Raw genomic sequence first — 57,671 nt, 5'->3', positions numbered from 1 at the left:
GGAGGAGTCTTTGTATTTTCCTCCCCTTTCTCAGTTTTTATTTTTTGATGTTAAAACAATTTTTGAACGGCTTCTTTGACCAAATCTTCATCTGCCAGATAAGGAATGGTGATATGGTCTGTTCCTGCATGGAGACGGTTGTACTCGATCGCTGTTTCAATGGCATGGTTATTCCGTGCCCAGTTCCGACGAGCAACCCCACCCATAGTGTCCCAGGCAATGGCAGACTTGATGATTTCATCGATCCGGTGGCTACCGTCTAAGACGAGCCCAAATCCACCGTTGATAGCTTTACCGATACCAGTACCACCACCGTTGTGGAGGGCAACGAGACTCATACCGCGAGCAGCGTTACCAGCGTAACATTGAACCGCCATGTCACAAGTAACGTTTGATCCATCTTTGATGTTTGATGTTTCACGGAATGGAGCATCCGTACCAGATACGTCATGGTGGTCACGTCCAATCATGACAGGTCCAATCTTGCCTTGGCGAATGAGTTCATTGAATTTCAATGCAATATTGACACGGCCCATGCAATCTTGATAGAGAATACGAGCTTGTGTACCAACCACCAGTTGGTTCTTTTCAGCATCGCGAATCCAGTTGTAGTTGTCGCGGTCTTGGTAGCGACGAGTTGGATCGATCGCTTCCATAGCTGCGTGGTCAGTTGCAATCAAGTCTTCATGTTTACCGCTGAGGCAGACCCAACGGAATGGACCGTATCCATAGTCAAAGAGCATAGGTCCCATGATATCTTCTACATAAGATGGCCAAATGAAGCCGTCTTTGTCATCCAAGCCATTCTTAGAAATTTCCTTGATGCCTGAGTCGTAAACAGATTTCATGAAGGCATTACCGTAGTCGAAGAAGTAAGTACCTTTAGCTGTCAAGGCTTTGATCACTGCAAAGTGACGAGCCAAGGTTTCATCAACCAAACGGCGGAAGGTTTCTTTGTCTTCTGCCAGCAAACGTGTCCGTTCTTCAAAACTAATGCCAACTGGGCAATAGCCACCATCATAAACGTTGTGGCAAGAGGTTTGGTCAGACAAGAGGTGAACATGAACTTGGTGTTCGTTGACATATTCGAGTAAGTCTACGATATTTCCATGGTAGGCAATAGAAGTAGATTCACCAGCTTCAAGGGCTGCTTGAGCCAATTTCACAGCTTCTTCGGCACTGTCGGTTACTTGGCTAATCCAACCTTGAGAGTGACGGGTTTCGATTCGAGAGCGGTCTACTTCTGCAACGATGGCAACAGCTTTTGCAATTTCAGCTGCTTTCCCTTGAGCTCCACTCATACCACCGAGACCAGACGAGATGAAGAGTTTACCAGTTAAGTCGCCATCATCAGGCACACCGAGTTTAAGACGTCCAGCATTAAGGAGAGTGTTGAAGGTACCGTGAACGATCCCTTGAGGACCGATGTACATCCAACCACCAGCCGTCATCTGACCGTAGTTGGTAACGCCCATCTCTTCAGCAATTTCCCAGTCGCGCATGTTGTCATACTCACCGATCAAGAGACCGTTGGTAATGATGACGCGAGGAGCTTCTGGTTTAGACTTGAAGAGGCCGAGAGGGTGACCAGATTCAACCACCAAGGTTTGGTCTTCTGTCATGACTTCTAAGTATTTCTTGATCAAGTTGTATTGCATCCAGTTGGCACAGACAGAACCTGTTTCTCCGTAAGTGACCAATTCATATGGATAAAGGGCAATTTCAAAGCTCAAGTTGTTGTCAATCATAACCTGCATAGCCTTAGCAGCAGTGCATTTTCCTTTGTACTCATCAATTGGTTTTCCATAGATCCGATCTTTTGGACGGAAGCGATAGCCATAGATCCGACCGCGAGTTCTCAGTTCTTCCAGAAATTCTGGGATCAACTCTTGGTGGAATTTTTTAGGAATGTAACGCAAAGCATTTTTAAGGGCAATTTCAGTCTGAGCTTGCGTTAAGCGGAAGCCTCTATCAGGTGCACGACGGATGCCTTCTTGAAAAGTCGCCTTTTCAGGTAGGACATCAAAGTCAAGTTTGACAGACATAGCAGCTGCAATTTCTTTCTCGTCTATAAATGACATAGCAGAACCCTCCTTATAGTTGGACTGTGAATTTATATTTTCTTTATTGTATCGAAGAAACGTCAATAAAGAGTCAAAAAAAAATATAATTTTTAATAAAGCAAAAAAAAATGAGGGAAAAACTTTTTGACTTTTTTTTGACGCTTTTCCTGTAGAATTGTAAAATGAATAACAATGGAAATAGAAAGGAATGTTTCATATGTCTGCTGATATCCTATTAACCCACTTTAACCAATTGTTTTGTCCGAATGATCTAGGCCATCCTCTCTATGGCAAGGAGATGGCAGAGGCAACAATTCTTTCCGATGCTTATATCGCCATTAAAGATGGAAAGATTCTTGCAGTTGGGACAGGTCAACCAGACCCTGAACTGATCGATGACCATACGGAAGTGAAATCCTGTGAAGGAAAAGTTGCGACTCCTGGCTTGATTGACTGCCACACCCACTTGGTCTATGGAGGCAGTCGGGAGCATGAATTTGCGAAAAAGTTAGCAGGTGTTTCTTACTTAGACATCCTCGCTCAAGGCGGTGGAATTCTGAGCACGGTTCGGGCGACACGGGAAGCTTCTTTTGACAATCTCTATGACAAGTCCAAACGACTGTTGGATTACATGTTGCGTCATGGGGTGACTACTGTCGAAGCCAAGAGTGGCTATGGTTTGGATTGGGAAACTGAAAAACGCCAACTAGATGTAGTAGCTGCCTTGGACCGGGATCATCAAATAGACTTGGTTTCAACCTTTATGGCAGCCCATGCGATCCCAACAGAATACAAGGGCCGTTCCCAAGAATATTTAGATCTCATTGTGGAGCAAATGCTTCCCAAAGTGAAGGAAGAAAAGCTAGCTGAGTTCTGTGATATCTTCTGTGAAAAAGGTGTCTTTACAGCAGATGAATCTCGCTATCTTCTTTCTAAAGCTAAGGAGATGGGCTTCAAGCTACGGATCCATGCCGATGAGATCGAGTCCATTGGTGGTGTTGATGTGGCGGCTGAATTGGAATCTACCAGCGCAGAACACTTGATGGTGATTACCGATGAAGGCATTCAAAAACTAGCCGCAGCAAAAGTGATTGGAAATCTTTTGCCAGCTACAACCTTCAGCCTCATGGAAGATACCTATGCACCGGCTCGTAAGATGTTGGACGCTGGGATGGCCATCACCCTGACAACAGATAGCAACCCAGGGTCTTGTCCGACAGCCAATCTTCAGTTTGCCATGCATCTGGGTTGCTTCATGATGCGCCTAACTCCAGTAGAAATTCTCAATGCAGTGACCATCAATGCAGCCTATTCAGTAGATCGTGCTAAAACAATCGGCTCTTTCGATGTTGGCAAACAGGCTGACATTACCATCTTTGATGCACCAAATCTAGATTATCTCTTCTATTTCTTTGCGACAAATCTAGTGACAGATGTCTACAAGAAAGGTCAAAAAGTCATTTAACCGACTCCATTTCATTTGGGACTTTGCTGGTTTGCAAAAATCAGCAAAGTCTTTTTTTAAAACCTATCCCTGTAGGGAATGGAACCACTTTAGTGGGAAATTAAAATTTGACGTTCAAAGAATATTTTTCTTACTTTCTGATGTACAAAAAGGGAAATTCTTGATAGAATAGAAGTAATATTGAATATTTTCTTCAATATCATCTGTTTGACTTGAAAACAGATTTTTTAAACTATTCATCAAACGAACAGGTTGTCCAACAGACCTGTCTAGAAATTGTGAGGAGACAAGATGACTGTCGATTATAACAGCAAAGCTTACTTGGATAAAGTAGACGCTTGGTGGCGTGCAGCCAACTACATTTCAGCTGCTCAAATGTACTTGAAAGATAACCCATTGTTGAAGCGCGAAGTCGTTGAAAATGACTTGAAGGCTCACCCAATCGGACACTGGGGAACTGTACCAGGGCAAAACTTTATCTATGCTCACTTGAACCGTGCCATCAACAAATATGACTTGGATATGTTCTACATTGAAGGACCAGGTCACGGTGGACAAGTAATGGTATCGAACTCATACTTAGATGGTTCTTATACTGAATTAAATCCAAACATCCCACAAAATGAAGAAGGTTTCAAACACTTGTGTAAGATCTTCTCATTCCCAGGAGGAATTGCTTCTCACGCAGCGCCTGAAACACCAGGATCTATCCACGAAGGTGGGGAACTTGGTTATGCCCTTTCTCACGCTGCAGGTGCTGTATTGGATAATCCAGATGTGATTGCTGCCACAGTTATCGGTGACGGTGAAGGAGAAACAGGTCCATTGATGGCTGGTTGGTTGTCAAATACCTTCTTGAACCCAGTCAACGATGGGGCTATCCTTCCAATCTTCTACCTCAACGGAGGGAAGATCCACAACCCAACCATCTTCGAACGCAAAACAGACGAAGAATTGGCCCTCTTCTTTGAAGGTCTTGGTTGGAAACCAATCTTTGCGAACGTCACTGCGATTTCAGAAGACCACGAAGCTGCACACGCTTTGTTCGCTGAAAAATTGGACGAAGCGATTGAAGAAATCAAGAAAGTCCAAGCAGAAGCTCGTAAAGGTTCTGCTGAAGAAGCAACTCAACCAGTATACCCTGTCTTGATTGCTCGTATTCCTAAAGGTTGGACTGGTCCAAAAGCATGGGAAGGAACACCAATCGAGGGTGGATTCCGTGCTCACCAAGTGCCAATCCCAGTAGATGCTCACCACATGGAGCATGTCGATGCCCTTCTTTCATGGTTGGAATCTTACCGTCCAGCTGAATTGTTCGACGAAACTGGAAAACTAGTTCCGGAAATTGCGGAAATTGCACCAAAAGGTGACCGTCGCATGGCTATGAACCCAATCACAAATGCTGGTGTGATCAAACCAATGAACACAGCTGATTGGAAGAAACATGCCCTTCAATTCAACACACCAGGTGAAATCATGGCTCAAGACATGATCGAATTTGGTAAGTATGCGGCAGACTTAGTAGATGCAAACCCAGATAACTTCCGTATTTTCGGTCCAGACGAAACCAAATCAAACCGTCTTCAAGAAGTCTTCACACGGACAAGCCGTCAATGGTTAGGACGTATGAAACCAGACTACGATGAAGCCTTGAGCCCTGCTGGTCGTGTCATTGACTCTCAATTGTCAGAGCACCAAGCAGAAGGAATGCTTGAGGGATATGTCTTGACAGGTCGTCATGGATTCTTCGCTTCTTACGAATCCTTCCTTCGTGTTGTGGATTCTATGATCACTCAACACTTCAAATGGTTGCGTAAGTCTAAGACACATACAACATGGCGTAAAAACTACCCAGCCTTGAACTTGATTGCAACTTCAACTGTCTTCCAACAAGACCACAATGGTTACACTCACCAAGATCCAGGTATCTTGACTCACTTGGCTGAGAAAACTCCTGAATACATCCGTGAGTACTTGCCGGCAGATACTAATAGTTTGCTTGCAGTGATGGATAAAGCCTTCAAGGCAGAAGACAAGGTAAACTTGATCGTTACTTCAAAACACCCACGTCCTCAATTCTACTCAGCTGATGAGGCAGAAGAATTGGTTCGTGAAGGGTACAAGGTGATCGATTGGGCATCAACTGTGTCAGCAGATGAAGAGCCAGATCTTGTCATTGCAGCTGCAGGTACAGAGCCAAACCTTGAAGCTCTTGCAGCCATCACAATCTTGCACCAAGCCTTCCCAGAATTGAAGATCCGCTTTGTCAATGTTGTGGATATTTTGAAATTGCGTCACCCATCAGTAGATGCACGTGGACTTTCTGACGAAGAGTTCGATAAAGTCTTCACGACTGACAAACCTGTCATCTTTGCCTTCCATGGTTACGAAGGCATGATTCGTGACATCTTCTTCAACCGTCACAACCACAGTCTTCGTGTACATGGTTACCGTGAAAACGGAGATATCACAACACCATTTGATATGCGTGTGATGTCTGAGTTGGACCGCTTCCACTTGGCACAAGATGCTGCTAATGCAGCTCTTGGGGAAGAAGCATCCGCATTTGCAGCTCAAATGGATGAAACAGTTGCCTTCCACAATGCTTATATCCGTGAAAACGGAGATGACATTCCGGAAGTGCACAACTGGAAATGGGAAAATGTAAATAAATAAGAAAAAAAGTCGGAGCATTCCGGCTTTTTTTCTTATTTAGACCGTCTTTTACATTTCCACTTGCTTTTTTTGAAACAGTTAAGCGCTGTTTCATCAGTTTGTGGAAGTCTTCTATCCACAGAGGGTGAAATCACCTTGTGGATTGCATTGATGATGCCAGCGGTAAAAGAATTTGATATTTTTTTAAAAATATTTGATTAGCCCATCAGTAACTAGGTGAATGATTTCATAAAATAAAAAGAGTGCTGGAAAGTGGGATTGCTTGAGAAAGAAAATTACAAACGAATTCCAGTTTCTACAGTCAACCTATTTTTATATTTTGGTTGACCATTGAGGAGTTGTCTGGTATAATAGGTTAACCATATTTGAAAGTGAGGTTAACTAAAAGTGAAACAACATCATACTTTTTCAATTGTTCTTCCAGCCTTCGGAGCTGCTATCATTGCTTCCTTATCACAAATCATCATTCCGATAGGAGCGGTGCCCATCACCTTACAGACCTTTGCTGTAGGACTGGTGGCTGCCATTTTTAAACCGAGAGAAGCTACTCTTGCTGCTCTCCTCTATCTTATTCTCGGTGCAATTGGTCTACCCGTTTTCGCAGGAGGTAGCGGTGGTTTTCAAACCTTCTTTAGTCCAATAGCTGGTTATATACTTGCCTATCCCCTTTTCGCCTTTATCACTTCTAAACTGACCAATGCTGATACACCCATTTGGAAAATCTTTTTGGCTTTTGTTTTAGGAGATGTCCCAGTATTTGTCGGTGGAATTCTCACCCTTCACTTCCTTGGAAATATGGGTTGGTCTACAGCCGTAGCTGTCGGTTTGACACCTTTTATCATTCCTGACCTGTTAAAAGGACTCATCGTCTCTTTGGTGACTAAGCCAGTTTTAAAAGCACTAAAAGATCATAGCTACTTTAACTAAAAAAAGATTGAAGGCTCTGTTCACACGAACAATGTCTTCAATCTTTTTATTTTGCAAAATAAATGTCATAGTGCTTTGAGCAAGCTGGATTAAACCGACTGTGACAATGAGAGCAAGAGATAGACTTTTGATAGTTTTCAATAGTCATTTCATGTAGACAAACACCACAGATAACTACCTTATCCTGCCTTATGTGGCAAGGATAAGCTCGAAATCTATGATCCTCTATATGATCATGACATTGATAACAGGCATAATATTTTTGACAGTCATAGCATTTTAGAGCAACAATATCTAGTGGAGAATGATAGTGTTGGCACCTACTTTCCTTATCTACCAGGAGACCATGAATTTGTGCTACTGGTAGATAAGGAGTAGAAGCAATTGTCTTGCCCAGGACATCAGGTTCCTGCTTTCTGAGAGTTTTTCTAGTGATTGTACTTTTACTATTTTCCATTAACCACATTATAGCACAAATGATTTGTATTTTTAGGAGAAAAGTATAGTCGATTCACATGATTCATTGTGTCTATCTTATGCTTCTACGTAACAATAGTTTTCAGTTCTTATTTGATGAAACTTTAGGGACTGATTTTTTTTAACAATTTATAGATCTAGGAACTAAAGAAAAGACAGCTGGATATAAGTTCGGAAATCAAGCGTTTTTCTAATAAAATTGTAAGAGTTTCTAGGAAAATATTGAAGTAAAACCGAAAAAATAGTAAAATGGAAGAGCTGATTGCAGCAAATCAACTGTTCTGCATTCTCCTTTTTGGAGAAGTGTTCTACATTAGAAAATGGAGTATTCTATGAAGAAAAAAATTATCTTGAAAAGCAGTATCCTAGCGGTCGCTGCGGGTCTTAGTGTTTTTGCGATCAATAGCGTTTTTGCAGACGAATTGCCCGTACAGTTCATGGGCGTTAATGACTTCCACGGTGCCTTGGAACAAACAGGGACAGCTCGTTTAGAAGGCGAAACTGTGAAAAACGCAGGAACAGCCCCACTTTTGGCAACCTATTTGAACGATTCGCAAAAAGACTTTGAAACGGAGAATGCCGGAACGCCTAATGCCAGCATCCGTGTGCAAGCGGGAGATATGGTCGGCGCTAGTCCAGCCAACTCTGCCCTCCTTCAAGATGAACCAACTGTAAAAGTCTTCAATGAAATGAACTTTGAATACGGAACCCTTGGAAATCACGAGTTTGACGAAGGACTTGGTGAATTCAACCGGATCATGAAGGGAGAAGCCCCAACACCTGGTCAATTCAATAAGATCGTCGATGAATATCCTCATGAAGCTTCTAAACAAGAAGTCGTGATTGCCAACTTGGTCGACAAGGATACCAACAAAATCCCATTTGACTGGAAACCTTATACCATCAAAGAAATCCCAGTCAATGACAAGACTGTTAAGGTCGGATTTATCGGGGTTGTTACGACAGAATTCCCAAATCTTGTCTTGCGTAAAAATCATGAACAATACCGGGTTTTGGATGAAGCAGAATCGATTGCCAAATATGCGCGTGAATTAAATGACCAAGGGGTTCATGCTATCGCTGTCTTGGCCCACGTTGCTGCTACCAGCAAAAACGGTGTAGCAGAAGGTCCGGCTGCAGACATGATCAAAAAATTAAATCAAATCTATCCTGAAAACTCAGTGGATATCGTATTTGCAGGTCATAACCACCAATATACAAATGGAATGGTCGGAAATACCTTGATAGTTCAAGGTACGTCTCAAGGGAAAGCCTACTCTGATGTCCGTGGGGTCCTAGATACGGATACAGCTGACTTTGTCAAAGCTCCAACTGCTAAAATTATTGCGGTAGATCCATCGAAAGGCAAAGCAAAAGATGCCAAGGTTCAAGCGATCATCGATGATGCCAATGCGACGGTTAAAAAAGTAACAGAAGCAAAAATCGGTACAGCAGAAAAAGCTGAAAATATTACCCGTGAATTGAATGCGCAAAAAGAAAGTGCTGTTGGAGATTTGGTCACAGCAGCGCAACTAGATATTGCCAAAAAATCAGGTTATCCAGATGTTGACTTTGCCTTCACCAATAATGGAGGAATCCGTGCAGATCTCGTGGTGAAACCAGACGGAACAGTCACTTGGGGTGCAGCTCAAGCGGTGCAACCATTTGGAAATATCCTCCAAGTAGTAGAAATCACTGGGGACCAAATCTACAAAGCTTTGGACCAACAATATGATGAGAAAGAGCTTTACTTCTTGCAAATGGCAGGGATCAAGTACACCTATACAAAACCAGCTGATGCAACAGAAGAAAATCCATATAAGGTCGTAAAAGCTTACAAGGCAGATGGAACTGAAATTGATCGCAACAAGACCTACAAGGCGATTATCAACGACTTCTTGTATGGTGGCGGAGATGGCTTCTCAGTCTTCCGTGATACAAAATTGATCGGTGCCATTAATCCAGATACTGAAGTCTTTATCCAATACATCGAAGATGTGAATAAGGCAGGGAAGAAGTTGTCTGCTTCAATCTTGGGCAACAAGACATTTGTGGAAAAAGTGGAAGAAGAAACACCAACTCCAGAACCACAACCAACCCCAGAACCAACTCCACAACCACAGCCAGCACCAGTTGATCCAGTAAGTCCTGTAAATCCAGTCCATCCTGTGGCTCCAGTGTCTCCTGTTGCCCCAACTCCTCAACCTGAAACCCCAGTAACTCCAGCTCAACCAGCTACAAGCGAAACAAAAGAAGTGGCAACAAACAAACCAGTCGCTGTCACTTATCATACGGGTGGTCAAGCCGAAGTAGCTGCTACACCAGCAACTGGTCTTCCAAAGACAGGTCAAGATGAATTGGCTTCAACCGTCCTTAGCCTCTTTGGCATGACCTCACTAGCTTTAGCAGGATTTGTAGCTAGCAAAAAACGTGAAGGCTAAGTTGTTCATCCGTTAACTTACCCTAAAAAACGTCCGTTCTTTTAAGAAACGGACGTTTTTGATGTCTTAGGCTGTTTTCTCCACCCAGACACTGCGGACAAAGAAGAGGCTGATCAGAGCTAGTGCTAGAAAGGCAAGGCCAAGGTAATAATAGGGCTGATCCATTGTGGTGGAGCGGCCAGAGAGGTTGACAATCCCTCGGTAGAGGGCTCCGGCTGTGAGCGTAGCCACTCCTGAATTCCAAAGATTGAGACTCAGGCGAGAGAGGCCTTTCACCATCAACTGTAGAACCACTAACAGTGCCCCACCGACCAAAGGAATCAAGAAGAGGTAGTGCATGAAGGCAGAGGTTTCGCCAAAACTAAAGTGTTCATAGATGCGACTTCCGACAAAGAAGAAAGCTGAAATCAGAGTATACCAGAGAATCGTTTTTTTCAACCGTTGTTTAATAGGATTAGTAACCGATGTAGACAATGTCACTCACCGCCCTTTCTGAGATAGTACCATTTGTAGTTGGTTTGTTGATGACTTTTCCGTTAAAGTAGAGGGTAGAAGATCCGCCACCATCAAGGTTGTAGGCTGTTTTGACGCCATAAGACTTCATCACTTCTGCTAATTGGTAGAGAGACAGGCCTTGGCTTTCTGAAGTCCGTCCGTCTGACACGACGATAATGTAGTGGTTTTCATCGATGATCCCAATCGCTGTCCGTGGATTTGATGCCATAGATTGCCCGACCTCTGAGCTGGTATCGACGGTAATTTCTCCATTTTCAACTAAGGAAGGACCGAAAGCGAGGAGATTGACGACCCCGCCTTTGACCAATTGATCCGCAGAGATCTCATCTTCATAGATAATTTTGAAGGATCCATCCTTATAAATGGCCAGGTCCCCATTGCTTGAATCTTCCCGAACGGTATCGCGGTAGACCACTCCATTTCGGATGACGTATCCTGTGCTGTTAGCCCCGTAATAGTCACCGTTCACTGCTAGAATAGCACTGTTGTTGGCGGCCGTGACGGAGGTCTTAGCCGTTACATTTGTCCCGTAGGTGTTTTGTGCAAAGGCTGTTTTGAGATAATCTGCCGAGCTGACTGTGATATCTGCGATGTAAACCTGGGTATTTTCAACTGTTTTTTCTGTTAAAGTCACCTGGATATTGTCATCTGAATAGCTAGTATCGGTCGTTGTAGCTGAAGCAGCTGCTTTTTTGGCTGCCTTGGTGTCCGTAGTCGTAGCTTTTACGGTTTGGATGGCATCGGATAAGACAAAGGTCTTGAGCATCGAGTAGCTAAAACTGCTGGTCAAAAGAAGGCCAAAGCAGGCAGCATAGGTATAGGATTTTTTAAAGAATTTCATGGTGGGGAGCAGTCCTTTCTTTGAAGATCACTTTTTTCTGGATCACCCATGAGACCAGAAAGAGGAGGAAGCCGACGACAATCTTACTGATCAGGAGATTGAGTCCGAAAGCAGTATAGAAGAGTCGAATTAAGAGCGTATCGAGAATAAAGAGGCCGAGGGCTAGGCCAAAGTAGCCACTTCCAGTTTTAGCGACGCTGTCTTTGTTCTTAAAGACTAGGTGCTTATTGGTCGAGTAGTTAAAGATGGAACTCGTCACACGAGCGATCCCATTCGCTAGGAGAATACGTAGACTAATGGGCACGGCCATCATCACGAAGAGGAAGAAGGCGTAGACCAGATAGTCAACGATAAAACTACTCAGAGAGGAGAGGGCAAACTTGAACATGTCCTTGTAGATCATGATGCCATCCCGAATAGGTCGGAAATGGGAGCCTTCGTTGTCATTGATGTAGACCGTCTCGATGGGAACTTCCACGATGGGGAAGGAGTTGCTTGCTGCGAGGAGCACATTCATTTCGTACTCATACCGTTGTCCTTCAACCTCAAGCATGAAAGGCAAGAGATTCGTAGTGAAAGCCCGTAAGCCCGTTTGGGTATCGCTGACCGCCACCCCTGTTTGTTGCTTAAACAAGAAGCGGGTCAATTTATTCCCGAAAGCAGAACGCAAAGGAACTTTTCCAGAGAAGGCGCGTGCTCCTAGAATAAGTGTTCCAGGATGCTCTTGAGATTGGTTAACAACCCTGAAAATATCCCAAATTTTGTGCTGACCGTCTGCATCAGCTGTAACAATGCTTCCATAGGTACCTCTTTCTAGGATGTAGGCATAAGCAGTCTTGAGAGATTGTCCTTTTCCTTGGTTGTGCTCGTGGGTCAGGACTGTTGCAAGACCGTCCAATTTGTCAAAAATCGCTTTCTTGTCAGCGTCACTCCCATCGTCGACCACGATGATGTGGAGATCGCTCTTAGCATGGACCAAGCGAACCAGTTTGACAAGATTCAGATCCGGTTGATAGGCGGGGATGATAAGATAATTCATAATCGTTCCTCGTTTCTTGAGATTTGTTGTAGCTAGTATAAAGACTCAAGCTTAAAGCTAACTGATATCAGTTTTCTTTAAGGAAAGAGGAGAAAGAAGGGGAGGGGTTTCTTCTATAAAATGTCATTTTTTAGGACATTTCTTTCTTTTTTCTCGAAGGGGACGTCCAGAATCATTTTTTAAATCCTAAAGATAATTCTTGCCTTTGTTCCAAAAGTCTGGTATAATAGTTTCTTGTGAGTAAACCTCACTTACCCCTTGCAAAGACAGGGGGTCATTAGTCCAAAAGGAGGAACATTATCAATGGCTAAATACGAAATTCTTTATATTATTCGTCCAAACATTGAAGAAGAAGCTAAAAACGCTTTGGTAGCACGTTTCGATTCTATCTTGACTGACAACGGTGCAACTGTTGTTGAATCAAAAGATTGGGAAAAACGTCGTCTTGCATACGAAATCCAAGATTTCCGTGAAGGACTTTACCACATCGTAAACGTTGAAGCGAACGACGCTGTAGCTCTTAACGAGTTCGACCGTCTTTCAAAAATCAACGGTGACATTCTTCGTCACATGATCGTAAAAGTTGACGCGTAAGAAATCATCAGAGGTGACTTATGATTAACAATGTTGTACTTGTCGGTCGTATGACCCGTGATGCTGAACTTCGCTACACTCCAAGCAATCAAGCAGTTGCTACTTTCAGCCTAGCTGTCAACCGCAACTTCAAGAGTCAAAATGGAGAACGCGAAGCCGATTTCATCAACTGTGTGATCTGGCGTCAGCAAGCAGAAAACTTAGCCAACTGGGCTAAGAAAGGTGCTTTGATTGGGATTACCGGTCGCATTCAAACACGTAATTACGAAAACCAGCAAGGTCAACGTGTTTATGTCACTGAAGTCGTAGCAGACAGCTTCCAACTATTGGAAAGCCGTGCAGCACGCGAAGGGCATGCAGGTGGTGGTTATTCATCAGGCAACGGTGGTTTTGCTGGAAATGCAACCCCAAGCTTTGGTGGATCTGAACCAAGCAATGCAGCGCCAAACTTTGGTCGTGAAGAAAATCCATTTGGAGCGAATCCAATGGATATCTCAGACGACGATCTTCCATTCTAAGAATGGGTTTAACGAATTAAAACTATAAAGGAGAATTAAACATGGCTCAACAACGTCGTGGCGGATTCAAACGCCGTAAAAAAGTTGATTACATCGCAGCAAACAAAATCGAATATGTCGATTACAAAGATACTGAGCTTCTTAGCCGTTTCGTTTCAGAACGTGGGAAAATCCTTCCTCGTCGTGTAACTGGAACTTCAGCGAAGAACCAACGTAAAGTAACAACAGCTATCAAACGCGCTCGCGTAATGGCTTTGATGCCTTTCGTAAACGAAGATTAAAAAAAAGACCCTAACGGGTCTTTTTTTCATGAGCTTGAAGACAAGAGAGCGAATTAAGACCCAAACGGGTCTTTTTTTCACGAGCTTGGAAATGTAAGGGCGAGTTGAGGTCCAGTGGACCTCTTTTTCAGACCCATTGGATCTTTTTTTGCGAGCATAGAAATGTGATAGTGTGTTAGGTCCGTGTGAAGCTCTTTGAACTTTCCCAAGCTCTGATTATGCTATAATGAGGGGAGAAAGGTATCAAGGAGGGAACTATGAAGGAAGGTGTAATCATCAGGAGGATGATAAAGGCAGATATTGAGCACATCTCTCAAGCTTTTATCCACCAAGGGTGGCCGGGTAGAGAGGATATCTTGACTAGCTATTTTCAGGAGCAGGAGAATAGAGAGAGGGACGTATTAGTAGCTGAGTCGGATGGATTTGTGGCAGGCTATATCACTATATTGCCTGCTGCCAAGCACGGCCCTTTCGTGGGAGTCTATCCTGAACTATCTGATTTTAATGTTTTTGAACCATTTAGAAATCGAGGGATTGGGAATCAACTCTTAGAGGAGGCAGAAAAAAGAGTCTGGCTACTATCAGAGATTGTTACTTTAGGGGTTGGTTTACACTCGGGTTATGGTCCAGCTCAAAGACTGTATGTCAAACGGGGCTATATCCCAGATGGATCTGGGGTTTGGTTTAGGGATCACTCCTTGGCCCCTTACAGTTCTTGTGAAAACAATGATGACTTAGTCCTCTATTTTTCAAAAAGATTGAACAGGGAAATACAGTAAAACAAAAACGGATGAAAACTTCATCCGTTTCTTTTTAGCGTCGAGTTGCTGGTGCTGTGCTCGAACTTTTAATATTAAAGCGTTTCTTGAGGTAGAAGCGAAGGACAAGTGCTAAAGCTCCTAAAACGATGGCAAGGACATCTGGAATAGTTGGGTTGAGAACCTGTGGGAGTAAGGAAGTAAAGGACAAGACAATGACCCAAAGGAACATGACTCCAACAAGAATCGGCATAGATTTCCAAAGAGAAGGACGCTCGCTACGATCTTTGGTACCATCCATATACTGATAGAAGAAGTAGTACATGAGGTATAAGAGCAGAGCCCCTGTCAAACTTCCAAGGATTAAGGTGATCAAACCATAGCCAGTACGACGAGGTGCAACCAAGTTCATAAAGGCGCTAATCGCAGCAAAGACTCCAAAGATAAAGAGGAAGGAATCCAAAATCATGAGAGAGGGGGCATCGTTTAATTTCGGATGCTCTTTTTCATAGCGTTCTTTCTCGCTGAAAGAGTTCGCCCATACAGTTGGAGCTCCAAAAAGGGTCCGTGCCGGAATTCCTTTTCCTTGGTTTTCATGGATAGCTGGTAGAATTTCCTGGATGAGGCTTTCTGCTTCTTCCTCTGTCTTTCCATTTTCAAGCAATTGGTGTTTGGCGATACGGATAAATTCTTGATTTTTCTTGCTTAGTTGATTCAAATCAAATTGAGACATAAATACTCCTTAGTGTTATTAGTAGGTGTTAGAACCATTTTTTATGGATGAGGTAGACGACGAGAGACCCGGTCAGGGCAAAGGCGATGATAATGATCAGCCAGAAGGCATGGGGTTCGCCATTGAGCGGAAGCTCATTGTCCTTGAAGTTCATCCCGTAGGCCGAAAAGATCATGGTTGGAATGGACATGACAATGGTAACGAGAGCCAGAGTTTTCATGATGTTGTTCTGGTTGTTGGAGATAATCGATGCGAAGGTATCGGTCATGGAGTGCAGGATATTTCCATAAATATCTGCCATCTCGATGGCCTGCTGGGTTTCGATCAAGGTATCTTCCAACAGATCCTCGTCTTCTAAGTATTTCTTGATGTTACTTGTAGCGCTGGTCAATTTCTTGATCACGCGCTCATTGGTTTTCAGAGAGGCTTTAAAGTAGACGATGGTTTTTTCCAGCTCCATCAACTCAATCAGCTCTTCATTACGCGTTGATTTGTGCAATTGACTTTCAATCTGCTCGCTTTTGCGATCCAAGGTACGAAGCGCTGACAAGTAGAGTTCAGCGTTACGATAGAGGATCTGAAAGATAAAGCGTGACCGCATAAAGGTATAGAAATTCCGCAAGCGTCGGTTGATAAAGATATCGAGAAGCGGCAATTTCTCCAAGCAAGTCGTGATAATAGCCTCTTCTGTCAGGATAATCCCTAGCGGAATGGTCACGTAGTAGGTCTGATTGTTCCGCTCTTCCTTGATGGGAACGTCGACGATGATCAAGGTATATTCATCTTCGATGGTCATACGGGACATTTCTTCCGCATCGAGTGGTGCCCGTAAGTCGGCAATATCGATATTAAAAGCAGAGGCGATTTCCATCGATTCACTTTGAGAAGGGTTCACAAGGTTGATCCAGCTACCAGGTTCCAGCGTCTCTATTTCCTTAAATTCAGTCGTTGTCGATAAAAAGACCTGTTTCATGGTGCCTCCCCTTGTTTTTTTACACCTTAACATTATATCAGAAAAAGGACGGTTTTGGATAAAAGAATACTAAAAAATTTGTTATAATGGAGGTTAACAAAAAGGTGATTAGAGTAAGAACATGCAAGATAAAATTGTCATTCATGGGGCACGCGCCCATAATTTAAAAAATATAGATGTGGAAATTCCACGGGACAAATTAGTCGTGGTGACGGGTTTGTCTGGTTCTGGAAAGTCCAGTCTGGCCTTTGATACCCTCTATGCAGAAGGTCAGCGCCGCTACGTGGAGAGCTTATCGGCCTATGCCCGGCAATTCTTGGGAAATATGGAAAAACCAGATGTGGACTCCATTGACGGCTTGAGTCCAGCTATCTCCATCGACCAAAAAACGACCAGCAAAAACCCCCGTTCTACAGTGGGGACGGCAACAGAGATCAATGACTACCTGCGCTTGCTCTATGCGCGTGTAGGGACGCCTTATTGTATCAATGGGCATGGAGCGATTACAGCTTCTTCGGTTGAGCAAATTGTCGATCAAGTCTTGGAATTACCAGAGCGCCAACGCCTGCAAATTCTAGCTCCTATTATTCGCAAGAAAAAAGGCCAGCACAAGAATATCATTGAAAAAGTCCAAAAAGACGGCTATGTCCGGGTGCGGGTCGATGGTGAGATCTATGATGTGACAGAGGTTCCAGAACTATCTAAAAGCAAGCAGCACACGATTGAAGTAGTTGTGGACCGAATCGTGATCAAAGAGGGCATCCGCTCGCGGCTCTTTGATTCGATTGAAGCAGCTCTTCGGATTGCGGATGGTTATGTGGTGATTGATACCATGGATGGCAAGGAATTGCTCTTTTCTGAGCATTATGCTTGTCCAGTCTGTGGCTTTACCGTTCCTGAATTAGAGCCCCGCCTCTTTTCTTTCAATGCGCCTTTTGGATCTTGTCCAGATTGTGATGGGCTGGGTATTAAGCTAGAGGTGGATTTAGATTTGGTGGTGCCAGATGATCGCTTAACCCTTCGCGAAGGAGCCCTCGCTCCTTGGAATCCGATCTCTTCCAACTACTATCCACAGATGTTGGAGCAGGCCATGATCCATTTTGGCGTTGATATGGACCAGCCGTTTTCTGATCTTTCTCAAGAAGAAAAGGACTTGGTCCTCTATGGGTCAAATGGCAAGGAATTCCACTTCCACTATGAAAATGAATTTGGTGGAGTTCGGGATATCGAGATTCCTTTTGAAGGGGTCGTAAACAATATTCACCGTCGTTTCCGTGAGACCAATAGTGATTTCACCCGCAACCAAATGCGCTCTTATATGAACGAATTGACCTGTGCGACCTGCCATGGCTACCGTCTCAATGACCAGGCTCTCTCTGTTCGTGTCGGAGGAGAAAAGGGGATGCATATCGGGGAAGTGTCAGATCTATCGATTGCGGACCACTTAAAAGCCGTGGACCAGCTGATCTTAACGGACAATGAAGCTACGATTGCAAGACCGATCCTAAAAGAGATTAAGGATCGCTTAACCTTCTTAAACAATGTGGGGCTCAATTACTTGACCCTGTCACGATCGGCTGGGACCTTATCAGGTGGAGAAAGCCAGCGCATTCGCTTGGCAACCCAGATCGGTTCCAACCTCTCTGGTGTCCTTTACATCTTGGATGAGCCGTCTATCGGCCTCCATCAAAGGGACAATGACCGCCTGATTGCCAGTCTCAAGAAGATGCGCGATTTAGGCAATACCTTGATTGTCGTCGAACATGATGAAGATACCATGAGAGAGGCAGACTACCTGATCGACGTCGGCCCAGGTGCCGGTGTCTTTGGGGGAGAGATCGTTGCAGCAGGAACTCCAAAGCAGGTGGCACGCAACAGCAAATCCATCACTGGCCAGTATTTGTCCGGCAAGCGCAAGATTCCGGTTCCAACAGAGCGCCGTTCAGGAAATGGCCGCTCTATTGAAATTACAGGAGCAAGTGAGAATAACTTACAAGACATCACAGTACGCTTTCCTCTAGGAAAATTCATCGCAGTCACTGGAGTTTCCGGTTCTGGAAAATCGACCTTGATCAATGGCATCTTGAAAAAAGCCATCGCTCAAAAGCTCAACCGCAATTCGGAAAAACCAGGGAAATACAAGACGATTCAGGGGATTGAGCATATCGATCGCTTGATCGACATTGATCAAAGCCCGATTGGTCGGACTCCTCGTTCCAATCCAGCGACCTATACAGGCGTCTTCGATGATATTCGTGATCTCTTTGCTCAGACCAATGAAGCCAAAATTCGGGGCTATAAAAAAGGCCGCTTTAGTTTCAATGTCAAGGGTGGGCGTTGTGAAGCCTGCTCAGGAGATGGGATCATCAAGATTGAAATGCACTTCTTGCCAGATGTCTTTGTCCCTTGTGAGGTCTGCCATGGACGTCGATACAATAGTGAAACCCTCGAAGTCCACTACAAGGAAAAAAATATCGCAGAAGTTCTGGATATGACGGTCAATAAGGCAGTCGAATTCTTCAAGCACATTCCAAAAATTGAACGCAAACTCAAGACCATCCAAGATGTGGGCTTGGGCTATGTAACGCTGGGGCAACCAGCGACCACCCTTTCAGGTGGGGAAGCGCAGCGAATGAAGTTGGCTTCTGAATTGCACAAGCGCTCTACAGGAAAATCCTTCTATATCTTGGATGAACCAACGACCGGACTCCATACCGAAGACATTTCTCGCTTGATCAAAGTCTTAGAGCGGTTTGTGGATGATGGCAATACAGTCCTTGTGATTGAGCACAATTTAGATGTTATTAAGACAGCAGATCATATCATCGATTTAGGACCAGAAGGCGGTGTCGGTGGTGGAACCATTATTGCGACCGGAACACCAGAAGAAGTAGCAGCAAATCCTGCTAGCTACACAGGACAATATTTGAAAGGAAAATTACAATGAATCAACGGATCAGCTACTTAAGAAACAAAATGAAAGCCCAAAACCTCAAAGCGGTATTGATTAACAATTTGAAAAATGTTTATTATTTAACCAATTTCTGGGGTTCAAACGGGACCGCTTTGGTGACAGAAGAACGCGTGGTACTCTTTACAGATTCGCGCTACACCATCCATGCCCATGCGACTTGTTTCCCCTTTGTAGAGATTGTGGAAACCCGCGATGAGTTGACTGCAGCTGCAGAGATCGTTAAGGACCTTGGAATCAAAGAACTTGGTTTTGAGGATGAAGTGACGGTGGCCTACCATGCCCGCATGGCTTCTGTTTTCAGTGGTATTAGCCTTCAATCCCTAGCGAACTTTGTCATGGAATTGCGCTTGATTAAAGATGAGACCGAGATTGCGGCGATTAAAAAAGCTTGTAGCATCTCTGACCAAGCCTTCCATGATATTTTAGACTATATCAAGGTAGGGAAAACGACAGAGTTGGAAGCAGCGACTTTCCTAGATTTTAGAATGCGGGAGTTAGGAGCTTCTGGTGTATCTTTTGATATTATCTCAGCAGCTGGTGAACGCTCTGCCATGCCTCATGCGACTCCAAGTGATCGGGTCATTTCAGCAGGAGATGCCTTGACCCTTGATTTTGGTTGCTTGTATAATCACTATGTTAGCGATATGACACGGACAATCTATGCAGGACATGTCAGCGACAAGGAAAGAGAGATTTACGAAACCGTTTTGAAAGCCAATCAAGCCTTGATTGATGCTGCTAAAGATGGACTTGGCTTCCGTGATTTTGATAAAATCCCACGTGATGTGATCGAGGCAGCCGGCTATGGTCAATACTTTACTCATGGAATCGGTCATGGAATTGGGCTAGATATCCACGAAGAACCATACTTCAGCCAAACGTCTAAAGAAGCGATTCAAGCAGGTATGGTCTTAACAGATGAGCCAGGTATTTATATCGAAGGTCTCTCTGGCGTGCGGATCGAAGATGACCTCTTGATTACAGAAACTGGCTGTGAAGTCTTGACTCTTGCTCCTAAAGAATTGATTGTCCTATAAAATAGACAGTATTTTCTTAACCCCTGTGTAACAAACAAAGATAAGAAATGAGGCCTATGAAAAAACGAATTTTAGTATTGGGAATTCTTCTAGTAGCCCTTCTATTTGCATTTGCTCCTTCTGCTCATGCTGGTGTCGGCAATACGCATAGTGGTGGTAGTAGCACTATTCATTCTGGCGGTGGTGGTGGTAGTAGCTGGTCTGGAGGGGGAAGTAGCTGGTCTGGTGGCAGTAGCTGGTCTGGTGGATCCAGTAGCTACAGTTCTAGTTCTGGATCAGACTCTGGTGGGGCGGTAGCAGTTGTCGCCATCATTGGATTGATTGGATTTGTCTATAATATTGCAAAAGAGGCTAATGAGAGTGATGATTCGTCCTATTCAAATAGTGGTCCAAAACGGACAACCTAAGAACGGGCGGGTCGACCAATTGAGAACAACTATGAAGCGATTCGCCGCATCCGTAAACTGGATCCAATGTTTGATGAAGACCGCTTCTTGTCGCAAGTTAAGCTGGTTTATCTTCAATTGCAGTCTGCCTGGACAGAAAAAGATTGGAATTCTGTGCGGAACTTAGAAAGTACGAGTCTTTATGAGCAGCACTTGACGCAGTTACAAGAGCATATTCGTGCCAAAACAACCAATGTTCTAGAGCGCGTATGTGTGGAAGATTCGAAGATCAAAGACTTTATCGAAAATCCAGAAGGCAATGACCGCATTGAAGTCATTCTGTCTTCGACGATGAGAGATTACATTCGAAATGATGAAACGGGTCGTGTGATCGAAGGGGATCCAACCAAAGATCTCTTTACCGTTTACCGCATGGTCTTCCTCCGTGAACATGGAGCCCAGACAGAGATCATTAAGAATTCAGAAGTCGTTAGTGATCACTGTCCGAACTGTGGTGCGCCACTAACGATCGATTCAATCGACAAGTGTGAATATTGCCAAGCATCCTTGAAGCACAATCCAAAAGATTGGGTCTTGGATGTCTACGAAGTTGTGGATGAAATTGAATTCTACAGATAGGAGAATGTATGGGATTTATTAAAGCAGCCCTTTCAGCGGGCATTTCAAGTTTTCAAGATAGTAAATTTAAGGAAGCCATTACCTTGCCGGAAGCTGTTCCAGCAACAGCTTTGGCCATTAAGGGACAGCTCTTGACCAAAGATCCAGATGGGCGCTCTCGTCAGAGCAACCAAAATACGGGTCTATTGACAGATGGCTCTGTTGTCATTGTTCCCCAAGGCTATGTTGCTCTCTTGGTCAATAATGGAACGTTTCTAGGAGACCTTCTAGAAGCAGGGAGTCACGAATGGCAAGCCGGTGAAAATGCCTGGTTGTTTGAAAAGGGTGGTGTGAAAGGAACGTGGGATCAGTTCAAGAATCGTTTCTCATTTGGAGGCCAAGTGGTCACCCAACAAGAAATTATTTTTGTGCGGATGCAACCTTTTACAGGAAATAAATTTGGCACTCAAAATCCAGTTGAGTACTTTAGCGACCGTTACCAACAGCTTCTGAGCATTCGCTTTTATGGTCTCTATGATGTCAAAATAGCAGATCCGGTTCTTTTCTATGTCAGTGCAGTCAGTCGCCAAATTACGGCAGATAAACCTTTTACCTTGGAAGATGTAGCTCAGGGAACCTTGCGCCAAAACCTCGCTCCAAAAATTGCCGTCGCCCTTTCAAAATATACGGCTGAAAATAAGGCAGATATCTACAATATCAATGCAGACCAAGACGTCTTCAATGAAGTCGCAAAACGCGAAGTCAACAAAACGTGGTCAGAATTATATGGTATTGAATTAACCAATCAATGTCCTGATCGAAGATCTGAGCTACGATGCTGATAGTATGGCCAAGGTTAATAAACTGGACAGTGAATTGGCAGCCATGAAGTACAATACCATCGAAATTGAAGAGCGTCGCGCCCGCAATGAGGCCTTGGTGGCAGCTGCCAAAAATGAAGGTAGCAATGGCATGAATATGATTATGGGGATGAATCTGGGTCAAGCTCTGGGAAATGATCTGCAACAACAAGCAGCACCAGCTCAAGACAAGCCCAAAACCTTCTACATTGAGGTGGATGGCAAATATGTCCATGTGACCAAAGATGCGGATGGTAATATTGTCCCTGTTGACGAATAGAAGGGAACTAGGCTCAGAGATGTAGAGTCTCCAATCGCTAGTCTCTGCACTCTTTCCTTCCTAAAAAGAAAAGATTGCTGTTTGAGAAAAATCAAATAGTGTGTTACAATAAAGAGTAATCTATTTTTAAAAAAAGAGGTAATAAAACATGATCGAAGCAAGTAAATTAAGAGCTGGTATGACGTTTGTCACAGCAGATGGAAAATTGATTCGCGTTTTGGAAGCAAGTCACCACAAACCAGGTAAAGGAAATACCATCATGCGGATGAAATTACGTGATGTCCGTACTGGTTCTACATTTGACACAAGCTACCGTCCAGAAGAAAAATTTGAACAAGCGATTCTTGAGACTGTCCCAGCCCAATACTTGTACCAAATGGACGACACAGCCTACTTCATGAACACAGAAACTTATGACCAATACGAAATCCCTGTCGTCAATGTTGAAAATGAATTGCTTTACATTCTTGAAAATTCAGAAGTGAAAATTCAATTCTACGGAAATGAAGTGATTGGGGTAACTGTACCAACTACTGTTGAATTGACAGTCACAGAAACTCAACCATCGATCAAAGGTGCTACAGTGACTGGTTCTGGAAAACCAGCAACAATGGAAACAGGACTTGTTGTAAACGTTCCAGACTTCATCGAAGCAGGACAAAAACTCGTTATCAACACTGCAGAAGGAACTTACGTTTCTCGTGCGTAAGAGATCTCTCAGGGTGTCAAATAGAAAGGAACTTCTATGGCAACTGAACAATTTGGTGACATCGTTATTGCACCACGTGTATTAGAAAAAATTATTGCGATTGCAACGGCAAAAGTAGAGGGAGTTTACTCTCTTGAAAATAAGAGCGTGTCAGATAGCCTTTCAAAACGCTCACTTGGTCGTGGCGTCTACCTTCATACAGAAGAAGACGGTCAGGTCTCAGTGGATATTTATCTCTACCTTGAATATGGAGTGGCGGTACCATCTGTAGCAGTAGCGATCCAAAAGGCTGTGAAATCTGCTGTGTATGATATGGCGGATGTCACCTTGGATGCGGTTAATATCCACGTTGTAGGGATTGCAACAGAAAAATCTCCAAAACCAGACTTGAAAGACTTGTTTAATGAGGACTTCCTCAATGACTGATGAAATTTTATTAGAATCACGTCGAGATTTACGCGAGCGTGCTTTCCAAGCCTTGATGGCCTTGGAGTACGATGGAGACATTGTCGAAGCTTGTCGCTTTGCTTATCTGCATGATAAGGACGTGGCAGAAGATGCAACAGTTGATCTTCCGGCCTTTCTCTTGAATATCGTGACCGGCGTTTATCAGTCAAAAGATCAATTAGACCAACAAATCGGTCAACATTTGAAGCCTGGTTGGACAGTAGAACGCTTGACCTTGGTAGAGAAAAATATTCTGCGCCTTGGAATTTTTGAAATGACAGAGTTTGACACTCCACAGATTGTTGCTGTGAATGAGGCAGTCGAATTGGCTAAGGCCTTTTCAGATGAGACTTCATCACGTTTTGTCAATGGTGTTCTCAGTCAATTTGTGACAGAAGCATAGTATAAAAGAGCCCGCGGGCTCTTTTTTGATTGAAGGAAATATCTATTTTGGACCTAATTTTAATCTAATCTTACGATATAAAGTATAAAAATATGCTATACTAAAGAAAAAAGAAAACAACCACTAGGGGTGCGTAAAGCTGAGATTAACGACTGTTAGACCCTTTGACTCGATCTAGGTAATGCTAGTTGATGGAAGTGGACAAAATAACAATGGTTTATAAGCCACTAATTGACTTCTTGATACAGACTTTATCTTGTTTTACCAAATACAAACTTCAGCTGGTTGGGAGGTTTTAGATGACTTATTTACCCGTTGCTCTAACAATTGCTGGAACTGACCCTAGCGGTGGAGCTGGAATAATGGCTGATTTAAAGTCATTCCAAGCTAGAGGTGTCTATGGAATGGCCGTTGTAACTAGTCTTGTCGCTCAAAATACCAGGGGGGTTCAATTAATAGAGCATGTTTCTCCTCAAATGCTGAAAGCTCAATTGGAAAGTGTTTTTTCAGATATTTCCCCTCAAGCTGTAAAAACTGGTATGCTTGCGACTACGAAAATCATGGAGATGATCCAACCCTACTTAAAGCAACTTGATTGTCCCTATGTGCTTGATCCTGTGATGGTAGCTACTAGTGGAGACGCTTTAATTGATACAAGTGCAAGAGACTATCTCAAAACAAATTTGCTGCCTCTTGCAACGATTATTACACCCAATCTTCCTGAAGCAGAAGAAATTGTCGGCTTTTCTATCAAAGACCAAGAAGATATGCAAAAGGCTGGGCGTTTGATCCTAAAAGAATTTGGGCCTCAATCAGTTGTTATCAAAGGAGGACACCTCGAAGGTGGTGCCAAAGATTTCCTCTTCACAAAGGATGAAGAATTTGTCTGGGAAAGTCCACGAATTCAAACTTGCCATACCCATGGTACTGGCTGTACCTTTGCTGCAGTTATCACTGCTGAGCTTGCAAAAGGGAAAAGCCTCTATCAAGCAGTTGATAAGGCCAAGGCTTTTATCACAAGAGCTATCCAAGATGCCCCTGAACTTGGGCATGGTTCTGGTCCTGTTAACCATACAACTTATAAAGATTAAAAAAACTCTCTCATTCCCCATATATTGGGAATGAGAGAGTTTTTATTTAGAGATGATTTGATCTAATTTTGTTAAAAATTCTTGGGTTCTTGCTTCAATATCTCTTGCCTGCATCAAATCACGAACTACTGCGATACCAGCAATACCTGTTCCAGAAAGTTGATGGATATTTTCACAAGTTAAACCGCCAATCGCTACGACTGGAATACCGACTGCTTGGCAGATGTCCTTTAAGGTAGAAATGAGGGTAATAGGGGCATTTTCCTTGGTTGTTGTGGGGAAAATTGCTCCTGTTCCTAAGTAATCCGCCCCAGATTCTTCTGCTTCGAGTGCTCTTTTCACTGTTTTTGCAGTTACACCTAGTATTTTCTCTGTGCCCAAGACTTGTCTGGCTACTGAAACTGGGAGTTCATCATCTCCTATATGAAGTCCTGCAGCATCGACAGCTAGGCACACATCCAAACGATCATCGATAATCAAAGGAACTTGGTAAGTATCGGTAATTTGTTTCACCATTTTTGCAAGTTCATAATACTGATTGGTCGTGAGCTGTTTTTCTCGTAGCTGGATCATGGTAACACCTGACTGACAAGCTTGCTCAACTTTTTTAAGGAAGGTTTCAAGCGGATCTTGGTAGCGATTCGTAACCAGATACAGTCTAAGCGTTTCTTTAAGCATAATAGCCTCCTTTGATTGCATCTAACCAGTTGGCATCCTTTTTTAAGAGAGACAATTGATTAAGAGTCTGTAAACGAAAGTCTTCTAGCCCCATTTCTCGGTCTATAATTTTCTCTGCAGCGATATTCAGATAAGACACTGCGAGACAAGATGCCTCAAAGGCTGTAGTCCCATGACTAAGGAAGACCGCAGCTAGAGCGCCTACAAGATCTCCTGTTCCTGTGATCCAGTCCAGTTCTAGACAACCATTTGTCAAAATGGCAACTTGATTAGATGAAACGATGAGATCTTTAGGACCGGTAACTAAGAATGTACTTGTTGGATAGCCTTGACACCAGTCTTTCAGGACACTCACTAGATCTGCTGTTTCTTGATCTTTCTGGCTGGCGTCCACTCCAACTCCATGGTGCTTCAAACCCACTAGGCTTCGAATTTCAGACATATTTCCCTTAATAATGGTTGGAGAATATTTCAAAATATCCATTGCTAAGGTTTTGCGGATAGGAGAGGCAGAGACGCCAACCACATCTAAAACCATAGGTAGCGAGGATTTAGCTGCAAAGGATGCTACCTTAAGAATTGCTTGCTCCTTGTCAGCTGACAAATGTCCTAAATTCAATAAGATAGCTGCACTTTGCTTGGTAAAATCAAGGACCTCTCTGGAGTCATCTGCCATTACTGGCTTAGATCCCAGAGCCAAAATTGCATTAGCGACCATCTCACAGGAAATTTCGTTAGTGATACAATGGATTAAATGACTTTCAGATAGAGGGAAGGGATTTTGGAAGGTATGCATCATTCAATCCTTTCTTCAAAGAAATAGCTTTGTACCTTTTTAAAGAATTTCTGGGTAATTAAAAATCGAAATGATACAAAAGCTATGGCTGTCCCGATCAAGGTAGCTCCGATAAATCGTGGTGTGTAAATAAACCAACTGAGTTTTGCAGCTGAGCCTGTGAAAAATACCATAACAGGATAAGAGACAATAGAGCCGATGATTCCTGTACCGATGATTTCTCCTAAGGCAGAAAAGTAGAATTTTCTACCATATTTGTAAAAGAGTCCGGCTAGTAGAGCTCCAAAGGTAGCTCCTGTTAGGGCCAAAGGAGGAATTCCTTGTGTTGTCATACGGATAAAAGCAGTCGCAGTTGCCATGACTAAAGCATAGACTGGTCCCATTATGGTTCCTGCTAAAATATTCACAACACTAGACATAGGTGCCATTCCTTCGACACGGAAGATAGGTGTCAGAACCACATCGAGGGCAATCATCATGGATAAGACGGTTAATTTATGAATTTGTAATTGGTTGGTTTTCATTTTTCATTAATCTCCTTTTTCTAAAGCCTGTAAAGTGCTCTTCCATGTTTGATGCTGGTAGGCCATTTCCCAAAACTGTGCTTCCATATAAACGCTAATTCGGAAGGCTTCGAGCATTTTTTTCTTGTCTAGCTCGTCACTTTCACTGTAGAGTTGATTGACTAGTTCCGTCTCTTCTTTTATTTGCTGTTCGAGTTCATCTGTAATGTAAGTTTCAATCCACTTCTGATAAAGGACTTCTGGTGAAGGACGAAGATTAAGTGCCTTACCTAGGTCATGGTACAACCATGGACACGGGAGCAAGCTCGCAAAAGCAATGGCTACGTTCTCTTCTTCAAATTGACGATAAATATGCGAAATATAATGGTAGCAGGTTGGAGCAATCGGCTGCTCTGCCATTTCCTTGTCATCAATCCCCAGCTCCTTGAAAAACTGTTGACGGATAAATAACTCACCTTCGACTAAGCTCTGAGCATTTTGTTTCAAAAGTCTCTTCATTTCTTGTTTTGAAGTTTTTTCAGCTAAGTGATCATAGGCTTTTGAAAAGGCATTTAAGTAGTAGGCATCCTGAATCAAGTAATAGCGAAAAATGGAAGGATCTAAATTTCCCTTTTGTAACTGTAAAATAAAAGGGTGCTGAAAGGAAGCCTGCCAGGCCTCCCTGGATAATTCCATAGCAATATCTGTAAATTCCATAATAACTCCTTTATAAAAACAGACTGATTTGAAGGGTTAAATAGATAAGTAGGTAGATGATTTTTGTCTGTCTGGGAATATAAAAGTTCCGATAGGACTTTTCTATCATGGCATCTTCATCATAGCCATGTGCTGATAAGGCTCTTAAGTATAGATGTCGCCATCTAAAGACGCTAATCAAGACCTTGCTATAAATCAAAGGGGACCAAAAATGCAATTTTTGCCCTCGTAACAAACAGGCCTCCTTTATGGATTTAATTTCTTTCTGAATCAGCGGAAAAGCATTGAAAACCACTAACAAGGCATAGGCCCAAGACCGTGACAATCCCATTTGTGCCAAATACAAGAGTAACTCTTTTAGTGAGATGCTTGAGATAAATACAATCCCTATACAAACTGTCACAAAACCCCTGGTTCCAAGTAAAACTGCTTGGGAAACATCTCCATGTAAATGAACTGCCCAGTAATTGGCAAAGCCTGGTAGGATAGCCAAGAAAACCATCCAAATCATCATATGAAACTTGCGATAAAAGCACATATAGACGATGCAAAAGAAGGCAACCGATAGATTGAGAGGAACCGATGGAACAAAGGAGGTTTCCAAGGATAAAAGTAGTAAAAAGAGGATTGTTACCGGAGTTTGAGTGGGGACTTTAACCATTCTATCTCACCTCCGTTTTATTTCCTATACCACGAGATCTTAGTGGCCTTGTGATAGAAACTTCTTTAAGATATTTTAACCCTGTAGATGTCATTTCAATCCAGTAATCAACTAGTGACACAAGCGGATCTAAACGATGGGAAATAATTAAAAAGCTACGTCCTTTTTGACACTCCTCCCTTATCCACCTACAAACATAATCGCAAGCCCTATCATCTAAACCTGCAAACGGTTCATCTAATAAGACAACAGTGGCTTGACTTGTCATGATCGTTAATAATTGAACCATCTTTTGTTGTCCTCCACTTAACTGATAGGGACTCTTATCTAAGGAATTCTCCAAATCAAACAATTGCAGGACTTCCTTGACTCTTTTATCGTTCTCATTATCTAGGTCATCTAACTGAAGTTCTTTCTTGAGACTGGCTCTGATAAACTGCTTATCCGCCTCTTGTACCACATATGTTATCTCATCATATAGACTTTTTTTCTTTTTTAATAGCCTATTCTTCCAATGAATCTTCCCTTTATACTTCTGAAATTGGAGAATGGAACGAAAGAGGGTTGATTTCCCAACACCATTATCCCCTAGGATACAGGAAACCCCTTCATAAAATGTAAAATCAGGAATGGAAAAGAGAGGAGAATCATTTAGGATACAGGTCATTTGTTTCAGATGGAAAAGATCCTGACAATTGCCGACTTCCTTTGAAAAAACTTCTCTAGTTTCAGAGGAAGGGATTTTGAATATTTTTTTGACTTCGTCATTTCTTAGTTCAACCATATGGTCGATATAGGCTTCGTAGTCAGACAAATCATGATCACAGAGGATAATCGTCTTACCTGCTTCAACCAGTTCCTTCAAAATCCCTAGTATCTCAAGCCGACTTTTACGATCAATTGATGCAAAGGGTTCGTCTAAAAGATAGACACTAGGATTCATGGCAAAGAGTACTGCTAGGGCCGCTTTTTGTTTTTCTCCACCTGACAATTGGTGAATCGGACGGTGGAGAATTTTTTGGCTTCTACATTTCTCCACAACTTCCGCTATTTTAGATTCAATTTCCTGAATTGGATAAGCAATATTTTCTAAGGAAAAGACCAATTCCTCAAACAAGGTCTCCATGGTAAATTGATGGTTGGGGTTTTGAAATAGGATACCGACCAATTGGACACGTTCAGCTACAGAAAGTTGTCTCATGTCAATTCCATCGATAAGGATCTGACCACTATATGGCACTGGACTGAGTTGGGCAATAATTTGAAAAAGGGTTGATTTACCCGAACCGCTTTTTCCAACCAATAAAGTAAAGGCTTGGGATTGAAATGTAAAGTCAATCGGCTTTGTGAAAGAGGGATAGACAACCCCCTTTAATTCCACCCCCATCTATACTTCACTCCCAGCAGAAAACTGATGGTAAAGTTTGACCGTAGTACGAACTAGAATCGCACAGAAGAAAAATACTGATGCAAAACGTACCAAAAGCAAGGATAGTACGAAAGGAAGAGAAAAGGCATAGTAACCTAATTTAATGTATTCATAGACAAAGCTAAAGAGTGTAATTCCAATACTATTAGCTGTCAGTGAAAGCCAACTTTCATAACGATTCTTGGTGATAAGAAAGCCGAATTCACTTCCTAACCCTTGAACCAAACCGGATAATAGAGCTCCTAAACCGAATTGACTACCGTAAAGGACTTCAGCAAGGGCAGCTAAAACTTCTCCAATAGTTGCACTACCGATTCTTGGGATGAAAATAGCCGTAATAGGTGCAGCCATACACCAAAGACCAAATAATATTTCGTTGGCAAAAGCCTGTAAACCTAGAGGTGTTAAGCCAATAGTCAAAATATTATATAGATATCCTGAACCTACAAAAACGCCACCAAAAAAGATAGACAAGAAAGCAAGTAAGATAACATCTTTTAAACGCCATTTTTTAAACATAAAAACTCCTTTTTAAGACAGTCGGGCATTTAAGAAAGACGTACCACAATACTCTACATCTAGTCTATCTGGTAAAAATTAAAAAACTCCAATTACAATCAAGAATTAGAGTTTTGCTTATAAGATTAGACAGTTCTTTTCGACACACGAAAAAAACCTTTTCACATTTCCCTTCGCCAGTATTAACTGTAGCAGGTTCAATGGGTATCATCTCAGCCTAAAGCACCCCAAATGTCTTTATAATATTATTTACTCATCAGTATAACAGAAAATGAAATCTCTAGCAAGATATTTGTTAAAAAATGTATTTACAAAGTTTATGATACCATTTTCCGTGTACATCCTGTTTGTACTCTCTAAAACAAATAGGGAGTGGGACAAGGAACGATTTTTAGTAAACATTCGTTCTGTCCCACTCCCTCTTTTCTTATTAATACAATTTCAGATCACGAGGATCTACTGGGAAAGTTGGATTATATGGATTGTGACGAAGTTTGAAGTGTTTCACATCTTCAATCGTCTGAGTTCCAGATAGTTGCATCACGGTCTTCAATTCTGCATTCAAGTGTTCAAAGACTTGGCGTACACCTACACCACCGCCCAGAGCTAAGCCATAAATAACGGGGCGACCAATAGCTACCAAGTCAGCTCCTGAAGCCAAAGCCTTAAAGACATGTTGCCCACGCCGAATACCAGAGTCAAAGACAATCGGTACACGTTTGTCAACTGCTTCAGCAACTTCTTGAAGTGAGTCAAAGGCAGCTGGGCCACCATCGATTTGACGTCCACCGTGGTTGGTTACCCAGATACCAGATGCACCTGCAGCAAGAGAACGTTCAACATCTTCACGGCATTGAGGACCTTTAACGTAAACGGGTAGGCCTGAGTATTCAGCGATGAATTCTACATCTCGTGGAGAGAGGCGTTGTTTAGCTGATTTGTAGACAAAGTCCATTGACTTACCAGCACCTTCAGGTAGGTATTCTTCTACGATTGGCATTCCAACTGGGAAGACAAAACCATTACGTTTATCAACCTCACGATTCCCCCCAACAGTTGCATCTGCCGTTAAGACGATCGCTTTATAACCTTCTGCCTTCACGCGATCCATAATGTGGCGGTTAATCCCATCATCTTTACTAAAGTAGAACTGGAACCAATGAGGAGTCCCTTGAAGGGCTTGCGTAATTTCTGGAAGATCAACTGTAGAGTAGGAGCTTGTAGTATAGAGGGAACCAAACTCATGTACCCCGCGCGCAGTAGCCACTTCCCCTTGTTCATTGGCTAATTTATGAGCTGCAACTGGAGCCATAATGATGGGTGAAGATAGCTTTTCACCAGCAAATTCAATCTCAGTACTTGGATTTTCCACATCACAAAGCGTATGAGGGACAATCAGCTTATGGTTAAAAGCTCGGATGTTTTCACGCAATGTAAAGGTATCTTCTGCTCCGCTAGCGATATAGCCAAAAGCAGCTTTTGGAATGACTTGTTGAGCCATAGGCTCCAAATCATAAGTGTTAATAAAATCTACAGGTCCTTCTGCATTGCTTGTTTTATATGACATAAAATGTCCTCCTTCATAAGTAAGCGGTTACTCTTTTCTTACCCACCTATCTTAACTTATTTGCAAACGATTTTCAAAAAATTTGTCTGTCATTTTCAATTTAAAGAGAGATGATGAAATAAAAGAATGACTTATGTTCCAAAAGAAAGTGCAGGTTAACACTGATCCATTACACAAAATAGAGAGTGGGACAGAAATCGGTAATTCGTTAGAATTCGATTTCGTCGTCCCACCTCCGCACAGTTGTGTAGGACTGTAAAAGCTGATGAAAGCAGCGTAGTAGAGCCCACTCAACCACTGCGTCTTGCTCGACACTCCAAAAACAAGAAGAGGCTAGGACTTTTGTCCCAGCCTCATTTTCCTAAAAATTCTATCAATCTTAATTTGAAAATTTACGATGAAAAATGAAAGACTGGGCAAACGCGTGTCCAGCCTTTGAAAATTGAGAGAAGGAACTATATAGCAAGGAATTAGACGCTGTTGCCGGAATGAAGACTAACCGGCAAGAAATAGCCTGTCGTTGCAACGGTTTGACCGTCGATTTTTTGAAGCAAGAGGTCTACTGTCAAGACTGCGATCTCTTTGATCGGTTGTTGGATGGTTGTGAGCTCTGGAATAAAGGTTTGGACGAACTGGGTGCCATCATAACCAATCACTTTAAGCTGTTGAGGAACTGGAATTTCCAGCTCTTTAGCGACTTTCATAATTAAGATAGCTGTCAAATCATCCGAAGCAAAAATGGCATCTGGTTTTTGGTGGATTAAGATCTGTTTGATTTCCATTTCCTTGCGAATGGGTGAAAAATCACTGGAGACATTAATGATAGAAGCGTTTGGCAAGACTGAAGCAAAACCTGCATGGCGAAGACCTGTTGGGGAGTTGGAATTGTCATTTCCTGTGATCATGATGATGTTTTGAGCCCCAGTCTTGACGAGGGTTTCAGCTGCGAGGATCCCTCCAGCGTAGTTGTCTGAAGAGACAACCGGAATTTCTGGGGAGAGGTTGCGGTCAAAAGCAATGATAGGAGCAGTTACCCGGTTGTAATCTTCAATGCCCAAATTATGACTTCCTGAAATGATGCCATCTACCTGGTTAGCCTCCAACATCTCAATATATTCGCGCTCTTTCTCGGAGTCGTGTTCACTATTGCAGATAATGGTTTTATAGCCGTGTTTGAAGAGTTGGTGCTCTAGTTTGTCGATTAACTCAGCATAGAAAACATTGCTGATGTTGGGAAAGATCAAGCCGACTAACTTGGCTGATTTTCCTTGGAGGCTACGAGCAACATTGTTAGGTTTATATCCCAATTCTCGCATGGCTTCTTGGACTTTTTGGATCGTTTTTTCAGATAGGTATCCTTTTTTATTGATGACCCGTGAGACAGTAGTAGGGCTGACACCGGCGAGTTTGGCGACATCAGTTAGCTTTGCGACCATAATCAAGTTCGTAGTAAGTTCCAGTAGGGGTTCCAGACTTGATCAAGATTCCATTTTGATCTGCATGTGGGTAGACCCGACCAGAAAATACTTTTTCTCCTTTATTGATAAAGATTTCAAATATCGAATTGTCAATGAAAATATTAGCGGTTGTCGCTTGGTTAGCGATTGTGCAGCTACGGCTCGTACCGAAGTCTTGGGCATATTGCTCACCAGCCTGGCTACGATCGACTGTGACCAATCCTTTAGCCAGATCAAATGTGAGAGCTAAGCCCTTCCCTTCTGCATCGGCAAAGAGGACGATTTCGTTCTGGCTATCCTTTTCAAACTGCAATTCCAATTCATAGCAGTTCTTGGTTTGAGCCTTGTTGGCAAATGCCTCACTCTCAGCGCGCAAGTCCTTGATCGCTTCAACTGGGTATTGGTAGAGTTTGCCATCTTTGATGGTTAATTCTTTGACCAGTGAGAGAGCTCCTTGGTAGTCATAGGAATCCGTTGGATAAGAAACGTCTGGAAGACCTAGCCAGCTAACAGTATAGGCACGTCCATCGGGAGCATTAAATCCTTGAGTCGCATAGGCTTCAAAACCATAGTCGAGATTATGCAATTCAGATACATCAACCATTTTGGCCTTTTCTGGGTCAAAGCTTGCCCCAATCTTGTACATATTTGGATAGATATTGTCATAATCGAGAACGGCTTTATCTAAGCCTTGAGGGCAGTATAGGAGAACGGGTTGGTCTCCTACAAAGACTAGGTTGGGACATTCCATCATATAAGCTGTCCGATCGTTTGCAAAATCCAAGTCACCGACTGTAACCCAGTTGGAATAGTCATTATCTACAGCCTTATAGAGACGGATGAATCCTTTCTTCTCAAGGTCTTGACCACCAACGATAGCGTAGAATTGACCTTTGAAATTAAAAATCTGTGGGTCACGAAAGTGATCCGTAGAGTCAGCAGGTTGATCAATCAAGATTTTGTCAATTTTTTCAATCTTGCCGTCTTTATCCATCAAAGCACCGACTTGGTAAGGATGACGAACCCATTCTGCATCACGAACATTTCCGGTGTAGAATAAGAATAGTTTGTCACCAAACTGCATGGCTGATCCGGAATAAGCTCCATGGCTATCCAGATCTGTGTCTGGAAGAAGCGTTACACCAGTTTCTTTGAAATGAACCAAGTCTTCACTTTCTGTTTGTACCCATGATTTTAACCCATGGGCTGCACCAAATGGGAAATTTTGGTAAAACAAGATCCATTTTCCATCAAAGTAGGAAAAACCGTTAGGATCATTTAAGAGACCAGCTTTTGGCTCAACATGATAGTGTGTATGCCAAGGAGATTTGGCCATATGATCTTGGATGGCTTGCTTTTCCTCTTTTGTCCAGTCTTCGTAACGTCTGTAACGACGTTCAGTTGTCCATTCCATTTTATTCCTCCGAATTTTTTCTTACTTCCATAGTACCGATTTCCTATTAAAAATGCAAGCGATAAATGAAAAAAATGGCAAAAAATGTCAAACGATTGACAGCTATTTTGCAGCCTGAAGAAAAGAGGAGAAGTTGAAAATTTATGAAAATATGAAAGAAAATGAAAATAAAAGTCTGATTTAAAGTGCTAAAAAGCGTAGTACAGGCCTGTTTTAAAATGAAAATAGTTTCATACTGTCAAAAGGTGTCAAAAAGTCCAAAAAAGTTTCAAAAAAATCCTGCAAAACGCTTGACATATTTTCAATACGTGGTACAATTAAAAACGTAGAAACGATTTAACCGTTTACATTACAAAAAATAAGGAGATTTTTGCAAAATGTCAAATACAGAAATTGCAAAGCAGGTCATCGATGCAATCGGTGGGGTTGAGAACGTTAGCAGTGTTGCTCACTGTGCGACTCGTCTTCGCGTGATGGTAAAAGATGAATCAAAAATCAACAAAGATGTTGTTGAGAACATTGAAAAAGTACAAGGTGCTTTCTTTAACTCAGGTCAATACCAAATCATCTTTGGTACTGGTACTGTAAACAAGATCTATGATGAAGTAGTAGCTCTTGGCTTACCAACATCATCAAAAGATGAAATGAAAGCAGAAGCCGCTAAACAAGGAAACTGGTTCCAACGCGCGATCCGTACCTTTGGAGACGTTTTTGTTCCAATTCTACCAGCAATTGTTGCGACTGGATTGTTTATGGGGATTCGTGGTGCCATTGCTCAAGACCAGGTTTTGGCTTTGTTTGGCACAACAGCAGATGCATTTAAATCTACTGATTTTTATACCTATTCAACAATTTTAACTGATACCGCGTTTGCCTTCTTCCCAGCCTTGATTTCATGGTCTGCATTCCGAGTATTCGGAGGAAATCCTGTTCTTGGGATTGTAATTGGTTTGATGATGGTTAGTCCGACACTTCCAAATGCGTGGGTTGTAGCGGAAGATCCTTCTAAAGCAGCAACATACTTTGGTATCTTCCATCATGTGGTTGGATTCCAGAACTCAGTTCTTCCCGCTTTCTTCGTTGGTCTAATTGGTGCGAAACTTGAAAAGTGGCTCCATAAGAAAATTCCAGATGTCTTAGATTTGTTATTGGTTCCATTATTCACATTGACAATCATGTCATTCCTCGCTTTGTTTATTATTGGTCCATTCTTCCACAGTATCGAAGAATATGTACTAAATGTAACTAAGTTTATTTTGAATTTACCATTTGGTCTTGCAGGTCTTCTTATTGGTGGCGTTCATCAGTTGATTGTCGTTACCGGCGTCCATCATATCTTTAATCTTCTTGAATCACAATTAATTACTGCAGATAAAAAAGATCCATTTAATGCAATTATTACAGCGGCTATGACTGCACAAGCTGGAGCTACTTTAGCAGTGGCAGTGAAATCTAAATCTCAAAAAGTGAAAGCTCTAGCATTTCCTGCAACTATCTCTGCCTTGTTAGGTATTACTGAGCCTGCAATCTTTGGTGTAAACTTGCGTTATGTGAAACCATTCGTTATTGCTTTGGGAGCAGGTGCAGTAGGTGGTTGGATTGCATCTATGTTAAATCTTGCTGGTACAGGATTTGGTATTACAATTATTCCAGGAACGCTTCTCTATCTAAACGGTCAATTATTGAAATATGTATTTATGGTTGTATTTACAACTGCCCTAAGTTTCGGTTTGACTTATATGTTTGGTTATGAAGATGAAGCTTCATCAGTTCCTGCAGAGGACAAAGAAGCAGAAGCTATTATTGAAGAAGAAACAACTGGAGCTCTTCCAGCATCTCTTCAAGACGAAACCATTATCTCTCCGATCGTTGGTCAAGCTGTTGCTTTGTCTGATGTGAATGATCCTGTCTTCTCAAGTGGAGCGATGGGACAAGGAATTGCCATCAAACCAACTGAAGGCGTTGTCTATGCACCAGCTGATGCTGAAGTAACCATTGCTTTTGCAACTGGTCACGCTTACGGTTTGAAGACCGCTAATGGTGCTGAAATCTTGATCCACGTTGGGATTGATACCGTATCAATGAACGGTGAAGGATTTGATCAAAAAGTAGCTCAAGGTGATAAAGTGAAAGCTGGTGATGTCCTTGGTACATTTGATGCAGCGAAAATTGCCGCAGCTGGTCTTGAAGACACAACTATGGTGATCGTCACTAACACAGCTGACTATGCTTCTGTCACACCTGTTGCAACTGGATCTGTTGCGAAGGGTGATGCGATCATCGAAGTCAAAGCTTAATCGAAACAATAAGTTTTCAAGGACTGGTCTATCATCTCCAGTCCTTGAATTTTATTTCTCAAAAAAAGTGTGTTTTTTCTTTAGAGAAGAGAAAAAGATTGACTACAAAATATGCTATAATAAATACAGGATATTTTTCATAATAAAAAAGGAGCCAACATGACAAAATTATATGGAAGTTTGGAAGCTGGCGGTACAAAATTTGTTTGTGCGGTTGGTGATGAAAACTATAATGTTGTGGAAAAAGTACAATTTCCAACAACCAAGCCAATTGAGACGATTGATAAGTGTATTGAATTTTTCTCAAAATTTGAGGATCTAGTTGGGCTTGCGATTGGTTCATTTGGACCAATTGATATCGATCCAAATTCAAACACTTATGGTTTCATCACAACGACTCCAAAACCAAATTGGGCCAATGTAGATATCGTTGGGGCCTTCCGTCGTGCCTTGAATGTACCTATCTATTTCACAACAGATGTGAATAGTTCTGCCTATGGAGAAGTGGTGGCACGTAATAATGCGGGTGCCCACATCGAAAACTTGGTTTACTATACAATCGGAACAGGAATCGGAGCTGGTGTCATCCAACGTGGTGAGTTTATCGGGGGAGCTGGGCACCCAGAAATGGGACACTACTATGTGGCCCAACACCCAATGGATGTGGAAAAAGAATTCAAGGGTGTTTGTCCTTTCCACAATGGCTGTTTGGAAGGTTTTGCGGCTGGTCCTAGTCTCGAAGCTCGTACGGGTATTCGTGGGGAAAACATTGAACTCAACAGCAATGTATGGGATATTCAAGCCTACTACATCGCACAAGCAGCAGTGAATGCGACAGTTACCTTCCGCCCAGACGTCATTGTCTTTGGAGGAGGAGTCATGGCTCAACAACATATGTTAGATCGTGTTCGCACGAAATTTACTGCCCTCTTGAACGGTTACCTCCCTGTACCTGATGTGAGAGATTATATTGTGACACCTGCAGTTGCCGGCAATGGTTCAGCGACCTTGGGGAACTTTGTCCTTGCAAAAGAAGTGAGCGAAAAGCTTAAAAAATAAGCAGCAATTGTCTCTTAGAGGTTAGAAACAAGAGCGAGGAGGCTGGGACAAAAGTCCTAGCCTCTCAATTATTTTTGGATTGTCGAGCAAGACGCAGTGGTTGAGTGGGCTCTACTACGCTGATTTCATCAGCTTTTACAGCCCTACTCAACTGTGCGGAGGTGGGACGACGAAATCGAATTCTAACGAATTACCGATTTCTGTCCCACTCTCTTCTTTCGTCTATCTATCAAGAAGTGAGGAAGGAATGAAAAAGAATATTGTAAAAGATGTCTTATTCTTGGGTCAAAAGTCAGAAGAAGCGACACCTGAGGATCGCACCTTGGCTTTGGATTTGCAGGACACCTTAAATGCTCATCTCCTTGAGTGTGTCGGTTTAGCAGCCAATATGATCGGGGTGAAAAAGCGAGCGATTATCATCCGAATGGGAAGTGAAAATTTGGTCCTGTTTAATCCGGTTCTCCTTGAAAAGAAAAAGCCTTACCAAACAGAGGAAGGATGCTTGTCCTTGGTGGGGAGTCGGCCGACCACTCGTTATGAGGAGATTTCAGTGGCCTATCGAGATATGAATTGGAAAGCAAAAACAATTCATTTGTCAGGCTTTCCGGCCCAGATCTGTCAGCATGAAATGGATCATCTAGAAGGCATTATTATCTAAAGATGAAGGATGGAGTCGATTCGGCTCCTTTTTTTAGTTCTTATGGAAACTTTTTTCTTGACAGGGATCTTTTTTGTGTTAAAATAGTTCTCATAGTAACTTTAAAGTTCTTAAGAGAACTATTTGGAGGAAATGATGGACAAACCTTTACTAGAATTTAAAAAAATCGGTCATCTCATTCACCTCATGGTAGAAAGAGAGGCCAAGAAGAGAGGGCTTGAATTTAGCGCAGGACCCCAAGGTCAGGTATTGGGCTTTTTATCTCATCGTGAAAAGGAGGGGAAAGTGACCTTGATTCGGGATGTTGAGCAGGAACTTCATATCTCAAAATCCGTGACGAGTAACCTGATCAAGCGCATGGAGAAAAATGGCTTTATTTATCTAGAGCCTAGTCCAACCGATAAACGGGCCAAGTATGTCTACCTAACAGACAGTGTAAAAGATAAATTGAATGACATGAAACAATTCTTTGAAGAAGTGGACCAGGATATGATGGCTGGTGTATCAGAAGAAGAATTGGCCATCTTTTTCAGGGTCATGCATCAATTTTATGAGAATATGAAAAAAAGGAGCGAGGAATGATCAATATATTTCGGCGGTTAACTGCCAAAGAATGGGGCATGATTGCCCTTAGTACGGTCTTTATCTGTCTGGCTGTTTGGATGGATTTAAAGACTCCTGAATACTTATCCGATATCACGACCCTCTTAGCCAAGGATGGGACCAAGGTTTCTGATATTATGGATCCGGGAAGCAAGATGTTGCTCTTCTCTTTTGGAAGCTTTTTGATGGCAGTTTTTGTGGGCTTTTTGGCTTCAAGAGTCGCTGCCAGCTTTACGACGCGACTTCGAGGAGAGATTTTCCATCAAGTGATGGATTACTCTGATGCCGAGATCAAGAAATTCTCCGTTCCCTCTCTCTTGACTCGTACAACCAATGATTTGACCCAGTTACAAATCATGATTGTCATGGGGATGCAAGTTGTGACGCGTGGTCCCATTATGGCGATTTGGGCTCTGACCAAGATTTGGGGGAAGAGCAGTGCCTGGACAACGTCTGTTGGGATTGCGGTCTTGATGGTCTTGATTCTTCTCTCTGTTCTGGTTCTTATTGCCTTTCCGCGCCAGCAAAAGGTTCAAGGTTTGACCGATGCTTTGAATGCGACGACACGGGAGAGTTTGACTGGGGTGCGAGTGGTTCGCGCCTACAATGCAGAAGCTTATCAAAATGAGAAATTCCAGGCTGAAAACAAGGGCTTAACCCGTCTAAATCTCTTTGTTTATCGTTTGATGTCTTTGATGAACCCTGTCATGACAGTGGTATCAAGTGGGTTGACCCTTGCTATCTACTGGATTGGGGCGCACTTGATCAATGATATCGCCATGCCAAAAGATCCTACAAAGATCTTCACCAGTCCTGCATTAGCGGATCGGACCAAGGTCTTCTCCGATATGATCACCTTCTCCTCTTACGCCATGCAGGTTGTCGTTGGCTTTATGATGATGGTGGCCATCTTGATTATTCTTCCTCGTGCCTTGGTATCTGCCAAACGAATCAACCAGGTCTTAGCTTTAGAGCCGTCTGTAGCCTTCCCAAGTGAGTCAAAAGAAACAACAGGCCAAGAGGGTACCGTTGAATTTCAAGATGTTTCCTTCCGATATGGACGGACTTCCCGTGCTGTGATTGAACATGTGACCTTCTCAGCTCAGAAAGGACAAACCGTTGCCTTCATCGGATCAACCGGTTCTGGGAAATCCACTTTGGTCAACTTGATTCCGCGCTTTTACGATGCAACAGAAGGAAAGATCTTAGTGGATGGCATCAATGTCAAGAATTATAGCCACCAAGAACTGAATAATAAAGTCGGCTATATTCCCCAAAAAGCAGTGCTCTTTAGCGGCACTATTCGCTCCAATATGGAATTTGGAGAAAGTAGTCAAGGAAAATTAGAGGATGAAGCCATCTGGAAAGCTCTTGAATTGGCCCAAGCCAAAGAGTTTGTGGCCGCAAAAGAAAAAGGCTTGGATACAGAAGTAGCGCAAGGAGGAAGCAACTTCTCTGGCGGTCAACGGCAACGCTTGGCCATTGCACGGGCCCTGGCTCGCAAACCTGAGATCCTCATCTTTGATGATTCCTTCTCAGCTCTAGATTATAAAACAGATCGGATCCTGCGACAAGCCTTGAAAGAAGAGCTTGCAGATACGACCAAATTGATCGTTGCCCAACGGATTTCGACTATTATGGATGCAGATTTGATTTTGGTCTTGGATCAAGGGAAGGTCGTCGGTCAAGGTACCCACAAGGAATTGCTTGCGACCAATGAAGTCTATCAAGAAATTGCCTATTCACAATTATCTAAGGAGGAGTTGGAACATGCATAAGACAAAACAAAAAACATCCCTTTGGAGCCAACTTTCTCCCTATTTGAAGGGCTTCCACCTATTTTTCCTAATTGCTATCCTCTTTTCGATCGTATCGAGTGTAATCACGGTTATTGGACCGGATAAGTTAAAAGAAATTACAGATACCATTACAAAAGGGATGGGAGGCGCCATTGATATTGATAAGATCACTTCGATTGCCCTGACCTTAGCCATCCTTTATGGAGTTGGAGCACTGGTGTCCTACAGCAGTAGTTTCATTATCTCAACCATGATTCAGCGCTTTGCAGAACGCTTGCGCAATGCCATTGCTGAGAAGATCAATCGCGTGCCCCTCCAATATTTTGATAGCCATGAACAAGGAGATACCTTGTCTCGTGTGACCAATGACGTGGATTTGATGACCCAATCCTTTAACCAAAGCTTGGTTCAAATGGTCTCTTCTATTGTCTTATTGATTGGCTCCATCCTTATGATGTTTAAGACGGACTGGCACTTGGCGGTGACAGCGATTGTGTCCGTCTTTGCAGGTTTTGCTCTTTCCAGCATCATTATGGTCAAGAGCCAGCCTTTGTTTAAACAGCAACAAGATAATCTTGCCAAAGTTTCAGGCTATGTTGAAGAAATCTATAGTGGCCACAATGTTGTTATTTCCTATAATGGCCGCCATCAAGCCAAAGATCATTTTGATGCCATCAACCAAGATTTGTACCATAGCATGTGGAAATCCCAATTCTTCTCTGGGATCATGATGCCCTTGATGCAGTTTGTAGGGAATTTCGGCTATGTCATGGTCTGTATCGTTGGGGCTGTCCTCACCATTAATGGGGATATTACCATTGGAACCATTGTGGCCTTTATGACCTATGTCCGCATCTTTACCCAACCAATTGGTCAAATGGCCCAAGGAATTACCCAATTGCAATCAGCTAGTGCTGCTATGGGACGTGTCTTTGAATTCTTAGACGAAGAAGAAATGGAAGATGAATCCCAAAAAACACGTCAATTGGAAACACCAAAAGGTCATGTCACCTTTGGACATGTGCGTTTTGGCTATTCACCAGACAAGACTATTATCCATGACTTTACAGCTGAAGCGAAGCCAGGACAGAAGGTGGCCATTGTTGGTCCAACAGGCGCTGGTAAGACCACCATGGTCAATCTCTTGATGCGTTTTTACGACATTCAAGCTGGTAAAATTACCATCGATGGTGTGGATACCAAGGCCATGAGCCGTGAAGAAGTTCATGATGCCTTTTCGATGGTCTTACAAGATACCTGGCTCTTTGAAGGCACTATTCGTGAAAATCTAGTCTTCAATCAAACCAATATTTCAGATGAAGCGGTGGAAGCAGCAACTCGAGCGGTTGGGGTCCATCACTTTATTCGGACCTTACCGAATGGCTATGATACTGTATTAGATGATTCAGTGACCTTGTCCGTCGGTCAAAAGCAACTCTTGACCATTTGCGCGTGCCCTCTTGAAGGATGCCCCGCTCCTTATCTTGGATGAAGCAACCTCATCTGTCGATACCCGTACAGAAGAGTTGATTCAAAAAGCCATGGACAAACTCATGGAAGGCCGGACCTCCTTTGTCATTGCCCATCGCTTGTCCACTATCCGTAATGCGGATCTGATTCTCGTGATGAAAGATGGAAATATTATCGAGCAAGGCAACCACCAAGAACTCATGAGCCAAAATGGCTTCTATGCTGATCTCTATAATAGCCAATTCACAGAAGAAGTAGCATGAAATCAAGATACAAGGCTTGTGAAATGTAAAGTAAAAAAATAGGATAGAAGGCAATTCTATGTGCTTCTATCCTATTTTTTATGCTGGAAGAAGGGATGGGAAAGACGATTCTTAGGTACAGAAAAATGACAAAGCGTCAAAAATAGATCGCTTCTAATGTTAAAAAGAAGAAAGAGAGGATAAAAAAGAAGCCTGGCTTGACAGGCTTTCTTAGGATCGCGTATACTAGTAGTACAAAAACGAGATGATAGACAGGAGTGCCAACATGAAGCCCAATCTTCAAGATTATCTGAAATTTTATCGTTGGCTAACCCTGCCTTTTACGAGAAAGCCACGTCGTGTGCAGGTTCTTCAAAGGATGAATCGAATCCTGACGTTCGCCATGCCAGGCATCTACGGCCTGGTCTTTTGTTGGCTGTTTTTAAAGAAAACTTCAATGGGAGAAATCTGGCCTTTTATCTGGATCCCTGCTTCGGGTTTTGTCTTGTTTAGCCTCTTTCGTCATTGGGTCAATGTTCCAAGACCTTATGAAAAATGGGAGATTCAACCCTTATTAGAAAAGAATTCATCTGGTCATTCCTTTCCTAGCCGACATGTATTTTCGGCGACCATTATCTCCATGTGTGTCTGTCAGTTGTCGCTTTCTCTAGGAATGTGCTCCATGCTCCTATCTCTTCTATTAGCCCTTGTCCGAGTTATTGGAGGGGTTCATTATCCCAAGGATGTTCTCGTCGCTTGGGGACTGGGACTCGTTTGGGGAGGACTCTTTTTGCTGGTTTGAATGAACAAATTGCTGAAAATTGACCTTTGTCTAAGAGCGAGGGATAGTGTATACTGGAAAGTGGACTTAGAATAGGAGAGAAGATGAAGTACAGAAAAGCAGAAAAAGCAGATCTGGATCAGGTGGTTCGAGTAGCCAGTACAGCCTTTGAGGACTATCTATTTTTAAAAGTTATCAAGGATTTGGTTCGGGATCCCAAGCAATACCCAGCCTTTGTTGAGGCAATGATGCGCATCTTGGTGAAGGTTTTTCTTAAGCACCATATTTGCCTTGTGGCAGAAAAAAACGATGAAATTTATGCGGTAGCCTTGTTGCAAAAGGGACCGATTCCTTTTCGGGCCTATCTATTAAATGGGGGATTTGGTTTGCTCAAGTTTATTTCCTTGAAAAATATGTTGGCCTACTTTAAATTTATGGAGGACACGGATAAGGAATTGGAGCAAAATGTAGACTTTGATTGGTATTTGATGCTTCTCGCAGTCGCCCCTAAACACCAACGGCAGGGCTATGGCAGTCGCTTTATGACAGAAGGAATTGAGCCTTTCTTGGAAGAGATCAAAGGGGAAAAACTAGCCTTTTATACCAATACCAAAGGAAATGTCTATTTTTACACGAAAAATGGTTACAAGGAAGTCTATTCAAGTGAGATTAGCTTTAACCAAGTAGAAATGGGAAGTTGGTATTTCTTGAAGGAACTAAAAAAACACTAAGGTTCAAAGCCTTAGTGTTTTTTCATTGTAGCTGTGAATCTGCTTGAATACCGAATTTTTCAAAGAAAGCAGTTCGTTCTTCTATGATGGCATCGGTCGGATGTTTGATATTCCGTAAGAGCTCAACAAGGTCCGGCGTGACTTCACGGAGCAGTTGCCCTAAAGACCAGATAGCCGTTGCAATATGAATCTGATTTTGCGAGGTTTCGATGATGTTCAGGAGCTTAGGGATGGCTGAGCGGTCATTGGCATTGGCTAGTGCGATAATTGCATTGCGTTGGAGGATATTCTTGCCTCGCCAGCTTCCAGCAACATGCCCGAATTTTTCCTTAAATTGTCCGTTAGACAGTTCAATAAAGGGGATCAACTCTGGATGAGCCAGATCAGGATCGATTTCTGTTGCCAAGGGATTATCCAGCCCTTTGTTATAAGGGCAGCTAATCTGACAGATGTCACATCCATAGATGACCGTTTTAATTTTCTTGCGAAATTCTAGGTCCATCATGCCCTTGTCTTGGGTTTGGAAGGACAAACAGCGTTTGGCATTCATAGAGCCATCCCCTATTAAACAGGAGGTTGGGCAAGCATCTAAACAACGCCGACAGTCTCCACAACCATAGTCGACTGGTTGATCTGGTTCGATTTCGAGGTTGGTAATCAATTCCCCTAAAAACATGTAAGAACCGTATTCTTTTGAAATGACCAAGCCATTTTTTCCGATAAAGCCAATCCCTGCTCGTTGGGCGACGGCTGTATCTACCAGTGCTCCAGTATCGACCATACCCTTGTATTCGAAATCCTGCGTCATTTCTTCAATCCCAGCAGCTAAGCGATTGAGCTTGTCTTGAAGGACATAATGATAATCTAATCCCCAGCTGTTGGGCGTGAATTTTCCTCTTTTATAGGCAGTTTTTTGAGGTTGTTGTTTGAGCTTATGGGGGTAGGCGACAGCGATTGAGATGATCGTCTTTGCGGAGGAGAGACTTAATTTAGGTTGGATGCGCTCTTCGATATTCTTATGCTCGAATCCAGAATTCCGTCCTTCCTCAACGGCTAAGCGGAGCGATTTTTCCAAATAAGCGAAGTCATCAGCGGTTGTAAATCCAATTTTTGAAATCCCAATAGAATGTGCCAGTTGGATAATGTTTTCTTTTAGTGTCATCATTTCCATTATACACAAAAATGAAGATTCTGGCGAGAAAGGAAACAATCAGAAAGAGCTTTCAAAAGCTTTCTTTTTTTTGTATAATAGAAACATGAAATGCGAGGAGGATATTATGGTACAACCATTATTTTTACATTCAGTGATGCAGGAAAAAATATGGGGAGGAACACGTCTAAAAGAGGAATTTGGTTACGACATTCCGAGTGACCATGTCGGTGAATTTTGGGCGATTTCGGCCCATCCGCATGGCGTTTCTAAAGTGGACAATGGTCCATACGAAGGAATGGGATTGGATCAGCTCTATCAAGAGCACCGAGAATTATTTGGCAATCGTAAAGAGCCTGTCTTTCCTTTATTAACAAAGATTTTGGATGCTAACGACTGGCTTAGTGTACAGGTGCACCCGGATGATACCTATGCCATGGAGCATGAAGGAGAACTTGGGAAAACCGAGTGCTGGTATGTGATTGCGGCTGACGAAGGATCAGAGATTATCTATGGACACAATGCCAAGTCAAAAGAAGAACTCCGCCAGCAAATCGAAGATAAAAACTGGGATGCCTTGCTGACAAAAGTTCCGGTCAAGGCTGGAGATTTCTTCTATGTGCCAAGTGGGACCATGCACGCGATTGGATCTGGAATCTTGATTCTTGAAACACAACAGTCGAGTGACACTACCTACCGGGTTTATGATTTTGATCGCAAGGATGATCAAGGAAACTTGCGGGAGCTTCATCTAGAAAAATCAATTGATGTGTTAAACATCGGTGAGCCAGCTAATAGCCATCCAGATATAGTTGTTGTTGATAATCTTCGAATGACCACCTTGGTTGCCAGTGATTTCTTTACGGTTTATAAGTGGGAACTGACTGGAAAAGCTAATTTTGAAAAGACTGCTGATTACAGCTTATTGAGCGTCTTAGCCGGAGAAGGGAAATTGACTGTAGATGGAAAGGATTATCCTATTCAAAAAGGAAGTCACTTTATCTTGCCAAGCGATGTTGAATCTTGGAATTTGGAAGGGCAAGGTTTAGAATTGATCGTGAGTCACCCATAAAAAAAGAAAGGGTTTGAGTTAATGCTGTGGAGTGACTCAAGCCTTTTTTTATCTGGTATAAAAATTTTTTAAAAAAATTCTTGACTCTGACCTAAGGGGAGGGATTATACTATCCTTGTAATACTCTTCGAAAATCAAATTCAAACCACGTCAGCGTCGCCTTACCGTATATATGTTACTTACTTCGTCAGTTCTATCTACAACCTCAAAGCAGTGCTTTGAGCAACCTGCGGCTAGCTTCCTAGTTTGCTCTTTGATTTTCATTGAGTACAAGGAGGAAATCATGTACCATATCAAAAAAGCTGCAGAGCTGTCGGGTGTCTCTATCAAGACCTTGCACCACTATGATAAGATAGGACTTCTAGTCCCTGTGAAATCTGAAAATGGTTATCGGACATACAGTCAAGAAGATTTAGAACGATTACAGGTGATTCTCTACTACAAGTATCTAGGATTTTCCTTAGACCAAATAGCAGAACTCTTAGCCAAAGAAAAATCTAACTTATTGCCCCATTTGACCAAACAGTTGGACTATTTGACTCAAAAAAGGCAACATCTGGATACCTTGATTGCCACCTTGCAAAAAACCATTCAAGAACAAAAAGGAGAAAGAAAAATGACCATTGAGGAAAAATTCACTGGATTTAGCTATCAAGACAATCAAAAATACCACCAAGAAGCAGTAGAGAAATATGGTCAAGAAGTCATGGACCAGGCTCTCGAGCGCCAAAAGGGGCGTGAAGATGAGGCTACGGAAGTCTTCAACCAAGTTTTTCAAGCTTTGGCTCAAAATCTCAAAGATGGACTACCCGTATCAGCAAATGAAAACCAAGATCAAGCCGCCAAACTTTTAGACGCGATTCGAACGTATGGATTTGACTGCTCTATAGAGGTTTTTGGCCATATCGGCAAAGGCTATGTCTATAATCCAGAATTCAAGGAAAACATCGACAAGTTTGGAGCTGGCACAGCCCAGTACACTTCGGATGTTATTGCCTTTTATGTCGAAAATCGAGCAAAATAAAAAAGTGAGAGTGGGACAGAAATCGGTAATTCGTTAGAATTCGATTTCGTCCTCCCACCTCCGCACAGTTAAGTAGGACTGTAAAAGCTGATGAAAGCAGCGTAGTAGAGCCCACTCAACCACTGCGTCTTGCTCGACAATCCAAAAATAATTGAGAGGCTAGGATTTTTGTCCCAGCCTCGTTTTTTGCTGGATCAATTTGAAAAGAAGCGGACCGATCTAAGAGAGCTTGAATGAATGACCACAATGAAAACTTTATGAAAATTTCATAATTTTGGTTGACAGTCTTGAAAAAAAGGAGTAGAATAACCCCTGTTTTATGAAAAGAGGCAGGGAATTCCCGGCCTCATGATCTTTTTTTCAAGGAGTTTTTTATGTTTTCAACATTGAAAAAATGGTTTATTGGCCGTCCGTTGAAATCTGGTGTAGAAGGTGAAGGCGGATTGCTAGGGAAAATGCAGGCCTTGGCCATGCTCTCTAGTGACGCACTTTCTTCTATTGCCTATGGTCCAGAGCAAGTTATCTTGGTCTTGATGACCGTATCAGCGGGAGCCATTTGGTGGTCCATTCCGATTGGGATTGTGGTCCTGGTTCTTCTAGCTAGTTTAACGATTTCTTATCGTCAGGTCATTCATGCCTACCCTCAAGGGGGAGGGGCCTACATGGTGACTACGGAGAATTTGTCTCCCAAAGCGGGATTGATCGCTGGTGGCAGTCTCTTGGTCGACTACATGCTGACAGTAGCGGTATCTGTTTCTTCCGGTGCAGATGCCATCACGTCAGCGATTCCATCTCTTCATCCTTATAATCTTCACATTTCCATTTTGTTGGTCTTGATTTTGATGCTGATGAACCTTCGGGGACTGCGCGAATCGGCCACATCGTTGATGATTCCGGTCTACCTGTTCATTGTCAGTACTATTGCCTTGATTGGCTATGGTGTGATCCAAATTTTGACGGGCCATTTGGCCTATAACGCAACTGCTCATGTGGGTCAAACCATTTCAGGGGTTAGTGTCATTCTCTTATTGAGGGCCTTTACAAGTGGATCAGCTTCCCTAACAGGTGTTGAAGCTATCTCCAATTCGGTTCCTTTCTTTAAGAAACCAAAAGCAAAGAATGCAGCTTCTACCTTGACCATTATGGCTTTGATTTTGGGGATCATGTTTGCAGGGATTACCTTCCTCAATTACTGGGTGGGTGTCGTTCCGGCTAAAGGGGTAACAACTCTAGCCCAAATGGCCCAAGCCATCTTAGGGAATTCCCCAGTTGGACAAGCCTTCTTTTACGTCTTCCAATTATCAACAGCCTTGATCTTGGCAGTTGCGGCTAATACCGGTTTCTCAGCCTTTCCAATGTTGGCCTTTAACATGGCAAAAAATAAATACATGCCACACATGTATATGGAAAAAGGGGATCGTCTGGGCTATTCTAATGGGATTTTGACCTTGGCGATTGGTGCCATCGTCTTGCTCTTGATTTTTGATGGGCAAACAGAAAGCTTGATTCCGCTTTATACCATCGGGGTCTTCATTCCTTTTGCCCTTTCTCAAACAGGGATGGTGATCCACTGGAAACGCCAATATCAAAAAGGATTTCTTAAGTATTCGCTTGCCAATATCCTGGGGGCAGCCATCTGTTATGGGATTGTCTTGATCCTCTTATTATTCCGTTTGCGTGAGATCTGGCCCTTCTTCCCTATTATTGGTCTCTTGCTTTGGATGTTCTTGAGTATCCGTAATCACTATGATAAAGTTGCGGCTCAATTGCGCTTGGGAGGTAAGATTGAAAAGACAAGTTATGCGGGCAATACCGTGATTGTCCTTGTTGGGAATGTCACTCAGGTAAGTGTGGGAGCTATGAGTTATGCAAATAGCCTAGGAAACGATGTTATAGCTATGCACGTCTCAACGGAAGAAACCAAGGTTAAAGATGCGGAAGTGGCGGAAGAATTTAAGCATTATTTCCCTCATATTCGCTTTGAAAATGTCATGACGAGTTACCGGGATATTATCCAGCCAACAGTTGAATTTGTCTCAAAAGTAGCTGAGGAGGCCAAGGAAAAAGGCAACACCGTTACAGTCTTAGTCCCTCAATTTATTCCTAAAAAACATTGGCAAAATATTCTCCACAACCAAATGAGTTTGAAATTGAAGTATGCACTTCGTTGGCATGAAGAAGTGGTTGTGGCAAGCTATTCTTACCATTTGTCTGAATAAACACCGTATATAGAAAAGATGTCTGCTTGAGCAGGCATCTTTTTGGATTTTCTTACACGAAAAAAACCACTCGAAAGTCTTGTAAGATACAGCCTTGATCTTGAAAAAATGTTTAAAAAATGCTAGAATAAAAAGAACATTTTAGATTTTGAAAAATTCAAAGTAAGGAAAAAAATGGCAAATTTATTAAAAACAATTATTGAAAATGATCGAGGCGAAATCAAACGCCTTGAAAAAATGGCTGACAAGGTCTTTTCTTATGAAGACCAAATGGCAGCTTTGACGGATGACGAATTAAAAGCGAAAACAGTTGAGTTTAAGCAACGCTACCAAGATGGTGAGTCTTTGGATGATCTCTTGTACGAGGCTTTTGCAGTTGTTCGTGAAGCTGCAAAACGGGTTCTTGGTTTGTTCCCATACAAGGTTCAGGTCATGGGGGGAATCGTCCTTCACCATGGTGACGTTCCAGAGATGCGTACAGGGGAAGGAAAAACCCTGACAGCCACCATGCCGGTATACTTGAATGCCTTGTCTGGCAAAGGGGTACACGTTGTTACCGTCAATGAATACTTGACCGAGCGGGATGCAACAGAGATGGGAGAACTTTACTCATGGCTTGGTCTTTCAGTAGGGATCAACCTTGCAGCAAAATCTCCAGCTGAGAAAAAAGAAGCTTACCTCTGTGATATCACTTACTCAACCAACTCAGAGATCGGGTTTGACTACTTGCGTGACAACATGGTTGTGCGCGCAGAAAACATGGTTCAACGTCCATTGAACTATGCCTTGGTCGATGAGGTAGACTCCATCTTGATTGACGAAGCCCGTACTCCATTGATCGTTTCTGGTCAGACAGCTTCTGATACGAGCCAGCTCTACCACATGGCGGATGCTTATGTGAAGACCTTGACAGAGGACGATTACATTATCGATGTCCCATCTAAAACCATCGGTTTGTCTGATTCAGGAATCGATAAGGCAGAAAGCTACTTTAATCTTGAAAACTTGTACGATATTGAAAACGTAGCTTTGACTCACTTTATCGACAATGCCCTTCGTGCCAACTACATCATGATTTTGGATATTGACTATGTGGTCAGCGAAGATCAAGAAATCTTGATCGTCGACCAATTTACTGGTCGGACTATGGAAGGACGTCGTTATTCTGATGGACTTCACCAAGCGATTGAAGCCAAAGAAGGTGTTCCAGTTCAAGAAGAAACCAAAACATCTGCGTCGATTACTTACCAAAACCTCTTCCGTATGTACAAGAAGTTGTCAGGGATGACAGGGACAGGGAAAACCGAAGAAGAAGAATTCCGTGAAATTTATAACATTCGCGTGATTCCAATTCCAACCAACCGTCCGATTGCCCGTATTGACCATCCAGACCTTCTCTACCCAAGCTTGAAATCAAAATTCAAGGCTGTTGTGGAAGATGTCAAGTCTCGTCATGAAAAAGGTCAACCAGTCCTAGTAGGTACCGTTGCCGTTGAAACCAGTGATTACCTTTCTCAATTGTTGGTTCAAGCAGGTGTCCCTCACGAAGTTTTGAATGCGAAAAACCACTACAAAGAAGCGCAAATCATCATGAACGCTGGTCAACGTGGTGCTGTTACCATCGCGACCAACATGGCCGGACGTGGTACCGATATCAAGCTTGGTGAAGGTGTTCGCGAACTCGGTGGACTATGTGTTATCGGGACAGAACGTCACGAAAGCCGTCGGATCGATAACCAGCTTCGTGGACGTTCAGGACGTCAAGGGGATCCAGGTGAATCTCAATTCTACTTGTCTCTTGAAGATGAATTGATGCGTCGTTTCGGTTCTGAACGGATCAAAGCAGTGCTTGATCGCTTCAAGTTGAGCGAAGAAGAATCGGTGATCCGTTCAAATATGTTCACCCGTCAAGTAGAGGGTGCACAAAAACGGGTTGAAGGAAACAACTACGATACCCGTAAACAAGTCCTTCAATACGATGACGTGATGCGGGAACAACGGGAAATTATCTACGCTGAACGCTATGATGTTATCACAGCTAACCGTGACTTGGCACCTGAAATCAAGGCCATGATCAAACGGACCATCAAACGGATTGTTGAAGGAGCCAGCCACTCAAGTAAGGAAGAACGCGTTGAAGCGATTCTGAACTTTGCCAAATACAATTTGGTTCCGGAAGATACGATTTCTGCAAGCGATATTGAAGGAAAATCTGACAAGGAAGTTATCGAATACTTGTATGCACGTGCAGAAGAAATCTATGCTAGCCAAGTAGCGAAATTGCGTGACGAAGAGTCTGTGCAAGAATTCCAAAAAGTCTTGATCCTTCGTGTGGTGGACAGCAAGTGGACAGACCATATCGATGCTTTGGATCAATTGCGAAATGCGGTTGGACTCCGTGGGTATGCGCAAAATAACCCAGTGGTAGAATACCAATCAGAAAGTTTCCGTATGTTTAACGATATGATCGGATCGATTGAATTTGATGTGACTCGTCTCATGATGAAAGCCCAAATTCACGAACAAGAACGTCCACGTACGGAACACAGTATTTCAACAACTGCGACTCGCAATATTGCAGCGCAACAACAAGATATTCCAGCAGATATTGACTTGTCACAAGTGAAACGTAACGATTTGTGCCCTTGTGGTTCAGGCAAGAAATTCAAAAACTGTCACGGACGTAAATTTTAAGAGCTCCTCTGAAATAGAAAGAGGATGGGTCTAGGTAGCATAAGGAGGCCGTATGGTATTCATTACGAAGAGCAATAAGATTGATGAGCAAGAGATCACTTCGCTTTACCGCTTGGAAGGTCCAGCCTTGGAGCGCAAAGAAGCGCGTGATCGAGAATTGGAAGCTATTATCAAAGGAGAAGACCAACGGATCCTTCTTGTGATCGGACCTTGCTCTTCTGATAATGAAGAAGCTGTGATGGAGTATGCCCGTCGTTTGGCAGACTTGCAAGAGCAAGTGAAAGATCAGATTTTCATTGTGATGCGGGTCTATACGGCTAAGCCTCGGACCAATGGGGATGGCTATAAAGGCTTGATGCACCAACCAGATACACATGCAGCACCAAGCTTTGTGGACGGTTTGAAAGCAGTCCGACATCTCCACTACCGTGTGATTACAGAAACTGGTTTGACAACTGCGGATGAGTTGCTTTATCCAGCAAGTCTTCCGTATGTTGAAGATTTGATTTCTTATCATGCCATTGGAGCGCGATCAGTTGAAGACCAGGAGCATCGCTTTGTATCTAGTGGGATCTCTGCTCCGACAGGCATGAAGAATCCAACATCTGGAAATCTGTCTGTCATGTTCAATGCGATTTATGCAGCCCAACATCCCCAAAACTTTTTGTTCAATGCCCAAGCAGTGGAAACATCAGGAAATCCTTTAGCCCATGCGATCCTTCGTGGGGGCTTGGATGCGAGTGGTAAGAATGTTCCAAACTACCATTATGAAGATTTGCTTGCGGCAGCAAAACGCTATAGCGAAATGGGCTTTCAACATCCCTTCATCCTGGTGGATACCAACCATGACAATTCTGGTAAACAATTCGAAGAGCAAGTACGCATCGTGAGAGAAACCATGATGAACCGTGCTTGGAACAAGGATTTGGCAACTTTAGTTCGTGGTTTCATGATTGAATCCTATCTAGAAGATGGCCGTCAAAATGAACCAGTGGTTTATGGTCAATCCATCACAGACCCTTGTCTGGGTTGGGAAAAAACACAGGCCTTGGTCAAAGAAATTGCAACGATGAATAAGTAAAAGGCAGGGGCGGAAGGAGTGATTCTTTAGCCCCTTCTCTTTTGTCAGTAAAACGATACTGAAACGATAAATAAGGATAAAACAAGATGATCAAAGGACATGGCATCGATATCGAATCGATCGCTGCGATTGAAAAAGCCTATCAGAAGAATACTCGATTCGCTGAAAAAGTCTTAACCGAGGCTGAGCGAGAGCGCTTTGAGGAATTGTCTGGAAAACGGAAAATGGAATATTTAACGGGCCGATGGTCCGCCAAAGAAGCCTTTTCGAAGGCAATGGGAACAGGGATTGGACCAGTTGGTTTTCAAGATTTAGAAATTTTAAATGATGCCCAAGGAGCTCCCTATTTTTCTAAGTCTCCTTTTTCTGGGAAGGTATGGATTTCGATCAGTCACAAGGGAGACCTAGTGTCGACCAGTGTCATTTTGGAGGAAGAAAATGAAAGCAAGTAAACATAGACCAACTGTTGCTAGAGTCGATTTGGATGCCATTGCCTTTAATGTGCAACAAGTCAGTGAGCATATTCCGAGTCAAGCCTTGAAATATGCAGTCGTCAAGGCCAACGCCTATGGTCATGGGGTCGTTGCGGTGACCAAAAAATTGGCGCCTCAGGTTGATGGCTTTTGTGTATCCAATATGGATGAAGCCCTCGAAATCCGTGAAGAAGGCTTGCAACACCCTATTTTGATTTTGGGAGTTGTGCCAAGTGAAACAGTGAATCTAGCCAAAGAGCATGACATCCGCTTAACGGTGGCGAGTCTTGCTTGGATGGATCAATTGCTTGGACAAGAAGCAGATCTTTCAGGATTGAAGGTCCATATCAAGGTGGATTCAGGAATGGGGCGGATTGGATTCCGAAGGATCGAAGAGATCAAAGAAGCTGAACGCCTTCTCTTAGCAGCTGGAGCTGAAATTGAAGGGATCTTTACTCATTTTGCGACAGCAGATGAGGCAGATGATCGAAAATTCCAAGCGCAATACCAGTTTTTCAAAGAAGTATTGGCTGCTCTTGAAACCCTTCCTCCCATTGTCCATGCGAGTAATTCAGCCACTTCTTTATGGCATGCGGATACGATTTTCACGGCTGTGCGCTTGGGAGATGTCATGTATGGCTTGAATCCCAGCGGTTCTGTGCTAGATTTGCCTTATGAAATTAAACCAGCCTTGAGTTTGGTGAGTGAGTTAGTTCATGTGAAACAGTTAGAAGCTGGTCAAGATATTGGCTACGGAGCAACTTATACGACAGAAGAATCCCAATGGATTGGAACGCTTCCTATCGGCTATGCGGATGGTTGGATCCGAGAGATGCAAAACTTTCATGTGCTGATTAAGGGGGACTATTGTCCCATTGTTGGTCGCGTTTCGATGGACCAGATTACTGTTCGCCTTCCTGAAGAATTGCCTCTGGGGACCAAGGTTACCCTGATTGGACGAGAGGGCGAGAAAGAAATCACGGCAACAGAGGTTGCAGATTACCGTGGGACCATTAATTATGAAGTGGTCTGTCTCTTGAGTGATCGGATTCCTCGTGACTATACAGGTGAAGAATAAGAAGAAGCAGGTGGGATTTTCCCGGATGGACCTGCTTTTTTATAAAAGAAAGGAGGAGAAATGAATCTACACCAACCCTTATCCGTACTGCCTGGAGTCGGTCCAAAATCGGCGGAAAAATTTAAAAAGTTAGGGATTGAAACCTTAGAAGATCTGCTCTTGTATTTCCCCTTTCGCTATGAAGACTTCAAAACGCGCAATGTTTTAGAGTTGGAAGATGGGGAAAAAGCCGTCATCTCTGGAGTGGTAGCAACACCAGCCAATGTCCAATATTATGGCTACAAACGAAATCGCTTGCGTTTTTCGATCAAACAGGGAGACCAGGTCATTGCGGTTAATTTTTTCAACCAACCCTATCTAGCAGACAAAATTGAGGTTCAGCAGACAGTGGCGATTTTTGGGAAATGGGACAAGGCTAAAGGCAGTTTGACAGGGATGAAACTCCTGGCTCAAGTGGAAGATGATTTGCAGCCGGTCTATCGAGTGACGCAAGGAGTGAGCCAAAACAGCCTGGTGAAATTGATCAAAATAGCGTTCGACCAGGGCTTGGACCAGCTTTTAGAAGAGAATGTGCCCCAAATCTTACGAGAGCGTTATCAACTCATGTCTCGTTCCCAAGCAGTGCAAGCTATGCATTTTCCTAAGGATCTGGCAGAGTACAAGCAAGCTCTTCGCCGGGTAAAATTTGAAGAGCTCCTCTTTTTCCAGCTGCAACTCCAAGTGTTAAAGGAAGAAAATCACGATGCCAGCCAAGGGATTTCCTTGGCCTGGAATCCAGAAAAATTAGCAGAACGAAAAAAGCAGCTTCCTTTTGAGCTAACGCAAGCTCAAGAAAACAGCTTGAATGAAATCTTGACAGATATGGCTTCTCCTTATCATATGAACCGCCTCTTGCAAGGGGATGTGGGAAGCGGGAAGACAGTCGTGGCCGGTCTTGCCATGTATGCAGCCTTAAGCGCTGGGAAGCAAGCAGCCTTGATGGTTCCAACGGAGATTTTGGCAGAGCAACACAAGGAAAGCTTGCAAAATCTTTTTCTAGATTTGCCAATTGCTCTTCTAACAGGAGGATTAAAGGCGGCTGAGAAACGAGAAGTCTTAGAAGAGATCGCATCAGGAACAGCTCAACTGATTGTGGGGACACATGCCTTGATTCAAGAGGGAGTTCACTACCAAGATCTAGGCTTGGTCATTATTGATGAGCAGCACCGTTTTGGGGTTTCCCAACGTCGTATTCTTCGAGAAAAAGGACAAAATCCAGACGTTCTGATGATGACGGCTACCCCTATTCCCCGGACCTTGGCCATCACGGCTTTTGGAGATATGGATGTGTCCATCATTGATCAGATGCCTGCGGGACGCAAGGAAATCATCACACGTTGGGTCAAGCATGAGCAGTTAGAAGTGGTCCTCGACTGGTTAGTCAAAGAACTTGGCAAAGGTTCTCAAGCCTACTTTATTTCTCCCTTGATTGAGGAGTCAGAGGCGCTAGATTTGAAAAACGCCCTTGCCCTCCAAGAAGAGCTAGAGACCTTCTTTGGACAGCGAGCACGCGTTTCTCTTCTTCACGGGAAGATGAAAAGTGAAGAAAAAGATGCCATCATGCAGGCCTTTAAAGAGCACCAAGTCGATGTTTTGGTGTCTACGACCGTTATTGAAGTAGGAGTCAACGTACCCAATGCAACCGTTATGGTCATTATGGATGCAGATCGGTTTGGTCTTAGCCAGCTTCACCAGCTTCGAGGCCGGGTTGGGCGGGGAAACAAGCAATCCTATGCTATTCTAGTAGCCAATCCTAAGACAGATAGTGGCAAGCAGCGCATGAAAATCATGACAGAGACAACCAATGGGTTTGTGCTGGCGGAAGAAGATTTGAAAATGCGGGGTTCAGGTGAAATCTTTGGAACCCGCCAATCTGGGATCCCAGAATTTCAAGTCGCGGATTTGGTAGAAGATTATCCCATTCTGGAAGAAGCAAGGAAAGTTGCCAGCCAGATCGTAGCCACGCCAGATTGGCGCGAACACCCCGATTGGCATTTGCTCTCACTTCATTTAGAAAAGAAAGAACATTTAGATTAGAGCATAAAAAGGGAGTAGAGTGGAAATTCTTTGGATTCCACTCTACTCCCTTTAAGATTGTATTTTACGGGCTTTGTATCTTGATGAAATGCGACAGGACGAAGGTGGATCGATACTATCCACCTGAGGAGTTAGTGAGTCGTTTAGGCAAGGCACCATAGTGCTTGCCGTTACACGAATTGAACACGCCCTAAATGCTGTGTGAAAAAACGCCAACTATACGAGTACTAACTTCAAGACACAGTAGCTGATTGGACTCTTCTCTCGCCTATCAGCTCGGAAGAATCCTAATCAGCCTTGTGGGGGTAGGACGACG

Annotated in this window: 49 protein-coding genes, 2 pseudogenes and 2 riboswitches; of the genes and pseudogenes, 33 read left to right on the top strand and 18 right to left on the bottom strand. The window is 43.0% G+C overall.

Translation table 11 applies throughout. The features are described from left to right. Window positions 1-50 precede the first annotated feature (50 nt). On the bottom strand, window positions 51-2,081 hold the full coding sequence (locus HMPREF2685_RS09220; RefSeq protein ID WP_045759825.1) for a urocanate hydratase: 2,031 nt from the start codon (window positions 2,079-2,081) through the stop codon (window positions 51-53). Window positions 2,082-2,280: 199 nt separating this feature from the next. Between HMPREF2685_RS09220 and hutI the strand changes: the two genes are divergently transcribed. From hutI to HMPREF2685_RS09205, 3 genes are all read left to right on the top strand, one after another. Continuing rightward, window positions 2,281-3,528: an imidazolonepropionase gene (gene hutI / locus HMPREF2685_RS09215; protein ID WP_070466503.1), complete on the top strand. Its 1,248-nt coding sequence runs from the start codon at window positions 2,281-2,283 to the stop codon at window positions 3,526-3,528. 291 nt (window positions 3,529-3,819) lie between these two features. Continuing rightward, window positions 3,820-6,204, top strand: a complete 2,385-nt coding sequence (locus HMPREF2685_RS09210; protein WP_049474088.1) for a phosphoketolase family protein — start codon at window positions 3,820-3,822, stop codon at window positions 6,202-6,204. A 387-nt stretch (window positions 6,205-6,591) separates the two neighbouring features. Further along, a complete protein-coding gene (locus HMPREF2685_RS09205; protein WP_024054847.1) occupies window positions 6,592-7,131 on the top strand; it encodes a biotin transporter BioY in 540 nt (179 codons plus the stop codon). A gap of 46 nt (window positions 7,132-7,177) precedes the next feature. On the opposite strand, the gene HMPREF2685_RS10310 is transcribed toward HMPREF2685_RS09205, so the two are convergent. Beyond that, complete coding sequence (locus HMPREF2685_RS10310) at window positions 7,178-7,516, bottom strand: CHY zinc finger protein (RefSeq protein ID WP_080934958.1); 339 nt, start codon at window positions 7,514-7,516, stop codon at window positions 7,178-7,180. A gap of 424 nt (window positions 7,517-7,940) precedes the next feature. Here HMPREF2685_RS10310 and HMPREF2685_RS09200 point away from each other — a divergent pair, with 424 nt between their 5' ends. After that, the gene (locus tag HMPREF2685_RS09200; RefSeq protein WP_070466501.1) at window positions 7,941-10,049 is read left to right on the top strand and encodes a surface-anchored 5'-nucleotidase; all 2,109 of its coding nucleotides are present in this window, start codon (window positions 7,941-7,943) and stop codon (window positions 10,047-10,049) included. A 66-nt stretch (window positions 10,050-10,115) separates the two neighbouring features. On the opposite strand, the gene HMPREF2685_RS09195 is transcribed toward HMPREF2685_RS09200, so the two are convergent. The 3 genes from HMPREF2685_RS09195 to HMPREF2685_RS09185 are packed head-to-tail and all read right to left on the bottom strand — an operon-like array spanning window position 10,116 to window position 12,445. Then, complete coding sequence (locus tag HMPREF2685_RS09195; protein WP_302692975.1) at window positions 10,116-10,529, bottom strand: hypothetical protein; 414 nt, start codon at window positions 10,527-10,529, stop codon at window positions 10,116-10,118. Beyond that, window positions 10,504-11,406, bottom strand: a complete 903-nt coding sequence (locus HMPREF2685_RS09190) for a phosphodiester glycosidase family protein (RefSeq protein WP_070466499.1) — start codon at window positions 11,404-11,406, stop codon at window positions 10,504-10,506. The genes HMPREF2685_RS09195 and HMPREF2685_RS09190 overlap by 26 nt, the downstream gene beginning before the upstream one ends. Then, window positions 11,393-12,445, bottom strand: a complete 1,053-nt coding sequence (locus tag HMPREF2685_RS09185) for a bifunctional glycosyltransferase family 2/GtrA family protein (RefSeq protein ID WP_070466497.1) — start codon at window positions 12,443-12,445, stop codon at window positions 11,393-11,395. Before HMPREF2685_RS09185 ends, HMPREF2685_RS09190 begins: the two co-directional genes overlap by 14 nt. Window positions 12,446-12,748: 303 nt before the next feature. Between HMPREF2685_RS09185 and rpsF the strand changes: the two genes are divergently transcribed. The 4 genes from rpsF (at window position 12,749) to HMPREF2685_RS09165 (ending at window position 14,617) form a co-directional block, all read left to right on the top strand. Further along, window positions 12,749-13,039, top strand: coding sequence for a 30S ribosomal protein S6 (rpsF, locus tag HMPREF2685_RS09180; protein ID WP_003005040.1), 291 nt, complete (start codon window positions 12,749-12,751; stop codon window positions 13,037-13,039). 20 nt (window positions 13,040-13,059) lie between these two features. Beyond that, window positions 13,060-13,557, top strand: coding sequence for a single-stranded DNA-binding protein (locus HMPREF2685_RS09175; RefSeq protein ID WP_003008622.1), 498 nt, complete (start codon window positions 13,060-13,062; stop codon window positions 13,555-13,557). Window positions 13,558-13,598: 41 nt separating this feature from the next. Next, window positions 13,599-13,838 carry a 30S ribosomal protein S18 gene (gene rpsR / locus HMPREF2685_RS09170; RefSeq protein WP_000068664.1) on the top strand — a complete coding sequence of 80 codons (240 nt, stop codon included), beginning with the start codon at window positions 13,599-13,601 and terminating at the stop codon, window positions 13,836-13,838. 257 nt (window positions 13,839-14,095) lie between these two features. Beyond that, window positions 14,096-14,617 (top strand): GNAT family N-acetyltransferase, encoded by a 522-nt coding sequence (locus tag HMPREF2685_RS09165; protein WP_070466495.1) that lies wholly within the window; start codon window positions 14,096-14,098, stop codon window positions 14,615-14,617. 34 nt (window positions 14,618-14,651) lie between these two features. On the opposite strand, the gene HMPREF2685_RS09160 is transcribed toward HMPREF2685_RS09165, so the two are convergent. Next, window positions 14,652-15,329 carry a DUF1129 domain-containing protein gene (locus tag HMPREF2685_RS09160; protein WP_013904094.1) on the bottom strand — a complete coding sequence of 226 codons (678 nt, stop codon included), beginning with the start codon at window positions 15,327-15,329 and terminating at the stop codon, window positions 14,652-14,654. A gap of 28 nt (window positions 15,330-15,357) precedes the next feature. After that, window positions 15,358-16,302 (bottom strand): magnesium transporter CorA family protein, encoded by a 945-nt coding sequence (locus tag HMPREF2685_RS09155; RefSeq protein ID WP_070466493.1) that lies wholly within the window; start codon window positions 16,300-16,302, stop codon window positions 15,358-15,360. Between the two features lie 121 nt (window positions 16,303-16,423). On the opposite strand from HMPREF2685_RS09155, the gene uvrA reads away from it, so the two are divergent. From uvrA to thiD, 9 genes and pseudogenes are all read left to right on the top strand, one after another. Beyond that, window positions 16,424-19,249 (top strand): excinuclease ABC subunit UvrA, encoded by a 2,826-nt coding sequence (gene uvrA / locus HMPREF2685_RS09150; protein ID WP_070466492.1) that lies wholly within the window; start codon window positions 16,424-16,426, stop codon window positions 19,247-19,249. Further along, a complete protein-coding gene (locus HMPREF2685_RS09145) occupies window positions 19,246-20,313 on the top strand; it encodes a M24 family metallopeptidase (protein ID WP_070466490.1) in 1,068 nt (355 codons plus the stop codon). The genes uvrA and HMPREF2685_RS09145 overlap by 4 nt, the downstream gene beginning before the upstream one ends. A gap of 56 nt (window positions 20,314-20,369) precedes the next feature. Continuing rightward, window positions 20,370-20,720 (top strand): hypothetical protein, encoded by a 351-nt coding sequence (locus tag HMPREF2685_RS10895; RefSeq protein ID WP_261710583.1) that lies wholly within the window; start codon window positions 20,370-20,372, stop codon window positions 20,718-20,720. A gap of 18 nt (window positions 20,721-20,738) precedes the next feature. Next, the gene (locus HMPREF2685_RS10890; protein ID WP_315940851.1) at window positions 20,739-21,338 is read left to right on the top strand and encodes a TIM44-like domain-containing protein; all 600 of its coding nucleotides are present in this window, start codon (window positions 20,739-20,741) and stop codon (window positions 21,336-21,338) included. An 8-nt stretch (window positions 21,339-21,346) separates the two neighbouring features. Further along, window positions 21,347-22,457, top strand: a pseudogene (locus tag HMPREF2685_RS09135) (SPFH domain-containing protein). A 148-nt stretch (window positions 22,458-22,605) separates the two neighbouring features. Beyond that, window positions 22,606-23,166 (top strand): elongation factor P, encoded by a 561-nt coding sequence (efp, locus tag HMPREF2685_RS09130; RefSeq protein WP_049474080.1) that lies wholly within the window; start codon window positions 22,606-22,608, stop codon window positions 23,164-23,166. Window positions 23,167-23,202: 36 nt separating this feature from the next. Next, on the top strand, window positions 23,203-23,592 hold the full coding sequence (locus tag HMPREF2685_RS09125) for an Asp23/Gls24 family envelope stress response protein (RefSeq protein ID WP_003005404.1): 390 nt from the start codon (window positions 23,203-23,205) through the stop codon (window positions 23,590-23,592). Continuing rightward, on the top strand, window positions 23,585-24,016 hold the full coding sequence (nusB, locus tag HMPREF2685_RS09120; protein ID WP_049474079.1) for a transcription antitermination factor NusB: 432 nt from the start codon (window positions 23,585-23,587) through the stop codon (window positions 24,014-24,016). The genes HMPREF2685_RS09125 and nusB overlap by 8 nt, the downstream gene beginning before the upstream one ends. Before the next feature lie 115 nt (window positions 24,017-24,131). After that, a riboswitch (TPP riboswitch) is annotated at window positions 24,132-24,229 on the top strand. An 86-nt stretch (window positions 24,230-24,315) separates the two neighbouring features. Continuing rightward, entirely contained in the window at window positions 24,316-25,107 is a 792-nt protein-coding gene (gene thiD, locus HMPREF2685_RS09115; RefSeq protein WP_049474078.1) for a bifunctional hydroxymethylpyrimidine kinase/phosphomethylpyrimidine kinase, read from the top strand. Window positions 25,108-25,149: 42 nt separating this feature from the next. On the opposite strand, the gene thiE is transcribed toward thiD, so the two are convergent. The 10 genes from thiE to HMPREF2685_RS09065 all read right to left on the bottom strand — a co-directional run bounded on the left by thiE (window position 25,150) and on the right by HMPREF2685_RS09065 (window position 34,848). Further along, a complete protein-coding gene (gene thiE, locus HMPREF2685_RS09110) occupies window positions 25,150-25,785 on the bottom strand; it encodes a thiamine phosphate synthase (RefSeq protein ID WP_049474077.1) in 636 nt (211 codons plus the stop codon). After that, a complete protein-coding gene (locus tag HMPREF2685_RS09105) occupies window positions 25,778-26,581 on the bottom strand; it encodes a hydroxyethylthiazole kinase (RefSeq protein WP_049474076.1) in 804 nt (267 codons plus the stop codon). The genes thiE and HMPREF2685_RS09105 overlap by 8 nt, the downstream gene beginning before the upstream one ends. Then, entirely contained in the window at window positions 26,581-27,105 is a 525-nt protein-coding gene (gene thiW, locus HMPREF2685_RS09100; RefSeq protein WP_049474075.1) for an energy coupling factor transporter S component ThiW, read from the bottom strand. The genes HMPREF2685_RS09105 and thiW overlap by 1 nt, the downstream gene beginning before the upstream one ends. 6 nt (window positions 27,106-27,111) lie before the next feature. Beyond that, window positions 27,112-27,801, bottom strand: a complete 690-nt coding sequence (gene tenA / locus HMPREF2685_RS09095; RefSeq protein ID WP_049506470.1) for a thiaminase II — start codon at window positions 27,799-27,801, stop codon at window positions 27,112-27,114. 10 nt (window positions 27,802-27,811) lie between these two features. Then, the gene (locus tag HMPREF2685_RS09090; protein WP_049474073.1) at window positions 27,812-28,462 is read right to left on the bottom strand and encodes an energy-coupling factor transporter transmembrane component T; all 651 of its coding nucleotides are present in this window, start codon (window positions 28,460-28,462) and stop codon (window positions 27,812-27,814) included. A 1-nt stretch (window position 28,463) separates the two neighbouring features. After that, a complete protein-coding gene (locus HMPREF2685_RS09085; protein WP_049474072.1) occupies window positions 28,464-29,849 on the bottom strand; it encodes an ATP-binding cassette domain-containing protein in 1,386 nt (461 codons plus the stop codon). After that, window positions 29,850-30,410 carry an ECF transporter S component gene (locus HMPREF2685_RS09080; RefSeq protein ID WP_049486253.1) on the bottom strand — a complete coding sequence of 187 codons (561 nt, stop codon included), beginning with the start codon at window positions 30,408-30,410 and terminating at the stop codon, window positions 29,850-29,852. A 151-nt stretch (window positions 30,411-30,561) separates the two neighbouring features. Beyond that, a riboswitch (TPP riboswitch) is annotated at window positions 30,562-30,650 on the bottom strand. A 190-nt stretch (window positions 30,651-30,840) separates the two neighbouring features. Beyond that, the gene (gene lctO / locus HMPREF2685_RS09075) at window positions 30,841-31,977 is read right to left on the bottom strand and encodes an L-lactate oxidase (protein ID WP_049474070.1); all 1,137 of its coding nucleotides are present in this window, start codon (window positions 31,975-31,977) and stop codon (window positions 30,841-30,843) included. 470 nt (window positions 31,978-32,447) lie between these two features. Next, window positions 32,448-33,413: a LacI family DNA-binding transcriptional regulator gene (locus tag HMPREF2685_RS09070; RefSeq protein WP_049486254.1), complete on the bottom strand. Its 966-nt coding sequence runs from the start codon at window positions 33,411-33,413 to the stop codon at window positions 32,448-32,450. After that, on the bottom strand, window positions 33,394-34,848 hold the full coding sequence (locus tag HMPREF2685_RS09065; RefSeq protein ID WP_070466488.1) for a sucrose-6-phosphate hydrolase: 1,455 nt from the start codon (window positions 34,846-34,848) through the stop codon (window positions 33,394-33,396). The genes HMPREF2685_RS09070 and HMPREF2685_RS09065 overlap by 20 nt, the downstream gene beginning before the upstream one ends. A 377-nt stretch (window positions 34,849-35,225) precedes the next feature. On the opposite strand from HMPREF2685_RS09065, the gene HMPREF2685_RS09060 reads away from it, so the two are divergent. From HMPREF2685_RS09060 to HMPREF2685_RS09025, 8 genes and pseudogenes are all read left to right on the top strand, one after another. Further along, the gene (locus HMPREF2685_RS09060; RefSeq protein WP_003008594.1) at window positions 35,226-37,145 is read left to right on the top strand and encodes a sucrose-specific PTS transporter subunit IIBC; all 1,920 of its coding nucleotides are present in this window, start codon (window positions 35,226-35,228) and stop codon (window positions 37,143-37,145) included. 159 nt (window positions 37,146-37,304) lie between these two features. Further along, window positions 37,305-38,204, top strand: a complete 900-nt coding sequence (scrK, locus tag HMPREF2685_RS09055; protein WP_049488562.1) for a fructokinase ScrK — start codon at window positions 37,305-37,307, stop codon at window positions 38,202-38,204. A gap of 247 nt (window positions 38,205-38,451) precedes the next feature. Further along, a complete protein-coding gene (locus HMPREF2685_RS09050) occupies window positions 38,452-38,862 on the top strand; it encodes a peptide deformylase (protein WP_024054812.1) in 411 nt (136 codons plus the stop codon). A gap of 135 nt (window positions 38,863-38,997) precedes the next feature. Beyond that, complete coding sequence (locus tag HMPREF2685_RS09045) at window positions 38,998-39,444, top strand: MarR family winged helix-turn-helix transcriptional regulator (protein WP_021153785.1); 447 nt, start codon at window positions 38,998-39,000, stop codon at window positions 39,442-39,444. Then, window positions 39,441-41,243 (top strand): ABC transporter ATP-binding protein, encoded by a 1,803-nt coding sequence (locus tag HMPREF2685_RS09040; RefSeq protein ID WP_021153784.1) that lies wholly within the window; start codon window positions 39,441-39,443, stop codon window positions 41,241-41,243. The genes HMPREF2685_RS09045 and HMPREF2685_RS09040 overlap by 4 nt, the downstream gene beginning before the upstream one ends. Continuing rightward, window positions 41,236-42,997, top strand: a pseudogene (locus HMPREF2685_RS09035) (ABC transporter ATP-binding protein). The gene HMPREF2685_RS09040 and the pseudogene HMPREF2685_RS09035 overlap by 8 nt, the downstream one beginning before the upstream one ends. 265 nt (window positions 42,998-43,262) lie before the next feature. Beyond that, window positions 43,263-43,778: a phosphatase PAP2 family protein gene (locus HMPREF2685_RS09030; RefSeq protein ID WP_024054809.1), complete on the top strand. Its 516-nt coding sequence runs from the start codon at window positions 43,263-43,265 to the stop codon at window positions 43,776-43,778. A gap of 83 nt (window positions 43,779-43,861) precedes the next feature. Beyond that, window positions 43,862-44,488 (top strand): GNAT family N-acetyltransferase, encoded by a 627-nt coding sequence (locus HMPREF2685_RS09025; protein WP_003008580.1) that lies wholly within the window; start codon window positions 43,862-43,864, stop codon window positions 44,486-44,488. Between the two features lie 22 nt (window positions 44,489-44,510). Here HMPREF2685_RS09025 and queG read toward each other — a convergent pair whose 3' ends face one another. Beyond that, the gene (gene queG, locus HMPREF2685_RS09020; RefSeq protein WP_070466486.1) at window positions 44,511-45,650 is read right to left on the bottom strand and encodes a tRNA epoxyqueuosine(34) reductase QueG; all 1,140 of its coding nucleotides are present in this window, start codon (window positions 45,648-45,650) and stop codon (window positions 44,511-44,513) included. 115 nt (window positions 45,651-45,765) lie between these two features. Here queG and manA point away from each other — a divergent pair, with 115 nt between their 5' ends. From manA to recG, 8 genes are all read left to right on the top strand, one after another. After that, window positions 45,766-46,710: a mannose-6-phosphate isomerase, class I gene (gene manA, locus HMPREF2685_RS09015; protein ID WP_070466484.1), complete on the top strand. Its 945-nt coding sequence runs from the start codon at window positions 45,766-45,768 to the stop codon at window positions 46,708-46,710. 283 nt (window positions 46,711-46,993) lie between these two features. Then, the gene (locus HMPREF2685_RS09010) at window positions 46,994-47,734 is read left to right on the top strand and encodes a MerR family transcriptional regulator (RefSeq protein ID WP_070466482.1); all 741 of its coding nucleotides are present in this window, start codon (window positions 46,994-46,996) and stop codon (window positions 47,732-47,734) included. Between the two features lie 374 nt (window positions 47,735-48,108). Then, on the top strand, window positions 48,109-49,953 hold the full coding sequence (locus HMPREF2685_RS09005) for an APC family permease (RefSeq protein ID WP_061454957.1): 1,845 nt from the start codon (window positions 48,109-48,111) through the stop codon (window positions 49,951-49,953). 174 nt (window positions 49,954-50,127) lie between these two features. Further along, entirely contained in the window at window positions 50,128-52,647 is a 2,520-nt protein-coding gene (secA, locus tag HMPREF2685_RS09000; protein WP_070466480.1) for a preprotein translocase subunit SecA, read from the top strand. Window positions 52,648-52,699: 52 nt separating this feature from the next. After that, entirely contained in the window at window positions 52,700-53,728 is a 1,029-nt protein-coding gene (locus HMPREF2685_RS08995) for a 3-deoxy-7-phosphoheptulonate synthase (protein ID WP_061454958.1), read from the top strand. Between the two features lie 86 nt (window positions 53,729-53,814). Next, on the top strand, window positions 53,815-54,180 hold the full coding sequence (acpS, locus tag HMPREF2685_RS08990) for a holo-ACP synthase (RefSeq protein ID WP_061454959.1): 366 nt from the start codon (window positions 53,815-53,817) through the stop codon (window positions 54,178-54,180). After that, on the top strand, window positions 54,167-55,279 hold the full coding sequence (gene alr / locus HMPREF2685_RS08985) for an alanine racemase (protein ID WP_061591261.1): 1,113 nt from the start codon (window positions 54,167-54,169) through the stop codon (window positions 55,277-55,279). Before acpS ends, alr begins: the two co-directional genes overlap by 14 nt. 60 nt (window positions 55,280-55,339) lie before the next feature. Next, window positions 55,340-57,355, top strand: a complete 2,016-nt coding sequence (gene recG, locus HMPREF2685_RS08980) for an ATP-dependent DNA helicase RecG (protein ID WP_061454961.1) — start codon at window positions 55,340-55,342, stop codon at window positions 57,353-57,355. The last annotated feature ends 316 nt before the right edge of the window (window positions 57,356-57,671 follow it).

Origin of the sequence: Streptococcus sp. HMSC074F05 (genome assembly GCF_001808725.1) — a bacterium.
In the GTDB taxonomy this organism is placed as follows: Bacteria; Bacillota; Bacilli; order Lactobacillales; family Streptococcaceae; genus Streptococcus; species Streptococcus parasanguinis_I.
The sequence above is the reverse complement of the archived record's forward strand: the minus strand, read 5'-3'. Positions and strand labels throughout refer to the sequence as shown.

What these genes read in the sequence shown, in the direction of transcription:
- HMPREF2685_RS09220 (WP_045759825.1), bottom strand. Translation starts at nt 2,081, where the DNA reads ATGTCATTTATAGACGAGAAAGAAATTGCAGCTGCTATGTCTGTCAAA.
- hutI (WP_070466503.1), top strand. Translation starts at nt 2,281, where the DNA reads ATGTCTGCTGATATCCTATTAACCCACTTTAACCAATTGTTTTGTCCG.
- HMPREF2685_RS09210 (WP_049474088.1), top strand. Translation starts at nt 3,820, where the DNA reads ATGACTGTCGATTATAACAGCAAAGCTTACTTGGATAAAGTAGACGCT.
- HMPREF2685_RS09200 (WP_070466501.1), top strand. Translation starts at nt 7,941, where the DNA reads ATGAAGAAAAAAATTATCTTGAAAAGCAGTATCCTAGCGGTCGCTGCG.
- HMPREF2685_RS09190 (WP_070466499.1), bottom strand. Translation starts at nt 11,406, where the DNA reads ATGAAATTCTTTAAAAAATCCTATACCTATGCTGCCTGCTTTGGCCTT.
- HMPREF2685_RS09185 (WP_070466497.1), bottom strand. Translation starts at nt 12,445, where the DNA reads ATGAATTATCTTATCATCCCCGCCTATCAACCGGATCTGAATCTTGTC.
- rpsF (WP_003005040.1), top strand. Translation starts at nt 12,749, where the DNA reads ATGGCTAAATACGAAATTCTTTATATTATTCGTCCAAACATTGAAGAA.
- HMPREF2685_RS09175 (WP_003008622.1), top strand. Translation starts at nt 13,060, where the DNA reads ATGATTAACAATGTTGTACTTGTCGGTCGTATGACCCGTGATGCTGAA.
- rpsR (WP_000068664.1), top strand. Translation starts at nt 13,599, where the DNA reads ATGGCTCAACAACGTCGTGGCGGATTCAAACGCCGTAAAAAAGTTGAT.
- HMPREF2685_RS09165 (WP_070466495.1), top strand. Translation starts at nt 14,096, where the DNA reads ATGAAGGAAGGTGTAATCATCAGGAGGATGATAAAGGCAGATATTGAG.
- HMPREF2685_RS09160 (WP_013904094.1), bottom strand. Translation starts at nt 15,329, where the DNA reads ATGTCTCAATTTGATTTGAATCAACTAAGCAAGAAAAATCAAGAATTT.
- HMPREF2685_RS09155 (WP_070466493.1), bottom strand. Translation starts at nt 16,302, where the DNA reads ATGAAACAGGTCTTTTTATCGACAACGACTGAATTTAAGGAAATAGAG.
- uvrA (WP_070466492.1), top strand. Translation starts at nt 16,424, where the DNA reads ATGCAAGATAAAATTGTCATTCATGGGGCACGCGCCCATAATTTAAAA.
- HMPREF2685_RS09145 (WP_070466490.1), top strand. Translation starts at nt 19,246, where the DNA reads ATGAATCAACGGATCAGCTACTTAAGAAACAAAATGAAAGCCCAAAAC.
- HMPREF2685_RS10895 (WP_261710583.1), top strand. Translation starts at nt 20,370, where the DNA reads ATGAAAAAACGAATTTTAGTATTGGGAATTCTTCTAGTAGCCCTTCTA.
- efp (WP_049474080.1), top strand. Translation starts at nt 22,606, where the DNA reads ATGATCGAAGCAAGTAAATTAAGAGCTGGTATGACGTTTGTCACAGCA.
- HMPREF2685_RS09125 (WP_003005404.1), top strand. Translation starts at nt 23,203, where the DNA reads ATGGCAACTGAACAATTTGGTGACATCGTTATTGCACCACGTGTATTA.
- nusB (WP_049474079.1), top strand. Translation starts at nt 23,585, where the DNA reads ATGACTGATGAAATTTTATTAGAATCACGTCGAGATTTACGCGAGCGT.
- thiD (WP_049474078.1), top strand. Translation starts at nt 24,316, where the DNA reads ATGACTTATTTACCCGTTGCTCTAACAATTGCTGGAACTGACCCTAGC.
- thiE (WP_049474077.1), bottom strand. Translation starts at nt 25,785, where the DNA reads ATGCTTAAAGAAACGCTTAGACTGTATCTGGTTACGAATCGCTACCAA.
- HMPREF2685_RS09105 (WP_049474076.1), bottom strand. Translation starts at nt 26,581, where the DNA reads ATGCATACCTTCCAAAATCCCTTCCCTCTATCTGAAAGTCATTTAATC.
- thiW (WP_049474075.1), bottom strand. Translation starts at nt 27,105, where the DNA reads ATGAAAACCAACCAATTACAAATTCATAAATTAACCGTCTTATCCATG.
- tenA (WP_049506470.1), bottom strand. Translation starts at nt 27,801, where the DNA reads ATGGAATTTACAGATATTGCTATGGAATTATCCAGGGAGGCCTGGCAG.
- HMPREF2685_RS09090 (WP_049474073.1), bottom strand. Translation starts at nt 28,462, where the DNA reads ATGGTTAAAGTCCCCACTCAAACTCCGGTAACAATCCTCTTTTTACTA.
- HMPREF2685_RS09085 (WP_049474072.1), bottom strand. Translation starts at nt 29,849, where the DNA reads ATGGGGGTGGAATTAAAGGGGGTTGTCTATCCCTCTTTCACAAAGCCG.
- HMPREF2685_RS09080 (WP_049486253.1), bottom strand. Translation starts at nt 30,410, where the DNA reads ATGTTTAAAAAATGGCGTTTAAAAGATGTTATCTTACTTGCTTTCTTG.
- lctO (WP_049474070.1), bottom strand. Translation starts at nt 31,977, where the DNA reads ATGTCATATAAAACAAGCAATGCAGAAGGACCTGTAGATTTTATTAAC.
- HMPREF2685_RS09070 (WP_049486254.1), bottom strand. Translation starts at nt 33,413, where the DNA reads ATGGTCGCAAAGCTAACTGATGTCGCCAAACTCGCCGGTGTCAGCCCT.
- HMPREF2685_RS09065 (WP_070466488.1), bottom strand. Translation starts at nt 34,848, where the DNA reads ATGGAATGGACAACTGAACGTCGTTACAGACGTTACGAAGACTGGACA.
- HMPREF2685_RS09060 (WP_003008594.1), top strand. Translation starts at nt 35,226, where the DNA reads ATGTCAAATACAGAAATTGCAAAGCAGGTCATCGATGCAATCGGTGGG.
- scrK (WP_049488562.1), top strand. Translation starts at nt 37,305, where the DNA reads ATGACAAAATTATATGGAAGTTTGGAAGCTGGCGGTACAAAATTTGTT.
- HMPREF2685_RS09050 (WP_024054812.1), top strand. Translation starts at nt 38,452, where the DNA reads ATGAAAAAGAATATTGTAAAAGATGTCTTATTCTTGGGTCAAAAGTCA.
- HMPREF2685_RS09045 (WP_021153785.1), top strand. Translation starts at nt 38,998, where the DNA reads ATGGACAAACCTTTACTAGAATTTAAAAAAATCGGTCATCTCATTCAC.
- HMPREF2685_RS09040 (WP_021153784.1), top strand. Translation starts at nt 39,441, where the DNA reads ATGATCAATATATTTCGGCGGTTAACTGCCAAAGAATGGGGCATGATT.
- HMPREF2685_RS09030 (WP_024054809.1), top strand. Translation starts at nt 43,263, where the DNA reads ATGAAGCCCAATCTTCAAGATTATCTGAAATTTTATCGTTGGCTAACC.
- HMPREF2685_RS09025 (WP_003008580.1), top strand. Translation starts at nt 43,862, where the DNA reads ATGAAGTACAGAAAAGCAGAAAAAGCAGATCTGGATCAGGTGGTTCGA.
- queG (WP_070466486.1), bottom strand. Translation starts at nt 45,650, where the DNA reads ATGACACTAAAAGAAAACATTATCCAACTGGCACATTCTATTGGGATT.
- manA (WP_070466484.1), top strand. Translation starts at nt 45,766, where the DNA reads ATGGTACAACCATTATTTTTACATTCAGTGATGCAGGAAAAAATATGG.
- HMPREF2685_RS09010 (WP_070466482.1), top strand. Translation starts at nt 46,994, where the DNA reads ATGTACCATATCAAAAAAGCTGCAGAGCTGTCGGGTGTCTCTATCAAG.
- HMPREF2685_RS09005 (WP_061454957.1), top strand. Translation starts at nt 48,109, where the DNA reads ATGTTTTCAACATTGAAAAAATGGTTTATTGGCCGTCCGTTGAAATCT.
- secA (WP_070466480.1), top strand. Translation starts at nt 50,128, where the DNA reads ATGGCAAATTTATTAAAAACAATTATTGAAAATGATCGAGGCGAAATC.
- HMPREF2685_RS08995 (WP_061454958.1), top strand. Translation starts at nt 52,700, where the DNA reads ATGGTATTCATTACGAAGAGCAATAAGATTGATGAGCAAGAGATCACT.
- acpS (WP_061454959.1), top strand. Translation starts at nt 53,815, where the DNA reads ATGATCAAAGGACATGGCATCGATATCGAATCGATCGCTGCGATTGAA.
- alr (WP_061591261.1), top strand. Translation starts at nt 54,167, where the DNA reads ATGAAAGCAAGTAAACATAGACCAACTGTTGCTAGAGTCGATTTGGAT.
- recG (WP_061454961.1), top strand. Translation starts at nt 55,340, where the DNA reads ATGAATCTACACCAACCCTTATCCGTACTGCCTGGAGTCGGTCCAAAA.